The sequence below is a fragment of the Streptomyces sp. NPDC031497 genome (genome assembly GCF_055580905.1).
The window spans coordinates 454,124-496,884 of record NZ_JBVIKO010000006.1; the positions used below are offsets into that span (position 1 = coordinate 454,124).

Annotated in this window: 44 protein-coding genes and 1 pseudogene (1 of these 45 cut by a window edge); 27 read left to right on the top strand and 18 right to left on the bottom strand. The window is 72.0% G+C overall.

Annotated elements, in window-relative coordinates; translation table 11 throughout:
* Nucleotides 1-647, bottom strand: the start of a protein-coding gene (locus ACZ5K7_RS15835) for a prolyl oligopeptidase family serine peptidase (RefSeq protein ID WP_351704650.1). The gene continues 1,474 nt to the left of window position 1, outside the view; 647 of the gene's 2,121 nt are visible here — the first part of the coding sequence; it begins with the start codon at nt 645-647; the stop codon falls past the left edge of the window.
* A 189-nt stretch (nt 648-836) separates the two neighbouring features.
* Here ACZ5K7_RS15835 and ACZ5K7_RS15840 point away from each other — a divergent pair, with 189 nt between their 5' ends.
* The 8 genes from ACZ5K7_RS15840 (at nt 837) to ACZ5K7_RS15875 (ending at nt 8,522) form a co-directional block, all read left to right on the top strand.
* Nucleotides 837-1,031: a hypothetical protein gene (locus ACZ5K7_RS15840; protein ID WP_089098958.1), complete on the top strand. Its 195-nt coding sequence runs from the start codon at nt 837-839 to the stop codon at nt 1,029-1,031.
* Nucleotides 1,032-1,111: 80 nt separating this feature from the next.
* Nucleotides 1,112-1,993, top strand: a complete 882-nt coding sequence (gene mshB / locus ACZ5K7_RS15845; RefSeq protein WP_468913832.1) for an N-acetyl-1-D-myo-inositol-2-amino-2-deoxy-alpha-D-glucopyranoside deacetylase — start codon at nt 1,112-1,114, stop codon at nt 1,991-1,993.
* Entirely contained in the window at nt 1,990-2,406 is a 417-nt protein-coding gene (locus ACZ5K7_RS15850) for a DUF6113 family protein (RefSeq protein ID WP_351704656.1), read from the top strand. Before mshB ends, ACZ5K7_RS15850 begins: the two co-directional genes overlap by 4 nt.
* A 155-nt stretch (nt 2,407-2,561) precedes the next feature.
* On the top strand, nt 2,562-4,859 hold the full coding sequence (locus ACZ5K7_RS15855) for a hypothetical protein (RefSeq protein WP_468913835.1): 2,298 nt from the start codon (nt 2,562-2,564) through the stop codon (nt 4,857-4,859).
* A gap of 144 nt (nt 4,860-5,003) precedes the next feature.
* Entirely contained in the window at nt 5,004-5,969 is a 966-nt protein-coding gene (locus ACZ5K7_RS15860) for an ABC transporter ATP-binding protein (RefSeq protein WP_468913838.1), read from the top strand.
* Entirely contained in the window at nt 5,966-6,706 is a 741-nt protein-coding gene (locus ACZ5K7_RS15865; protein ID WP_468913840.1) for an ABC transporter permease, read from the top strand. Before ACZ5K7_RS15860 ends, ACZ5K7_RS15865 begins: the two co-directional genes overlap by 4 nt.
* 5 nt (nt 6,707-6,711) lie before the next feature.
* The gene (locus ACZ5K7_RS15870) at nt 6,712-7,911 is read left to right on the top strand and encodes a sensor histidine kinase (RefSeq protein ID WP_468913925.1); all 1,200 of its coding nucleotides are present in this window, start codon (nt 6,712-6,714) and stop codon (nt 7,909-7,911) included.
* A complete protein-coding gene (locus ACZ5K7_RS15875) occupies nt 7,908-8,522 on the top strand; it encodes a response regulator transcription factor (RefSeq protein ID WP_351704668.1) in 615 nt (204 codons plus the stop codon). Before ACZ5K7_RS15870 ends, ACZ5K7_RS15875 begins: the two co-directional genes overlap by 4 nt.
* A gap of 203 nt (nt 8,523-8,725) precedes the next feature.
* On the opposite strand, the gene ACZ5K7_RS15880 is transcribed toward ACZ5K7_RS15875, so the two are convergent.
* Nucleotides 8,726-9,613: a transglutaminase-like and tetratricopeptide repeat-containing protein gene (locus ACZ5K7_RS15880; protein ID WP_351704671.1), complete on the bottom strand. Its 888-nt coding sequence runs from the start codon at nt 9,611-9,613 to the stop codon at nt 8,726-8,728.
* A 46-nt stretch (nt 9,614-9,659) separates the two neighbouring features.
* Entirely contained in the window at nt 9,660-10,664 is a 1,005-nt protein-coding gene (locus tag ACZ5K7_RS15885; RefSeq protein WP_468913844.1) for a GNAT family N-acetyltransferase, read from the bottom strand.
* Between the two features lie 140 nt (nt 10,665-10,804).
* On the opposite strand from ACZ5K7_RS15885, the gene fdxA reads away from it, so the two are divergent.
* Entirely contained in the window at nt 10,805-11,125 is a 321-nt protein-coding gene (gene fdxA / locus ACZ5K7_RS15890) for a ferredoxin (RefSeq protein WP_007495984.1), read from the top strand.
* A 155-nt stretch (nt 11,126-11,280) separates the two neighbouring features.
* Entirely contained in the window at nt 11,281-12,375 is a 1,095-nt protein-coding gene (locus ACZ5K7_RS15895; protein ID WP_468913928.1) for a bifunctional succinyldiaminopimelate transaminase/glutamate-prephenate aminotransferase, read from the top strand.
* A gap of 173 nt (nt 12,376-12,548) precedes the next feature.
* Here the strand turns inward: ACZ5K7_RS15895 and ACZ5K7_RS15900 are convergent, their stop codons facing one another.
* Both ACZ5K7_RS15900 and ACZ5K7_RS15905 read right to left on the bottom strand, forming a co-directional pair.
* Nucleotides 12,549-12,983 carry an ATP-binding protein gene (locus tag ACZ5K7_RS15900; RefSeq protein ID WP_351704677.1) on the bottom strand — a complete coding sequence of 145 codons (435 nt, stop codon included), beginning with the start codon at nt 12,981-12,983 and terminating at the stop codon, nt 12,549-12,551.
* Nucleotides 12,984-13,264: 281 nt separating this feature from the next.
* The gene (locus tag ACZ5K7_RS15905) at nt 13,265-14,275 is read right to left on the bottom strand and encodes a VldE C-terminal domain-containing protein (protein ID WP_351704680.1); all 1,011 of its coding nucleotides are present in this window, start codon (nt 14,273-14,275) and stop codon (nt 13,265-13,267) included.
* Nucleotides 14,276-14,368: 93 nt separating this feature from the next.
* Between ACZ5K7_RS15905 and dapE the strand changes: the two genes are divergently transcribed.
* Nucleotides 14,369-15,448, top strand: coding sequence for a succinyl-diaminopimelate desuccinylase (dapE, locus tag ACZ5K7_RS15910; protein ID WP_351704683.1), 1,080 nt, complete (start codon nt 14,369-14,371; stop codon nt 15,446-15,448).
* A 104-nt stretch (nt 15,449-15,552) separates the two neighbouring features.
* Nucleotides 15,553-16,311, top strand: a complete 759-nt coding sequence (locus ACZ5K7_RS15915; RefSeq protein WP_351704686.1) for an LOG family protein — start codon at nt 15,553-15,555, stop codon at nt 16,309-16,311.
* 106 nt (nt 16,312-16,417) lie between these two features.
* Here ACZ5K7_RS15915 and folP read toward each other — a convergent pair whose 3' ends face one another.
* On the bottom strand, nt 16,418-17,278 hold the full coding sequence (gene folP / locus ACZ5K7_RS15920) for a dihydropteroate synthase (protein WP_468913850.1): 861 nt from the start codon (nt 17,276-17,278) through the stop codon (nt 16,418-16,420).
* Between the two features lie 165 nt (nt 17,279-17,443).
* On the opposite strand from folP, the gene ACZ5K7_RS15925 reads away from it, so the two are divergent.
* Together ACZ5K7_RS15925 and ACZ5K7_RS15930 are read left to right on the top strand one after the other, a co-directional pair.
* Entirely contained in the window at nt 17,444-17,794 is a 351-nt protein-coding gene (locus ACZ5K7_RS15925; RefSeq protein ID WP_351704692.1) for a DivIVA domain-containing protein, read from the top strand.
* The gene (locus ACZ5K7_RS15930; RefSeq protein WP_351704695.1) at nt 17,791-18,378 is read left to right on the top strand and encodes a DNA-3-methyladenine glycosylase I; all 588 of its coding nucleotides are present in this window, start codon (nt 17,791-17,793) and stop codon (nt 18,376-18,378) included. The genes ACZ5K7_RS15925 and ACZ5K7_RS15930 overlap by 4 nt, the downstream gene beginning before the upstream one ends.
* A gap of 72 nt (nt 18,379-18,450) precedes the next feature.
* Here the strand turns inward: ACZ5K7_RS15930 and chcB are convergent, their stop codons facing one another.
* Entirely contained in the window at nt 18,451-19,254 is an 804-nt protein-coding gene (gene chcB / locus ACZ5K7_RS15935; RefSeq protein WP_468913852.1) for a 2-cyclohexenylcarbonyl CoA isomerase, read from the bottom strand.
* Between the two features lie 379 nt (nt 19,255-19,633).
* Here chcB and ACZ5K7_RS15940 point away from each other — a divergent pair, with 379 nt between their 5' ends.
* Nucleotides 19,634-19,801: a DUF3117 domain-containing protein gene (locus tag ACZ5K7_RS15940; protein ID WP_004950282.1), complete on the top strand. Its 168-nt coding sequence runs from the start codon at nt 19,634-19,636 to the stop codon at nt 19,799-19,801.
* A gap of 120 nt (nt 19,802-19,921) precedes the next feature.
* On the opposite strand, the gene ACZ5K7_RS15945 is transcribed toward ACZ5K7_RS15940, so the two are convergent.
* Complete coding sequence (locus ACZ5K7_RS15945; protein ID WP_351705232.1) at nt 19,922-20,620, bottom strand: O-methyltransferase; 699 nt, start codon at nt 20,618-20,620, stop codon at nt 19,922-19,924.
* 163 nt (nt 20,621-20,783) lie between these two features.
* On the opposite strand from ACZ5K7_RS15945, the gene sigE reads away from it, so the two are divergent.
* The 5 genes from sigE (at nt 20,784) to ACZ5K7_RS15970 (ending at nt 25,818) form a co-directional block, all read left to right on the top strand.
* Nucleotides 20,784-21,572, top strand: a complete 789-nt coding sequence (sigE, locus tag ACZ5K7_RS15950; RefSeq protein WP_351704701.1) for an RNA polymerase sigma factor SigE — start codon at nt 20,784-20,786, stop codon at nt 21,570-21,572.
* Nucleotides 21,569-22,528 carry an anti-sigma factor family protein gene (locus ACZ5K7_RS15955; protein WP_468913856.1) on the top strand — a complete coding sequence of 320 codons (960 nt, stop codon included), beginning with the start codon at nt 21,569-21,571 and terminating at the stop codon, nt 22,526-22,528. Before sigE ends, ACZ5K7_RS15955 begins: the two co-directional genes overlap by 4 nt.
* A 148-nt stretch (nt 22,529-22,676) precedes the next feature.
* Entirely contained in the window at nt 22,677-24,284 is a 1,608-nt protein-coding gene (locus ACZ5K7_RS15960; RefSeq protein WP_468913859.1) for a S1C family serine protease, read from the top strand.
* Between the two features lie 201 nt (nt 24,285-24,485).
* A complete protein-coding gene (locus ACZ5K7_RS15965; RefSeq protein ID WP_351704710.1) occupies nt 24,486-24,920 on the top strand; it encodes a sec-independent translocase in 435 nt (144 codons plus the stop codon).
* Between the two features lie 226 nt (nt 24,921-25,146).
* On the top strand, nt 25,147-25,818 hold the full coding sequence (locus ACZ5K7_RS15970; RefSeq protein WP_351704713.1) for a hypothetical protein: 672 nt from the start codon (nt 25,147-25,149) through the stop codon (nt 25,816-25,818).
* A gap of 220 nt (nt 25,819-26,038) precedes the next feature.
* Here the strand turns inward: ACZ5K7_RS15970 and ACZ5K7_RS15975 are convergent, their stop codons facing one another.
* The 3 genes from ACZ5K7_RS15975 to ACZ5K7_RS15985 are packed head-to-tail and all read right to left on the bottom strand — an operon-like array spanning nt 26,039 to nt 29,145.
* Nucleotides 26,039-27,172 (bottom strand): Mrp/NBP35 family ATP-binding protein, encoded by a 1,134-nt coding sequence (locus tag ACZ5K7_RS15975; RefSeq protein ID WP_468913864.1) that lies wholly within the window; start codon nt 27,170-27,172, stop codon nt 26,039-26,041.
* 43 nt (nt 27,173-27,215) lie between these two features.
* Complete coding sequence (locus ACZ5K7_RS15980) at nt 27,216-27,803, bottom strand: DUF1003 domain-containing protein (RefSeq protein WP_468913867.1); 588 nt, start codon at nt 27,801-27,803, stop codon at nt 27,216-27,218.
* Complete coding sequence (locus tag ACZ5K7_RS15985; protein WP_468913870.1) at nt 27,793-29,145, bottom strand: magnesium transporter MgtE N-terminal domain-containing protein; 1,353 nt, start codon at nt 29,143-29,145, stop codon at nt 27,793-27,795. Before ACZ5K7_RS15985 ends, ACZ5K7_RS15980 begins: the two co-directional genes overlap by 11 nt.
* Nucleotides 29,146-29,343: 198 nt before the next feature.
* Between ACZ5K7_RS15985 and ACZ5K7_RS15990 the strand changes: the two genes are divergently transcribed.
* Nucleotides 29,344-30,075: a hypothetical protein gene (locus ACZ5K7_RS15990; RefSeq protein ID WP_468913873.1), complete on the top strand. Its 732-nt coding sequence runs from the start codon at nt 29,344-29,346 to the stop codon at nt 30,073-30,075.
* A gap of 204 nt (nt 30,076-30,279) precedes the next feature.
* Here the strand turns inward: ACZ5K7_RS15990 and ACZ5K7_RS15995 are convergent, their stop codons facing one another.
* Together ACZ5K7_RS15995 and ACZ5K7_RS16000 are read right to left on the bottom strand one after the other, a co-directional pair.
* Nucleotides 30,280-30,792: a hypothetical protein gene (locus tag ACZ5K7_RS15995; RefSeq protein ID WP_468913876.1), complete on the bottom strand. Its 513-nt coding sequence runs from the start codon at nt 30,790-30,792 to the stop codon at nt 30,280-30,282.
* 10 nt (nt 30,793-30,802) lie between these two features.
* Nucleotides 30,803-31,933 carry a magnesium and cobalt transport protein CorA gene (locus ACZ5K7_RS16000; RefSeq protein WP_351704731.1) on the bottom strand — a complete coding sequence of 377 codons (1,131 nt, stop codon included), beginning with the start codon at nt 31,931-31,933 and terminating at the stop codon, nt 30,803-30,805.
* Between the two features lie 487 nt (nt 31,934-32,420).
* Here ACZ5K7_RS16000 and ACZ5K7_RS16005 point away from each other — a divergent pair, with 487 nt between their 5' ends.
* A complete protein-coding gene (locus ACZ5K7_RS16005) occupies nt 32,421-33,017 on the top strand; it encodes a suppressor of fused domain protein (protein ID WP_468913878.1) in 597 nt (198 codons plus the stop codon).
* Between the two features lie 19 nt (nt 33,018-33,036).
* On the opposite strand, the pseudogene ACZ5K7_RS16010 reads toward ACZ5K7_RS16005, so the two are convergent.
* Nucleotides 33,037-33,339, bottom strand: a pseudogene (locus ACZ5K7_RS16010) (MFS transporter); the annotation flags it as partial.
* Between the two features lie 155 nt (nt 33,340-33,494).
* On the opposite strand from ACZ5K7_RS16010, the gene ACZ5K7_RS16015 reads away from it, so the two are divergent.
* From ACZ5K7_RS16015 to ACZ5K7_RS16025, 3 genes are all read left to right on the top strand, one after another.
* A complete protein-coding gene (locus tag ACZ5K7_RS16015; protein ID WP_351704737.1) occupies nt 33,495-34,136 on the top strand; it encodes a DUF6758 family protein in 642 nt (213 codons plus the stop codon).
* Nucleotides 34,137-34,268: 132 nt separating this feature from the next.
* Complete coding sequence (locus tag ACZ5K7_RS16020) at nt 34,269-35,126, top strand: PHP domain-containing protein (RefSeq protein WP_351704740.1); 858 nt, start codon at nt 34,269-34,271, stop codon at nt 35,124-35,126.
* 138 nt (nt 35,127-35,264) lie between these two features.
* Nucleotides 35,265-35,870 carry a MarC family protein gene (locus tag ACZ5K7_RS16025; RefSeq protein ID WP_351704743.1) on the top strand — a complete coding sequence of 202 codons (606 nt, stop codon included), beginning with the start codon at nt 35,265-35,267 and terminating at the stop codon, nt 35,868-35,870.
* A gap of 140 nt (nt 35,871-36,010) precedes the next feature.
* Here the strand turns inward: ACZ5K7_RS16025 and ACZ5K7_RS16030 are convergent, their stop codons facing one another.
* Nucleotides 36,011-36,163: a hypothetical protein gene (locus tag ACZ5K7_RS16030; protein WP_351704745.1), complete on the bottom strand. Its 153-nt coding sequence runs from the start codon at nt 36,161-36,163 to the stop codon at nt 36,011-36,013.
* A 161-nt stretch (nt 36,164-36,324) separates the two neighbouring features.
* Between ACZ5K7_RS16030 and ACZ5K7_RS16035 the strand changes: the two genes are divergently transcribed.
* Entirely contained in the window at nt 36,325-37,227 is a 903-nt protein-coding gene (locus ACZ5K7_RS16035) for an NYN domain-containing protein (protein WP_351705235.1), read from the top strand.
* Nucleotides 37,228-37,238: 11 nt separating this feature from the next.
* Here the strand turns inward: ACZ5K7_RS16035 and ACZ5K7_RS16040 are convergent, their stop codons facing one another.
* Both ACZ5K7_RS16040 and ACZ5K7_RS16045 read right to left on the bottom strand, forming a co-directional pair.
* Nucleotides 37,239-38,144: an alpha/beta fold hydrolase gene (locus ACZ5K7_RS16040; RefSeq protein WP_468913883.1), complete on the bottom strand. Its 906-nt coding sequence runs from the start codon at nt 38,142-38,144 to the stop codon at nt 37,239-37,241.
* 152 nt (nt 38,145-38,296) lie between these two features.
* The gene (locus ACZ5K7_RS16045; protein WP_468913886.1) at nt 38,297-40,813 is read right to left on the bottom strand and encodes a DEAD/DEAH box helicase; all 2,517 of its coding nucleotides are present in this window, start codon (nt 40,811-40,813) and stop codon (nt 38,297-38,299) included.
* Nucleotides 40,814-41,374: 561 nt separating this feature from the next.
* On the opposite strand from ACZ5K7_RS16045, the gene ACZ5K7_RS16050 reads away from it, so the two are divergent.
* Nucleotides 41,375-42,121, top strand: coding sequence for a ferritin-like fold-containing protein (locus ACZ5K7_RS16050; protein ID WP_351704751.1), 747 nt, complete (start codon nt 41,375-41,377; stop codon nt 42,119-42,121).
* 138 nt (nt 42,122-42,259) lie between these two features.
* Here ACZ5K7_RS16050 and ACZ5K7_RS16055 read toward each other — a convergent pair whose 3' ends face one another.
* The gene (locus ACZ5K7_RS16055; RefSeq protein WP_351705238.1) at nt 42,260-42,532 is read right to left on the bottom strand and encodes a hypothetical protein; all 273 of its coding nucleotides are present in this window, start codon (nt 42,530-42,532) and stop codon (nt 42,260-42,262) included.
* Between the last annotated feature and the right edge of the window lie 229 nt (nt 42,533-42,761).

Genomic DNA, 42,761 nt, shown 5'->3' on the forward strand with positions numbered 1-42,761 from the left:
CACCGCTGTACCGGCGTGTCGTCCACCCTGGCCACGAGCAGCCGGTCGGACCCCGGCGACCACCAGAAGCCGCGCGAACGCCCCATCTCCTCGGCCGCGATGAACTCGGCCAGTCCATAGGTGACCTGTTCCGACTCGGGCTCCGCCAGCGCCCGGTCGCCCGCTCCGTCGGCGCCCACGACCCGCAGGGCGCCCTCCGCGACGTACGCGACCTGGCGGCCGTCAGGGGACGGGCGCGGGTCGATCACCGGCCCGGGGACCGTGAGTTCGCGTGCCGTGCCGGCCCTGAGCTCCGCCGTGAAAAGCCGCCCTGACAAGGCGAAAGAGGCCAGCTCCAGGGTCGCGTCGGTGGCGTAGCCGACGATGCCGGCACCGCCCTCACGGCTGCGTTCGCGACGGGCCCGCTCCTGTGCCGAGAGGTGTTCGTCGGCGCCGCCGAGCAGGGTGCGCGGATCGGCCGCGAGGCGCTCCTCACCGCTCGGCACATCGAGAATCCACAGGGAATTGGCCCGGTCCGTACCGGAACCGGAGCGCAGGAACGCCACGCGGGAGCCGTCGGGGGCCACGGTGAACGCGCGCGGCGCGCCGAGCGTGAAACGCTGGGTGCGGGCGTGCCGGCGGGGGAATGAGACAGCCTCGGTCTTCATGCCCCGACCATATTGGCCATGCGCCCCCTTGTGCGGCCGTGCGCCGAGCGATGCGCGAGCACGCATAGTTATGATCACTACCGCTGAGTGGGTATGAACCTGCTGGCTTGCGCATGGATTTGCTGTACCGATCTACAACCCCCATACCCGAACCCCCCGCGTCCCTGGGATCTTTGGAGGTGAGCCGCCGTGGCACTCTCGATTTCGGCGGTGGTGCTGCTGGCGATCATCGTCTTCTTGCTGATCAAGAAGTCGGGTCTGAAGGGCGGGCATGCGGTCGTCTGCATGCTGCTCGGTTTCTATCTGGCATCCTCGACCATCGCGCCGACGATCAGCGATCTGACGACCAACGTCGCCAGCATGATCGGCAGCATCAAGTTCTGACCCGGACCACCTTCCGACCCGGTCGACCTCGTCGACCGGGTCTGCGCGGCGCTGTCGGTGGCGTTTCGTAGGGTGGGCACATGACGGAACCGCCCGCCCGACCGCTGCCCGCCCGGCGTCTGCTGCTCGTGCACGCGCACCCGGACGACGAGTCGATCAACAACGGCGCCACCATGGCCCGCTACGCGGACCAGGGCGCCCACGTGACGCTGGTCACCTGCACCCTCGGTGAGGGCGGCGAGGTCATCCCGCCCGGGCTGCGGCATCTGACCGGTCCCGCGCTGGGCGAGTACCGGCGGGGCGAGTTGGCCGCCGCCATGCGCGAGCTGGGCGTCGGCGACTTCCGGCTGCTCGGCGGCCCCGGCCGCTACCAGGACTCCGGCATGATGGGCACCGCCGACAACGACGACCCGCACTGCTTCTGGCAGGCCGACGTCGACGAGGCCGCCGGGCACCTGGTCGAGGTGATCCTGGAGATCCGCCCCCAGGTCCTGGTCACCTACGACGACAACGGCGGGTACGGCCACCCGGACCACATCCAGGCCCACCGAGTCGCCGTGCGGGCCGTGGAGCTGGCCGCCGAGGCCGGCCACCGCGTCGCCAAGGTCTACTGGAACCGCGTCCCGCGCACGGTCGCCGAGGCCGCCTTCGCCCGCCTCCGGGACGATCTGCCGGGGCTGCCGTTCGCCAAGGCCGCCGCCGTCGACGACGTACCGGGCGTGGTCGACGACCGCCGGATCACCACCGAGATCGACGGCACCGCCTACGCCACCGCGAAGACCGCCGCGATGGCCGCCCATGCCACCCAGGTCGAGGTGGCGCCGCACGGCGCCCCCTGCTTCGCCCTGAGCAATGAGCTGGCGCAGCCCGTATTCATCACCGAGTACTACGAGTTGGCGGTCGGCGAGCCGGGCGCGGCGCGCGAGACCGATCTCTTCGCCGGTATCAGGGAGGCGTCATGAGCTCCGCAGGACGTGGCTCGATGCTCGCGCAACCGTTGCAACGGCCCCCCGCCGGGCGGATCGCCGCCCTGTTCGGGCTGGTCGTGCTCGGCGCCCTGGTCGGCCTCGCCGGGGCCCTCGTCCAGGCCGCCTGGTTCCCCGGTGGGCTGCTGCTCGCCCTGGCCGGCGCCGCCGGGCTCTTCCTCGGCGGGGCGCGGGCACTGGGCAGTCGGTCCGGGGCCGCGGCGCCCGCGTTCGGCTGGGTCGTCGCCGTCATCCTGCTCACCGCCAGCAGACCCGAGGGCGACTTCCTGTTCGGCGCGGGAGGCGGTTCCTATCTCTTCCTGCTCGGCGGCATGGCGCTGGCTGTGATCTGCGCCACTATAGGTTTCGGGCGGCAACCTGACACGGACGGCGCCCGACTTGGCAAGTGACGTACCACTTCGCCGTGGGGCGCGCGTGCGAGTCCGGTGTGGGTTTCCCCAGCGGTCATGGGATAAGCGCCAGAAGTGGCCAGTATGGTGGTGCGCGCCGCCGAGCCGCCCGAGCAAGGTCGAACGGGCGGCGGAGCCAACCGGGAGAACCTGCCTTGAGTCGTGAAACTGACACTCCTTCCTCCGGGCCCGACGGGCACGGGGGAGCCGCATACCCCTCGGGCACACCGCCGTACGGGACCCCCATGGCTTCCGACGACGGAAAGGGCGCGGGCCGTTCGGCCGCGCAGCCTGAGGAACGCAAGACCGAGACCACGCTGACGACCCGGATCCGGATCAACATCCCCGGATCCCGGCCGATTCCGCCGGTGGTCGTCCGTACCCCTGTCCCGGACGCCGAGGGCGGCACCGGCGAGGAGACGGGCACGCACGCGCAGCCGACGGCCGCCACCATGTCCACCGGCACCGTCGAGCCGCCCGCCGAGACCGCGCCCGCCACCGGTGAGAAGTCCAGCGACTGGTTCGCGCCGCGCAAGTCCGGCCCCGCCAAGGGCGGTCAGCGCGGCGGCGCCACCAATGGCGCCGGGACGCCCGGCGGTTCGCCCGCCGCAGCGCCGAACGGCCCGGCCGCACAGGGCACCCCCGGTGCCCCGCGTCCGAACGGCGGCCGCCCCGGCGGTGTCGTCGGCTCCATGAGCGTGCCCGGCACGTCCCGGCCCGGCGCGACCAACGGCGCGGGGCTGCCCACGGGCGCGACCGGCGGCCCGGTCGCTCCCGGGCACGGCGGCGGCACCGGCTCCTTCGACGTGACCGAGGCGCTCGCCGCGGGCCCGCTCGGCGGCCCCCGGGGCGGCGCCAGGGGTCCCGGCGAGCCCCGCCGCGACGAACTGCCGTACTTCACCGAGAACGGCGGCCAGAACGGCGCCCAGCCCGGCCCCGGCGCGCCCGGCGGCGGCCCGGCCGGTCCCGGCGGCCCCAGCGGCTTCAACGGCCCCGGCCTGCCCGGCGGCCCCGGCGGCCCGCAGGGCCCGGCGGGCCCCACCGGCGGCCCGGTCACCGGCAACGGCCCGTTCATCCCACCGGTCAACGGCGGTGAGTCCTTCGGCGCGCCGGGCGGCCCCGCCGGCCGCGTTGCCGGTCCGGGCGGTCCCGGCGCCGGCCGTGGTGGCGGTCCAGGCGGCCCCGCCGGCCGTCACGCCCAGGCCGGACCCGGCGCGCGCACCGCCCCCGCCGGTCCCGGCCTCGGCCCCGGCGGTGGCCTGAGCGACGACACCGCGATCCTCACCCCGCAGAAGCCCGCCCCCGAACCGGGCACGCCCGGCTACGGCTCCCCGGCGGACAACGTCTCCGGACACACCGTCACCAGCGGCATCCCGGTCGTACCGCCGGGCGCGAACTCCCCGTTCGCGTCGGGCGCGCCCGGCGAAGGCCCGCTGCCGCACACGCCCCCCAAGCTGCCCGAACCGGTCTCGCCGCCCCCGGCCGAGTCCAAGAGCAAGGCCAAGGCGAAGAAGAAGCGCGGCAAGCTGCCGCTGCTCGTCGGTGTCGTGGTGGTCGCCGGTCTCGGTGTCTACGGCGCCGGGCTCCTGATGAACCACTCCGACGTGCCGAAGGGCACCACGGTGCTCGGCGTCGACATCGGCGGCGGCACCCGCGACGACGCCGTCAAGAAGCTCGACGACGCCTTCGGCTCGCGGGTGAACAAGCCGCTGAAGCTGTCGGTCGACGGCAAGGCCGTCTCGCTGCCGCCGGACCAGGCGGGCCTGCAGTTCGACATGCAGTCCACGGTCGAGGAGGCCGCCAAGAGCGACTACAACCCGGTCTCCGTGATCGGGGCCCTGTTCGGCCAGCAGCGGGTCGTCGAGCCCGCCATGCCGGTCGACGAGGAGAAGCTCCAGGCCGCCCTCAAGGGCCTCGGCAGCGGCTCCGGCTCGGCCAACGAGGGCACCATCAAGTTCACCTCCGGCAAGGCCGTCGCGGTCTACGGCAAGGCGGGCAAGGGCATCGACGCGGCCGCCTCCACGAACGCGGTCAAGCAGGCGTACGAGTCGATGGTGGAGACGGGCGCGGCTTCCGCGGTCGCCGTACCGACGACCACCGTGCAGCCGACGGTCTCCAACGCGGAGGTCGACCGCGAGATGAAGGCGTTCGCGGAGCCGGCGATGTCGGGCCTGGTCACGGTCAAGACGGACACCGGCGTCCCGCTGCCGATGAGCCCGCAGAACTCCCTGTGGAAGTTCCTCCGGGTCAAGGCCGTCAACGGCAAGCTCGTCGACAGCCCCGACCTGAACGCGCTCAAGGAGCTCTACGGCAGCACCTTCGACGGCGTCAAGATCACCCGCGCCAGCGGCGAGAAGACGGCCGTCACCCCGCAGGACGTCTACGTCGCCCTGCGCCAGGCGTTGCTGAGCAAGACGAACCGGGTGGGTGTCATCAAGACGAACCCGAGCTAGTCGAACAACAACGATGAGGGGGCGCCCGGTACTCACCGGGCGCCCCCTCTCGTCGTGTCACGTGCTGCTCATGACATCTGTCATGCGGCTCTCCGGACGCCCGACACTGCCCCCGACCCTGCCCCCGCGGCCAGCATGGACGGCATGACAACGACAGCGGCGACGACGGCCACCGGCACCCCGGTCGTCGGGTTCGACCAAGTGAGCAAGACCTACGGGAGTGTGCGGGCCGTCGACGGGCTCTCGCTGCGGCTGCACCCGGGGGAGACCGTGGCCCTGCTCGGGCCCAACGGCGCGGGCAAGTCGACCACGCTCGACCTGCTGCTCGGCCTCAAGCAGGCCGACACCGGCACGGTGAGCGTCTTCGGCATGACCCCGCGCGAGGCCATCGTCGCCGGCCGGGTGGGCGCGATGCTGCAGAGCGGCGGCCTGATGGACGAGGTCACGGTCGCCGAACTCGTCAAGCTCGCCTGCCAGCTGCACCCCAAGCCCTACAAGGTCAGCGACGTCCTCGCCCGCGCGGGCATCTCGGGGATCGCCGACCGCAAGGTCAACAAGCTCTCCGGCGGCCAGTCCCAGCGCGTCCGCTTCGCCCTCGCCACCGCCGGCGACAGCGACCTGATCGTCCTGGACGAGCCCACCACCGGCATGGACGTCTCCGCCCGCCAGGCGTTCTGGGCCACCATGCGGGAACAGGCCGACCAGGGGCGGACGGTCCTGTTCGCCACGCACTACCTCGAAGAGGCCGACGCCATCGCCGACCGGGTGCTGGTGCTGCACCGCGGGCGGCTGCTCGCCGACGGAACGGCAGCTGAGATCAAGGCCAAGGCGGGCGCCCGGCGGATCTCCTTCGACCTGGAGGGCGAGATCGACGAGGAGGCGCTGCGGGCGCTGCCGTTCCTCACGGCCGTCACTGTGTCAAAAAGCGGCTCCGCTGCGGGCAGCGGCCAGACGATCCGCATGCAGTCGTCCGACGCCGACGCCACCGTCCACGCCCTCTACGGCCTGGGCGTCTACCCCCGCAACCTCGAAGTCGCCGGGCTCGGCCTGGAGCAGGCGTTCGTCGCCATCACGGAGGCCGAAGAGGCCAAGGAGGCCACGCAGTCGTGAACGCCCTGATCAAGCTGGAGCTCGCCCGGGCCCTGCGCAACCGCAAGTTCCTGTTCTTCTCGGTGATCTACCCGTCGATCATCTTCCTGCTGGTCGCCGGCCAGGGTGACACCACCCAGACCGTCGACGACTCGGGGCTCTCCCTCGCGGCCTACGTCATGGTCTCCATGGCCTCCTTCGGCGCCCTCACCGCCGTCCTGATGGGCAACAGTGAGCGCATCGCCAGGGAGCGCGAGAGCGGCTGGGTACGGCAGCTGCGGCTGACCACCCTGCCCGGGCGCGGTTACGTCCTCGCCAAGACCGCCAGCGCCGCCGTGGTGAGCCTGCCGTCCATCGTGGTCGTCTTCCTGATCGCCGCGGCTGTGAAGCACGTACGCCTCGACGCCTGGCAGTGGTTCGCCCTCACCGGCGCGATCTGGGCCGGCAGCCTGGTCTTCGCCGCACTCGGCGTCGCCATCGGGTATCTGGCGAGTGGCGACGCGGTCCGCCCGATCACGATGATCACCTACTTCGGCCTGTCGATCCTCGGCGGCCTGTGGTGGCCGTCCTCCTCCTTCCCGACCTGGCTCCAGGACATCGCGAAGTGGCTGCCCACGCACGCGTACGCTGCCCTGGGACGGGCCATCGAACAGAGCCAGGCCCCGCAGGCCAAGGACATCGCCATCCTCGTCGTCTACTTCGCCCTGTTCGCGGGCGGCGCGGCCTGGCTGTACCGGAAGGACACGCTGAAAGCGTGAGCATGATGACGGAAGACCTGCGGCCCGAGGAGGAAGCCCGGGCGAACCGGCTGGTACGGATCGGCCAGCCGCCCCGGAGCCGGGGCGAGGCGATGCGCAAGATGGTGTGGGTCCTGCCGTGGCTGTTCTTCCTGGCCTCCCCGGCGCAGGACCTGGCCTCCGGCCACCACTCCACGGGGGCCACGGCGGCCGGCTGGGCGGGCCTGACGGCCTTCGTCGGGATCTACCTGACCATCGTCTTCCGCTCCATGGGCAGGCCCTTCCGGGGCTGGATCGTCACCGCCGCCATCGCCGTGGAGTGGACGCTCGCGGTCACCCTGGCCTTCAGCCTCGGCGGCTCCTGGTTCGGCCTGTTCGTGTACGTCTCCGTGATGTGCGGAGTGACCTTCCCGCTGCGGGTCGCCTACTGGACGATCCCGCTGACCACCGCCGCCATGATGCTGGCGGGCTGGTACGTCCACGACATGGACGAGGCCTGGGGCCTGTTCCTGGTGGTGCTGCTGGTCGGCTTCTCCATGACCGGCGTACGGCAACTCGTCGCCACCACCATCGAGTTGCGCAAGGCCCGCGCCACCGTCGCCCAACTCGCCGCCAACGAGGAGCGGTTGCGCCTCGCCCGGGACCTGCACGACCTGCTCGGCCACTCGCTCTCCCTCATCACGCTGAAGAGCGAGCTGGCCGGCCGGATGCTCCCCGACCACCCCGACAAGGCGGCCCAGCAGGTCTCCGACATCGAGCAGGTCAGCCGGCAGGCCCTGGTGGACGTCCGCGAGGCGGTCACCGGCTATCGGCGGCCCCGGCTCGCCGACGAACTGGCCGGCGCCCAGGTCGCCCTGACCGCCGCCGCGGTCACCGCCGAGGTCCCGGCCGACCCCGACCTCGCCGGAGTGCCCGAGGACGGCGAGGCGGCGCTCGCGTGGGCGCTCCGGGAGGCGATCACCAACGTCGTCCGGCACAGCGGCGCGAGCGCCTGCACGGTCGAACTGCTGCGCCGCCAGACCCTCGACGGACCGGTCCTCGAACTCGCCGTCGAGGACAACGGCTCGGGCGGCTCCGGCAAGGGCCCCGGCAACGGGCTCACCGGGCTCACCGAGCGGCTGGAGAAGGCCGGCGGCACGCTGGAGGCGGGGCGCCTGAAGCGCGGTTTCCGGCTGGTCGCCCGGGTCCCGCTCGGCGTCGGCGGGGCCGTAGGATCCCGGGCATGAGCAGCACGATCAAGGTCCTCCTCGCCGAGGACCAGTCGATGGTCCGGGAGGCGCTGGCCGCCCTGCTGGGGCTGGAGGACGACATCGAGGTCGTGGCCCAGGTAGCGCGCGGTGACGAGGTGCTGGCGGCGGCGCGGGCGCACGGCATCGACGTGGCCCTGCTCGACATCGAGATGCCGGGCTGCACCGGCATCGAGGCGGCGGCCCAGCTGCACCAGGCGCTGCCCGCCGTGAAGCTGGTCGTCCTCACCACCTTCGGGCGGCCCGGCTATCTGCGCAGCGCGATGGAGGCGGGCGCCGACGCGTTCCTGGTCAAGGACGCCCCCGCCGCCCAACTCGCCGAGGCCGTCCGCAAGGTCCTGGCCGGCGAGCGCGTCATCGACCCCACCCTGGCCGCCGCGGCCCTGGCGGAGGGCGCCAACCCCCTGACCGACCGCGAGCGGGAGGTCCTGCGCGCGGCGGCCGACGGTTCCACGAACGCGGAGCTGGCGGCGGCGCTGCACCTTTCGCAGGGGACGGTACGCAACTACCTCTCGACGGCCATCCAGAAGCTGGCGGTACGCAACCGGGCGGAAGCGGTCCGCATCGCGAGGGAGAAGGGCTGGCTCTAGGGCCTGTCTGACAATTCCCGTCTGCCTCACGACGCCATGCACGCACTCTCGCCGCACCGGGCGCAGACCCAAGTACGTCCAGTACGAGGGCCTACGCCCGGCGCGCCGAGAGCACGCACCTGACGCCGCGAGGCCGCCCTCCGGGCGACGACGGGAATTGTCAGACAGGCCCTATAGCGCCCGACCCGCGGCAGGTGCCCTTCTCAGTTCAGCCGGGCCCGGGCCGCCCGGGCCTCGCCCCGCACCTTCTCCGCCGCCCCCTCGTCGACCACGTCGATCAACTCCGCGTACTCCTCCAACTCCTCGGCGCCGTCGACGAAGTCACCCCGCTCCACCAGCAGCCGCGCCCGGTCGTACCGCAGCCGGGCCGGGTGCGCGGGCATCCGCAGCGACAGGTCCACGGCCCACAGGCCCACGTCCGACCGCTCCGGCCGGGCCGCCGCCCATGCCCGTACGTTGTTGAGGATCCGCCGTACGACGTCCAGAGGCTCCGCCGGCTCCAGCATCGACGGTTCCAGCGGCACCCCCGCCGCCCCCACCACCAGCGTCTGCGCGTCCGCCCCGCTCAGCACCCGCCCCCCGTCGAAGGGATCGGCCAGCACCTGCTCCTCCGCCGGCCCGAACCCCACCACGAAGTGCCCCGGCAGCGCGACCCCGTACACCGGCGCCCCCGCCCGCCGTGTCACCTCCAGCCACACCACGGACAGCAGGATCGGCAGCCCGCGCCGCCGGCGCAGCACCTCGTGCAGCAGAGAGGACCCCAGCCGGCGGTAGTCCGCGGGGGTGCCGTGGAAGCCGAAGCGTTCGCCCAGCACCCGGTGCGCCGCCGTGGCCCAGGCGAGCGGCCCGTCCGGCCGGTACGGCAGCTGTCCGGCCAGCCGGTCCAGCTCCATCTGCGCCGCGTCGATCCCGGCCTCGTCCAGCGAGCCGTCGGCCGCCGCGCCCAGCAGCAGACACAGCGTCGCCAGATCGGGCCGCTCGGACCGCGCCTCCTCGGCGAACCGCTCCCTCACCTCGGCGGCCCGCTCCGGCGACGGCGGACGCAGCTGCGGACGTGGATCGGGATCGGGATCTGGATACGGGGGATGCATAGCTGTTCGGTGCCCTTCCGGAACGATCCGTACCGCGGCGGCGGCCTCAGCGGCCGTCCGCCTCCGGCGCCCTGTAGTGGTGGTACGCGTGGTGCGCCCCGAACCCCAGCCCGGTGTACATCGCCCGCGCCCCCGTGTTCTCCGCCTCCACCTGGAGCCAGGCCGCGGACGCGCCCTCCTCCAGCGCCCGCCGGGCGAGCGCGGCCATGACCTCGGTGGCCAGCCCCCGGCGCCGGAACGCCGGATCTACCTCGACGGCGGCGAACCCGGCCCACCGGCCGTCCACCACCAACCGCCCGATCGCCGCCGGGGCCCCCTCGCCGGGCACGGTCGCGAACCACACGGACGGCCCTCCGCCCAACACCCGCAGGGCGACCTCGCCGACCCCCTTGCGCTGGTAGCGCGCCAGCCAGGCCTCGTCGGCCGACCGGGAGAGCACCACACCGGCCCCCTCCGCCCGGTCCGCCACCGGCGCCAGCGCGCCGGTCCACAGCTCGGCGCTCACCTCACGCACCCAGCCCCGCCGCTCCAGCTCCGCGCAGAGCAGCTCCTGCGTGCCCTCCGCGCCGGTCGCGGTCTGCACGTAGGCGGGCAGCCCGCGCTCGCCGTACCAGCGCCCCACGGCATCCAGGGCCGCGTCGAGCGGCAGCCCCGGGTCGCCGAGCGGCAGGACGCTGTTGGCCCGCCGGGTGAACCCCCCTGCGGCCCGCAGCTCCCACTCGCCCAGCCGCTCGCTCTCCACCGGCCGCCAGCCGCGCGAGGCGACACGCGCGAGCTCCCGGTAGGTCGCCGCCGGTCCCCGGCGACGCGCCGGAGCGGCCGGCACGGTCTTGGCGGCCACCAGCGCGGACTCCGGTATCCGGACGATCTGCCCGTCCCGCCTGGTGATCGTCAACACGCCGGCGTCGTCCCATGATGTGAGAACACCCACCGTGTCGGTGAACTTCTCCTCGGCGACGCCATTTCCGGCCAAACGGCGCACGGAGACCCGTTTGCCCACGTCAGCGGCGGTGATACGGACCTCGAAGCGTCCTGCGGCCGAGATTTCCACTGGTCAGTTCACCCCTCCTGTTCGGATCATGCCCCAGAACGGAGATACTAGGTGCGGGCATCGACGACGCCGCGCTCCCGCGCGCCAGGCGGCGGAGCCTACGGAGGCCCGCCAGCGCCCAATCGAGGAGGAACGACAGCGTGACCTACGTCATCGCGCAGCCTTGTGTCGACGTGAAGGACAAGGCGTGCATCGAGGAGTGCCCGGTCGACTGCATCTACGAGGGCCAGCGGTCCTTGTACATCCACCCGGACGAATGCGTTGACTGTGGTGCCTGTGAGCCGGTCTGCCCGGTCGAGGCGATCTTCTACGAGGACGACACTCCGGAGGAGTGGAAGGACTACTACAAGGCCAACGTCGAGTTCTTCGATGAGCTCGGCTCTCCCGGGGGCGCCAGCAAGCTGGGCCTGATCGAGCGCGACCACCCCTTCGTCGCCGCGCTGCCCCCGCAGGCCGAGTAAACCCGTACCGGCGGCCAGGCCGAGCAAGCCGTGACGGCGGCCCGCCGCACCACCGTGCCGCCTCGGTCCCGTACGGCCTGATCGCACCCGATCGGCGCCTGCGGGACCGAGGCGTTTGCCGTACCGGTCGTACCGAAGAAAGTGAGCCAGTGACCGTGTCCGCAGTCTCCGACCGTCTGCCCACCTTCCCCTGGGACAAGCTGGAGCCGTACAAGAAGACGGCAGCGGCGCACCCGGACGGCATCGTCGACCTCTCGGTCGGCACCCCGGTGGACCCGGTCCCCGACCTGATCCAGAAGGCCCTGATCGACGCGGCGGACTCGCCCGGCTACCCCACGGTCTGGGGCACCCCGGCGCTGCGCGACGCGATCACCGGCTGGGTCGAGCGCCGCCTGGGCGCCCGTGACGTCACCCACCGCCACGTCCTGCCGATCGTCGGCTCCAAGGAGCTCGTCGCCTGGCTCCCCACCCAGCTGGGCCTCGGCCCCGGGGACAAGGTCGCCTACCCGCGCCTCGCCTACCCGACCTACGAGGTCGGCGCCCGGCTGGCCCGCGCGGAGTACGAGGTGTACGACGACCCGCGCGACCTGGATCCGGCGAACCTGAAGCTCCTCTGGCTGAACTCCCCGTCCAACCCGACCGGCAAGGTCCTCTCCCGGCGGGAGCTGACGGAGATCCTCGCCTGGGCCCGTGCCCACGGCGTCCTGGTCTTCTCCGACGAGTGCTACCTCGAACTGGGCTGGGAGGCCGACCCGGTCTCGGTCCTGCATCCGGACGTGAACGGCGGCTCGTACGACGGTGTCGTGGCCGTGCACTCCCTCTCCAAGCGGTCCAACCTGGCGGGCTACCGCGCGGCCTTCCTGGCCGGCGACCCGGCGGTGCTCGGCCCCCTCCTGGAGATCCGCAAGCACGGCGGCATGATGACCTCGGCACCGACGCAGGCGGCGGTCGTGGCGGCCCTCTCCGACGACACCCACGTCCAGGAACAGCGCGAGCGCTACGCGTCCCGCCGCGGCCTCCTCCGCGAGGCGCTGGTGGCCCACGGCTTCCGCATCGAACACAGCGAGGCGAGCCTCTACCTGTGGGCGACGCGGGACGAGTCCTGCTGGCAGACGGTGTCCCACCTGGCCGAACTCGGCATCCTGGTGGCACCGGGCGACTTCTACGGCGAGGCGGGCGAAAACTTCGTCCGCGTGGCCCTGACGGCGACGGACGAGCGCGTACGGGCGGCCGTGGAGCGGCTTTCCTAGAACGTGCCCCGGCCGGAGCGCCCCTTCGGGGGCGCGGGCGGTGCCCACGTGCGGCTCCGCCGCGCGGGCGCGAACACCCCCCACGGCTCGCAGCCGACGCAACGGAAAGGGACCCAGGGAAAACCCCGGGTCCCTTCTGCGATCACCGGCCTGAGACGACCGGCGTAACGGCGTCAGCCCCCGATGGGGAGCCCCTTCACCGGCAGCCCCCCCTTGGCGAGCCCGTCCGTCGGCAGCCCACCCTTCGTTGCCGTGGCCGCCGTCTCACCCAGCAGCCCACCGGCGGAGCCGGCCGCGTCGCCCGCGGCGTGCTGCACCACCGGCGCCGCCACCTTGACGGCCTTGCCACCGGTCTTGCCCGCGGCCGGCAGTGCCGACTCGACCGCCTTGCCACCGGTGTGGCCGACGGCCCCGGCGACGTTCTGCGCCGCGGCGTCGGCGGTGTTGCCGACGCTCGCGCCGTCCAGGGCGGTCATACCACCCAGGTTCGGGGTGGCCGGCAGACTCGGGGCCGCGCTGGCGGAGCCGGCCGCACCGACCCCGGCAGCCGCTCCCGCTGCGACGAGCAGCGCGGCACGGGCGATCCGGCGGGTCAGAGGGAGGGACATGATGCTCCATTCGACGGGAGGGAACGTGATCGCCGTGACTACCGCTCGAAGCCCGCGAAGGTTGCGGAGGCCCAAGGTAAAGAATTGATAACGCATCGCATTATCGGGTGTGGATAAAAATGGGCAAAGAGTGCCTGGGTCGAGACCTCGCCGAGACCTGCAGAATCCTTACGGCCTCGTGTTCCCAAGGGATTTCGCCCATGTGTGAGTGGCCGTGCGAAAACCTGCGCGCATCATGCGCGCGATCCGCCCGGCCCGACCCGCAGGAGTGAAAGGCCGAACTACTGCCCGGTCACGATCCGCACCGACCCCGCGGACTTCTCGGCCCCGCCCGTGCCCTGCGCACCGGCCGTCGCCTGCCACTGGCTGTCCGTGCTCCCGGCGGACCACTCCCGGCCGGCGTACGACACGCGCTGGATGTGCAGCGCCGAGGAGTTGGCGACCGCCCAGTGCGCCAGCTGCCAGCCGCGCTCGCGCTCGGTGCGCCCGGACTTGTCGGTCTTCCCGCCCTCCGGCACCGGCACGGTCACGGTCCGCCCGTGCGCCGTGGCGGTCACGCTCGGCGTCGGTGTCGGCGAACCCGCGGACGAGCCGTTCACCTCCGCGCCGGCCTCCTCGACCGCGTCCCGCCCGAAGTCCCGTACCAGCGCGGTCCGTACCGCGTCCGGACCCGTCGCCGTCGCCGTGGCCGCCTCGGTCGTGGCCGCCGGGCGCCCGTCGCAGGTCAGCGTGGCCGCCGCCTGCCCGGTCAGGGCCGCCGCGAGCAGCGTGGCGTCCGTCTCGTGCTTGGCGTACGCCTCCGGGTAGCCGCTGCGCTGCACGCGCTGCGCGGCCACCGTCAGCGGCAGGGTCTCGTAGTCGCGCACCTTGGCCAGGTGGGCGTAGAACATGCCCGCCGCGTACGCCGGGTCCAGGATCTGCTTCTCGGTGCCCCAGCCCTGCGAGGGCCGTTGCTGGAACAGGCCCAGTGAATCCCGGTCGCCGTGCTCGATGTTGAGCAGCCCCGACTCCTGGAGCGCGGTCGCCAGGGCGATGGCCACCGCCCGCTCGGGCATACCGCGCCCGGTGCCGACGGCGGCGATCGTCGCCGCGTTCACCGCCTGCTCGGGCGTGAACTCGTACGACTCGCTGTCGCTGCGGCCCGAGACGACCTTGCAGCCCTCGGCGCCACCGCCGCCGGTGACGTACTGGACGACCAGATAGGCGGCGACGGCGCACAGAATGAACAAACCCGACACGAAACGCAGGGCACGGCGGCGACGCGTGGGGCGGGTGGGGGACGGCTCTGGCACGCGTACAACATACTGGAGAGTACGAGGCGATCACCCCCGGGTCCGGAAGCCTGTGAACATGCCCGCCGGGCGGCGCGCGTTAGGGTCGGGGCCATGGCCGACACCTCGCTTGACCTCACGCTGGACGCGGCCGCGCTGACCGCGCGACTCGTCGACTTCCCCTCGGAGAGCGGCACCGAGCAGCCGCTCGCGGACGCGATCGAGGCCGCGCTGCGTGCCCTGCCGCACCTGACGGTCGACCGCCACGGCAACAACGTGATCGCCCGCACGAACCTCGGCCGTCCCGAGCGTGTGATCCTGGCCGGCCACATCGACACCGTCCCGATCGCGGACAACGTGCCGTCCCGGCTGGACGAGGACGGCGTGCTGTGGGGCTGCGGCACCTGCGACATGAAGTCCGGCGTGGCGGTCCAGCTGCGCATCGCGGCCACCGTCCCCGCCCCCAACCGCGACCTGACCTTCGTCTTCTACGACAACGAGGAGGTCGCCGCCCATCTCAACGGCCTCCGGCACGTCGCCGAGGCGCACCCGGAGTGGCTGGCGGGCGACTTCGCGGTCCTCCTCGAACCGTCGGACGGCGAGGTCGAGGGCGGCTGCCAGGGCACCCTGCGCGTCCTTCTGAAGACCACGGGCGAGCGGGCCCACTCCGCGCGCTCCTGGATGGGCGCCAACGCGATCCACGCGGCCGCTCCCATCCTCGCCCGGCTCGCCGCCTACGAGCCGCGCTACCCGGTCATCGACGGCCTGGAGTACCGCGAGGGCCTCAACGCGGTCGGCATCTCGGGCGGCGTGGCCGGCAACGTCATCCCCGACGAGTGTGTGGTCTCAGTCAACTTCCGGTACGCGCCCGACCGTTCCGAGGAGGAGGCGATCGCGCACGTCCGCGAGGTCTTCGCCGACTGCGGGGTCGAGGAGTTCGTGGTCGACGACCACAGCCCCGGTGCGCTGCCCGGCCTCTCCCACCCGGCCGCGGCCGCCTTCATCGAGGCGGTCGGCGGCACCCCGATGCCCAAGTACGGCTGGACCGACGTCTCCCGTTTCTCGGCGCTCGGCGTCCCGGCGGTCAACTACGGCCCCGGCAACCCGCACTTGGCCCACAAGCGGGACGAAAGGGTGGAAACCGCCAAGATCCTGGCGGGTGAGGAGCGGCTGCGCGCCTGGCTGACCCGCTGAGCCACCCGGCGGCGCTTCGCACCGGACATGCTGACGTCCCGCGCCCGTAACCCGGGTGGATCTACGCTGGGGCGGATACACCTGCAAGCGGAGGGAGCGCACATATGCCTACCGGGAACCCCGAGGGGAAGAAGGTGCCGCCGGACGAGCAGCGCCTGGGACCGGTCCTCCGACGCCGCGGTCAGGTGACCGCGAGCACGACGGACCAGCGTCTGCTGGACGCGGGCGGCCCCTCCGACTGGGTCCACACGGACCCCTGGCGGGTGCTGCGCATCCAGTCGGAGTTCATCGAGGGCTTCGGCACGCTCGCCGAACTCCCGGCCGCGATCAGTGTGTTCGGCTCGGCGCGGACACCGGTGGACTCGCCGGAGTACGACGCGGGAGTGCAGCTGGGCCGCGGCCTGGTCGAGGCCGGCTGGGCGGTCATCACGGGCGGCGGCCCGGGTGCGATGGAGGCGGCCAACAAGGGCGCCCTGGAGGCCGGCGGTGTCTCGGTCGGCCTCGGCATCGAGCTGCCCTTCGAGCAGGGCCTGAACGCCTACGTCGACATCGGCCTGAACTTCCGCTACTTCTTCGTGCGGAAGATGATGTTCGTCAAGTACGCGCAGGGCTTCGTGGTACTGCCCGGCGGCCTCGGCACCCTCGACGAACTCTTCGAGGCGCTCACCCTCGTCCAGACTCAGAAGGTCACCCGCTTCCCGATCGTGCTGTTCGGCAGCGCGTACTGGGGCGGCCTGGTCGACTGGCTCAAGAACACCCTGATCGCCCAGGGCAAGGCGAGCGAGAAGGACCTGCTGCTGTTCCACGTCACGGACGACGTGTCGGAGGCGGTGGCTCTGGTGTCGAAGGAAGCGGGCCGCTAGGAACCGCTCGTCTCCCGCCCGCCCCGGTTCGTGCACCTCTCGACTCACCGGGTCGAGTGGCGGGCGGGCAGGGGGTCCGGGGGTCCGGGGCGGAGCCCCCAGGACGCTACGCCAGCCCGCGCCGGGCGACCGCCGGGGGCCGGTGGCCCGCGATCGACGCCACCATGTCCAGGACCTGCCGCGTCTCCGCCACCTCGTGGACGCGGTACACCTGGGCCCCCAGCCACGCCGACACCGCCGTCGTCGCCAGCGTGCCGATCACGCGTTCCTTCACCGGCCGGTCCAGCGTCTCGCCCACGAAGTCCTTGTTGGACAGGGAGACCAGCACCGGCCACCCCGTCCCGACCATCTCGCCCAGCCGCCGCGTCGCCTCCAGGCTGTGCCGGGTGTTCTTCCCGAAGTCGTGCCCGGGATCGATCATCACCGACTCCCGGGGCACCCCCAGCGCCACGGCCCGCTCGGCCAGCCCCAGGGTCACCCGCAGGATGTCGGCCACCACGTCGTCGTACGTCACCCGGTGCGGCCGTGTCCGCGGCTCCGCCTCACCCGCGTGCGTGCACACCAGCCCCACCCGGTACCGCGCGGCGACCTCCGCCAGCCCCGGATCGACCCCGCCCCACGCGTCGTTCAGCAGATCCGCCCCGGCCTCGCAGACGGCTTCCGCGACCGAGGCCCGCCAGGTGTCCACGCTGATCACGACGTCCGGGAACCGCCGGCGCATGTCCGCGACGAACCCGACGATCCGCCGGGCCTCCTCCTCGGCCGTGACCTCCTCGCCCGGCCCGGCCTTCACCCCGCCGATGTCGACGATCGCGGCCCCCTCGGCGATCGCCTGCTCCACGCGCGCGAGGGCGGGTTCGTCGTGGAAGGTCGCCCCCTGGTCGTAGAAGGAGTCCGGTGTCCGGTTCACGATGGCCATGATCACCGGTTCGTGCGGTGCGAATTCCCGCTTGCCCAGCCTGAGCATCGCCTGTGACCTCTCGTAGTAAGTCCCTCGGTACGACCGCCTGCGCCCCGGACTGTCAGACTCGCATGGCACGATCGGACACAGACACATTCGACACCGAGCACACTAGGCGCACTCGGCAGCACGAGTGCGCACCGAGCTTCATCGAGCCTGGGGGCCACCGCGATGGTTATGTTCCTGTTCCTGGTCGTCGCGCTCGCGGTCGTGGTCGCCGCGGTCACGCTCTCCGTGGTGAGCGGCGGCGAGAGCGGCCCGCTGCCCGAGGTGGCGCCCGAGCGCTTCCAGGACCCGCTGCCCCCGGACCGCCCGGTGAACCGCGCGGACGTGGAGAGCCTCCGCTTCCCGCTTGCCCCGCGCGGCTACCGCATGGCGGACGTGGACGACGCGCTCAGCCGCCTCGGCGCCGAACTCGCGGAGCGCGACGCACGGATCGCCGACCTGGAGTCCACGCTGGCCGGCGCCCAGGCCGCCCCCCACACCTCGTTGGCCAAGCCCGAGCCGGAGGACCGGCCGTGACCGACGGAGCGGCCGTGGCCGGACCGGACGGCAGACTGCGCTGCCCCTGGGCCCTGTCCACCGAGGACTACGTCGCGTACCACGACGAGGAGTGGGGCCGCCCGGTCCACGGCGACGACGCCCTCTACGAACGCCTCAGCCTGGAGGCCTTCCAGTCGGGCCTGTCCTGGATCACGATCCTCCGCCGCCGCCCCGGCTTCCGGGCCGCCTTCGCCGGCTTCCGGATCGAGAAGGTCGCCACGTTCACGGACGAGGACCGGGAGCGGCTGCTGGCGGACCCGGGCATCATCCGCAACCGGTTGAAGATCGACGCGACGATGGCCAACGCGAAGGCCCTGGCGGAGTGGGCGCCCGGTGAGCTGGACGAGCTGATCTGGTCGCACGCCCCGGAGCCGGGTACGTACCCGGCCCCGCAGACCATCGCCGACGTACCGCCGGTGACCCCGGAGTCGACGGCCCTGTCCAAGGCCCTGAAGAAGCGGGGCCTGCGCTTCATCGGCCCGACGACGGCGTACGCCCTCATGCAGGCGTGCGGCCTGGTGAACGACCATCTCGAAACCTGTGTGGCCCGGCAGACCCCGTGACGGACAGCGCCCCGTAAGGGGCCCGGGGAACTGCGCGCTGAGCCCCCACGCACCCGCAGTTCCCCACCAAGGTCACCGCCCCAAGTACTTCGGCTTCTCCTTGTTCACGAACGCCTGCACCGCGATCCCGTGGTCCTCGGAGGCCCCGGCCCGGGCCTGCAACTCGTCTTCCTTGTCGAGCGTCTCGTCGAGGGAGTGCGTCAGCCCGAAGGCGACGGCCTCCTTCAGCGCCGCATAAGCCACCGTCGGCCCCTCGGCCAGCTTCCGCGCGATCTTCTCGCCCTCGGCTCGCAGCTCGGCCGCGGGTACGACGCGATTCGCGATGCCCCAGGCGTACGCGTCCTGCGCGCTGATGCTCCGGGGAAAGAGCAGCAGGTCGGCCGCCCTGCCCGGCCCCACGACCCGCGGCAGCGTCCACGACACCCCGGAGTCCGCGGTCAGCGCGACCCCCGCGAACGACGTGTTGAAGGCGGCCGTGTCGGCGACCACGCGATAGTCCGCGGCCAGCGCGAAGCCGAGCCCGGCGCCGGCGGCGACACCGTTCACCGCGGCCACCACCGGCTTCGGCGCCCCGGCCAGCGCCCGCACGATCGGGTTGTAGTGCTCCCGGACCGTCGTCATCGTGTGCCCCGCCCCCGTCTCCCGGTCGGACGCGAGCAGCGTGATGTGTTCCTTGAGGTCCTGGCCCACGCAGAACGCCCGGTCTCCGGCGGCGGTCAGCAGGATCGCCCGGACGGCCGTGTCGGCCGCCGCTTCCCGCGCGACCTCCCGAAGCGCGACCTTCGTCGCGATGTTCAGCGCGTTCATCGCCTCGGGGCGGTTCAGCGTGATCGTCGCGAGTCCGTCGCTCACCTCGTAGAGCACGGTGTCGGTCATGGTGCGTCCCCTCCGTCGTCTCCGTCGTCGCGGCCGACGTACCGCTCAGTACGTCGATGTCCGAAGGACAGCATGGCGGAGATCCCCGTCCGGGGACCGGACCCGTCGTGTGACCTGCGTCAAAGAAATCCGAAGCCGACTCGGTCGGCGTAAGGACGCGGGGCGGCGCAGTATCGCAGTCACATCGCCGAATTGAGTGGTTTTGCTCGCGCGCGTTGCCCAAGCGATGCCGACTGATGTTGGTCATCGGGTCCTGAGATGCGGGATAATGGCTTGGAAGCAATGTGTTCGATGCCGGTGCCGCGTGTCCCGCCAGGATCGCGCGTGCCCTCGTGGGCCGTCGGCAGACGATGAGCTGTTTTCAGGAAGGGGAACCAGCATGGCGGCCATGAAGCCGCGGACGGGTGATGGCCCGCTCGAGGTGACCAAGGAGGGGCGGGGCATCGTCATGCGCGTTCCGCTCGAAGGCGGCGGTCGGCTCGTCGTCGAGCTGACCCCTGACGAGGCCGCGGCGCTCGCCGACGCCCTCAAGAACGTCGTCGTCTGAGGCGTCGCGACCACACCCTTTCGGCCGCCCCGGCATCGTATGCGGTGCCGGGGCGCTGCCGTACCCCCGGGTCCTGCGCCGCCGCGGTCCCGTCGGTGTCCCGCCGCGGTCTCGCCGGAGTCAGCGCTTGACGGCGCAGAGCAGTCCGTCGCCCACCGGCAGCAGCGACGGCAGCAGCTCCGGGCTCTCCCGGACCGTGCGCAGCAGCTCGCGCAGCCGCAGCACCTCGGTCGGCTGCGGCCCGGAGTCGACCGTACGGCCGTTGGCGAAGACGCCCTCGAAGACCACCAGGCCGCCCGTGCGCAGCAGGCGCAACGATTCAGCGAGATAGTCGGAGTACTCCAGTCGGTCGCCGTCGCAGAAGACCAGGTCGTAGCCGGCGTCCGCGAGACGGGGGAGGACGTCGAGGGCGCGGCCGGGAATGAAGCGGGCCCGGTTGCTGGCGAAGCCGCAGGCACGGAAGGCCTGCCGGGCGAACTGCTGGTGCTCCGGCTCGGGGTCGACGGTCGTCAGGACACCGTCCGCGCGCATGCCGTGCAGCAGGTGCATCCCGGAGACCCCGCACCCGGTACCGATCTCGGCGACCGCCTTGGCGTCCACGGAGGCGGCGAGCAGACGCAGCGCGGCACCCGTGCCGGGCGACACCGAGCGCAGCCCTGCGTCGCGGGCCCGGTCACGGGCCCACCGCAGCGCTTCGTCCTCGGCGACAAAGGCGTCGGCGAACGCCCAGCTCGTCTGCCGGTTGCCGGTAATGACCCTCTCCTGTCCCCGTGGTTGCCTGGGCGTGACTGTATCCGTTGGTGCCGGGAACCCGCAGATGGGACCAGGCGTTTAGAGGGGTGGAAGACGAGGCGGGGGGACACGAATGGATCACGATGCCGAGACGGCGGTCGAGCGACCGCTGACGCGGCTGGACGAGCCGTATCAGCAGAGATCAAATTCTTGTAAAACCGCTTATCCGGTGCTAACGGGCGAGGTGGCTATGGTAGGGGCTCCACTGGACACCACCAGAGCCGACAGGGGAGGTGCGGCCGCGCCTGGGGATCGGGGAGGAGCGCTACGGCGCTTCCTCGGATCGGCGGGCAGGCCGAAATCCGTGAACGACACCGCTGCTGACCCCAGCCACGCCGACGCGCTCGCCATGGGCGAGGACCGGACCGCGACCTTCTCCACCGACGCGGACGGGCAGGCATGGACTCCGCCCACGTGGGAGGAGATCGTCAGCACGCACAGCGGCCGCGTCTACCGCCTGGCCTACCGCCTCACCGGCAACCAGCACGACGCCGAGGACCTCACCCAGGAGGTCTTCGTCCGCGTCTTCCGCTCTCTGTCGACCTACTCGCCGGGCACCTTCGAGGGCTGGCTGCACCGCATCACGACCAACCTGTTCCTCGACATGGTCCGGCGCAAGCAGCGCATCCGCTTCGACGCCCTCGGCGACGACGCGGCCGAGCGCCTGCCCAGCCGCGAGCCCACCCCGTCCCAGGCCTTCAACGACGCGCACTTCGACGCCGACGTCCAGCAGGCCCTGGACACCCTGGCGCCCGAGTTCCGTGCCGCCGTCGTCCTGTGCGACATCGAGGGGCTGTCGTACGAGGAGATCGCCGCGACCCTCGGCGTCAAGCTCGGCACGGTCCGCTCCCGTATCCACCGTGGCCGCTCCCAGCTGCGCAAGGCCCTCGCGCACCGCTCCCCGGAAGCCCGCAAGTCGGAGCGACGCTCCTTTGTGCCCCGTGTTCCCGCACTGGGAGGAGGGGGCGCGTCCGCGTGAGTGGTTCACGACCGAAACCGGCCGAGCGGCAGCTCGCCGAGCAGCACCTGGGAGACCGACTCTCCGCCCTGGTGGACGGAGAGCTCGGTCATGAGTCGCGTGAGCGCGTCCTGGCCCACCTGGCGACCTGCGCCAGGTGCAAGGCGGAGGCCGACGCCCAGCGCGCCCTGAAGAGCGTCTTCGCGGAGGCCGCCCCGCCCCCGCCCTCCGAGAGTTTCCTGGCCCGTCTCCAGGGGCTGCCCGGCGGCGGCGACACGGACGGCTCGCCGTTCGGCGGCGGAGGTCTCTCGGGACGCCGGTCCGACAGCGGGGTCTTCGGCGTGAGCCAGGAGGACCGCTTCGAGTTCGGCTACGTCCCGGCCCACCCGCACGACTCGGCGGTGGCCGCCGGCCGCGGCTTCCGTATCCACCCCGTCAGCCGTCCGGACGCCGACCGCTCCGCCTCGCGCGGCATGCGGTTCGCGTTCGTCGCTGCCGGCGCGGTCTCGCTGGCCGCCGTCGCCCTCGGCGGGGTCACCGCGGGACTGCCCGGCTCCCCGGCCGCCGACGCCCGCAGCGGCACCGGCGGCGGCAGCGTCGCCCCGGCCGGTACGACGGGCACGGGCACCGCGAGCCCCGCCGACGCGCAGCGCCGCCGCTCGCTCTCGCCGCTGCTGTCCTCCGGCACCCTGCTCGGCAGCGCCACGACCGCGGCTCCCACCTCGGTCTCCGCGCCGCTGCTGCCCGGGGTCCCCTCCCCGGCCGCCGGAGAGAAGGCGCTGCGGGAACTGACCGCACCCGTGCTCGCCGGCGCGGCCGCCGTCTCCCCGCTGATACGACCGCTGACCACCAACGCGCCGTTCGCCCTCACCTCGTGGACCAGTACGCCCGAGGCGACCGGCGCCGCCCTGCTCGCCGCACCCGTCCCCGACACGACCTCCGCTCCCGCCCCCTCCTCGGCGCGCGCTCCCCGCTGACCGCCTGCCGAACGACCCCTGCGCGGTGACCCGCGAACCTGGTTGAATCCTGTGAGCTGACTATGCCCACGGCGGCTGCCCCGGGCACGGATTGGACCTTCCGCGGCCCGCCGCAGAGCGCGGGCCGTGGTTCGCCCGCGAGGAGACCATGGACGAGGGGATACCGACGTCACCGGAGACACCCGGTGACGCGGTGCCCGCTGCGGGGAAGCGGGCCGAGGAGGTGACTGCGGCCGCGCCGAGCGGGGCGCCCGGTGCGGAGCACAGGAAGGCCCAGGGGGCTCAGGAGGCCTCCGAGGCCGATACCGAGGGTGACTTCGCGCTGGAGCCGCCCGTCCCGGCCGCCGACCGCCCCCAGGCGCCCCAGCAGCCCCGGCACGCCCCCGACCCCTACAGCACCCCGCCCTACGGCCGCCCGGGCCCGTGGGCCCCCGCCCCGCCCGTACAGCACCCGGCGTCGCCCGCCGCCCGGCAGGACCCGGCGGGCGGCGGCCCGTGGACCGCCCCGCAGGATCAGGCGGGTCACGGCCCGTGGACCGCCCCGCAGGACTCGTTGCGCCAGGACCCGTGGGCGGCCGCCCGGGCGCCCCTCCGACAGGCCGGTGCAGCCGAGTCGGTGACGGAGGTGACGGAACGGCGGCGGACGCGGACCCGGCGGACGGTCGTCGTGGGCGCGCTGCTGCTCGCGGTGGTGTCCGGTGCGGCCGGCGGGCTGGTCGGGGCCTATCTGGAGCGCACCGGCGGCCTGGAGACCGTACAACTGCCCCAGCCCGGCCCACCGCCGCCCGGCCGCCCGCCGGGAGGTGCCGCCGCCATCGCCGCGCGGGCGCTGCCCAGCGTCGTCACCCTGCATGTCACCGGCGCCGGCGAACAGGCCACCGGCACCGGCTTCGTGCTCGACACCCGCGGGCACATCCTCACCAACAACCACGTCGTCGCGCCCGCGGTCTCCGGCGGAGGCAGGGTTTCCGTGACGTTCAGCAGCGGAGCCACCGCCGACGCGACCGTGGTGGGCCGGGACAGCGGCTACGACCTCGCCGTCGTCCAGGTGCGCGGGGTCCGTGGCCTCACGCCCCTGCCGCTCGGTGACTCCGACGACGTCCGCGTCGGCGACCCGGTCGTCGCCATCGGCGCCCCCTTCGACCTGCCGGGCACCGTCACCGCCGGGATCATCAGCGCCAAGGAACGGCCCATCACCTCGGGCGGCGAGGGCACGGACGGCAGCGACGTGTCGTACGTCGACGCCCTGCAGACGGACGCCCCGATCAACCCCGGGAACTCCGGCGGCCCACTCCTCGACTTCCATGCCCGGGCCGTCGGGGTCAACTCCGCGATCCGCGCCGCCGACGGCACCGGCGGCCTCGACGGCAGGCCGGCGGGGTCGGTCGGGCTCGGCTTCGCCATCCCCATCAACCAGGCCAAGCGGGTCGCAGAGGAACTGATCGACACCGGCAGGGCGACCCACCCGGTCATCGGGATCACCCTCGACACGCACTACACCGGCGACGGCGCCCGCATCGACGACAAGGCCGCCGACGGCGGGCCCGCCGTCGCCGCGGGCGGCCCCGGCGCACGGGCCGGACTACGCGCGGGCGACGTCGTCACCGGGCTCGACGGGCGGTCCGTCCACTCAGGTGAGGAGCTGATCGTGCGCACCCGTGCGCACCGCCCCGGCGACCGGTTGAGCCTCACCGTGGAGCGCGCCGGCGCCGAGAAACGCCTCACGCTGGTCCTTGGTTCCTCGGACAGGAACTGACAGAAACGTCACAGGCAGGACTCGACTCATGCCCCGACTAGGCAAACAACCCGGAAAACCGGTCGTACACACGGAGCGGGACACCTCGGGACGGTACCGGTCGGACAGGTCCGCCGGGTACCGTGGACCCGGCCCGGACCACGGAACACCCGCAACAGCGACCGGAGGGCCGAGGACCGAGGACATCGCAAGGAGCTTCAGGTGTTCAATGACATAGGACCACTCGAGCTGGTGACCATCATTGTGCTCGCCGTGCTCGTCTTCGGTCCGGACAAGCTCCCGAAGGTCATCCAGGACGTGATGCGGACCATCCGCAAGATCCGGGAGTTCTCGGAGAGCGCCAAGGCGGACATCCGCGAGGAACTCGGCCCGGAGTTCAAGGACTTCGAGTTCGAGGACCTCAACCCCAAGAACTTCGTCCGCAAGCACCTGGACAGCGACGAGCTGGGGCTGAAGGAGATCCGCAACGGCTTCGACCTGAAGAAGGAGATGGCGGAGGTCACCGACGCGGTGCACAGCCGCGAGACCGACTCCTCCCCTTCCACGGGTGCTGCGGGCGGCCGGATCGACATGACCAAGAAGCCGGAGGACCCCGGCAAGGACGACCGTCCGCCGTTCGACGCGGACGCCACCTGAGCAGTACCGGACACCCTTGCGTGAGCGGCGCACGTGACGCGTTTCATACCGCGTGTGCGCCGCTCACGGCTTGATCCAGCCGCCCGCGCGACCCACGTGCCGGGCGGTTTCGCTGCTGGTCCCAGCGGTGTGGATATGCTGCCGAGTTGTTGTGCGGACCGGACGAGTGCGCCCGAAGGGGGGCGGGCCGCCCCGGACCGACGAGAGCTAGGAGGCGTCCGGGCAGATGGAGACGACAAGTCGGGTGGGCGAACATTCGCCGGTCGCGGAGAACGGACAGCCGGTCCTCTCCGCCCGTCGCACGGTCGACGGCTACCTGGAGGCGCCCTTCCCCTGGTACGGCCTCGACGAGGCGTTCACAGGGCCGCGCTGGCTGATGCAGGTGGGTGCGGCGGCCGACGGCGCGGTGGAGCACGGGTCGATCGGGCACGGGGACGAGCCGTCGGTGCGGAACGAGCATCTGGCCGCGTCCGTCGGCGAGCCCAGGGAGAAGTTCGCGGTGGTCGTGACCGTCGCGGCGAACCCGTCCCGCAGGAGCGCCGACGGGACGGGGCTGCTGGAGGCCACGTCCGTGTCGTCGGCCGCGTGGCTGGCGGGGGTCGGGCTGCTGTCCTTCACCTGGCCGGGGCAGATGGACCACAGCCTGCGGGACGACTGGCTGGATCAGCAGACCGAGACGGCGTGGGAGCTGGCCGACGAGCTGAGCGGGCCGGAGTGGTCCACGCTGTCGCTGCCGGTGGACGGGGTGGCCACGCCGTTCCACTACCGCGAGTCGGAGTTCGGGTGGGTGCTCGCGGGCTCCACGTCGCAGGGCGTGCACCTGGGCGCGTACGGCAGGGGGATGTCCGCGTACGGGCTGGGGTTCGCGGTGATCAAGGACATCGCCGCTTACGCGTGACACGACAGGACGCGTGAAACGACAGTACGCGTGACACGACAGGACGCGTGACAGAACAGTACGCGTGACAGCACAAAGGGGCGCCGGTGGTTTTGGCGCCCCTTCGGCGTAGGGGGTGCTGTGCTTTTTGCGGCTCCGGAGCGGTCTGTGGTTGATCGCGCCCACGCGGCGGAGCCGCATGTCGAACCAGCCCCGCGCCCTCCGAAAGCAGGGCGCCGCCCTAGAACTTGTTCTTCGGGGTGATCCCCAAGGACAGTCCCGAAAGGCCCCGCTGGCGTCCGCCCAGCTTCCCCGCGATGCCCCTCAGGGCCGCGCCCGCCGGGCTGTCGGGGTCCGTCAGGACGACCGGCTTGCCCTCGTCGCCGCCCTCGCGGAGGCGGACGTCGATGGGGATGTTGCCGAGGACCGGGACGTTCGTCCCCGTCGTGCGGGTGAGGCCGTCGGCGACCACCTGGCCGCCGCCCGTGCCGAAGACGTCGACCATCTCGCCGCAGTGCGGGCAGGGCAGGCCGGACATGTTCTCGACCACGCCGACGATCTTCTGGTGGGTCTGGACCGCGATGGAGCCGGCCCGCTCGGCGACCTCGGCCGCCGCCTGCTGAGGCGTCGTCACGACCAGGATCTCGGCGTTCGGGACCAGCTGGGCGACCGAGATGGCGATGTCGCCGGTGCCGGGCGGGAGGTCGAGGAGGAGGATGTCGAGGTCGCCCCAGTAGACGTCCGCGAGGAACTGCTGGAGGGCGCGGTGCAGCATCGGGCCGCGCCAGACCACCGGGGCGTTGCCCGGGGTGAACATGCCGATCGAGATGACCTTCACGCCGTGCGCCGACGGCGGCATGATCATGTTCTCGACCTGGGTGGGACGGCCGTCCGCACCGAGCATGCGCGGGACCGAGTGGCCGTAGATGTCGGCGTCGACGACACCGACCTTGAGGCCGTCGGCGGCCATCGCGGCGGCGAGGTTGACCGTCACCGAGGACTTGCCGACACCGCCCTTGCCGGAGGCGACCGCGTAGACCCGGGTGAGGCTGCCCGGTTTGGCGAAGGGCACCTCGCGCTCGGTCTGGCCGCCGCGCAGGGCGGACGCCAGCTCCTTGCGCTGCTCGTCGCTCATCACGTCCAGGGTGACGTCGACGCGGGAGACCCCGTCGACCCGGGAGACCGCCTCGGTGACGCGCTGGGTGATCGTGTCGCGCATGGGACATCCGGAGACCGTCAGGTACACGGTGACCGCGACCGCGCCGTCCTCGCCGATCTCCACCGACTTGACCATCCCCAGTTCGGTGATGGGTCGGTTGATCTCGGGGTCGTTCACCGTCGCCAGTGCCTCGCGCACCGCGTCTTCGCTAGCCATACAGACGATGGTACGGCGACACGCACGGCGTCTATAACGCCCCTCACCGGTCGTCTACGTCACGCCTCGCCGACCGTTCTGCCGGGAATACGCCGTGCCCGTCCCGCCGCTCGTCCAAGTCCTTGAGCAGGTCCTGCAGCTCGGACCGGATCCAGTCCCGGGTCGCCACCTCGCCCAGCCCCATGCGCAGCGCGGCGATCTCCCGGGTCAGATACTCGGTGTCGGCGATGGACCGCTCGTTCTGCTTGCGGTCCTGTTCGAGGTTGACCCGGTCGCGGTCGTCCTGCCTGTTCTGCGCGAGCAGGATCAGCGGGGCCGCGTAGGAGGCCTGGAGGGACAGGGCCAGGGTCAGGAAGATGAACGGGTACTGGTCGAACCGCAGCGTGCCGGGCGCCGCGATGTTCCACAGCACCCAGAGGATGATCACGAACGTCATCCAGACGATGAACCGTCCGGTGCCCAGGAAACGCGCGATGCGCTCGGACAGCCGGCCGAAGGCCTCCGGGTCCCACTCGGGCAGGAGCCTGCGCCGCGGCGGGCGCGGCTGGTCCAGACGGTGGCCGCGCGGCCGGGTCGCGGCGGTGGCGCCGGACGGCGTCCGCTCCCGGGTGCTCTCACGCTCAGGCGCCACGATTCCCCACCCCCTTCTCCTGCTCCCCCTTCTCCTGCTCCCTTTTCTCCCGTTCCCTCTCCTGTTCCCTCTCCTGCTCCTCCTCGTCCAGGTGGAACTCGGTCTCCCGCCAGTCCTCCGGCAGCATGTGGTCCAGGACGTCGTCCACGGTCACCGCGCCCAGCAGCGACCCGGTCTCGTCCACCACGGGCGCCGCGACCATGTCGTACGTGGCGAAGAACCCGGCGATGATCGGCAGCGTGGCCTCGGGGTCGAGCGGTTGCAGGTCGTCGTCGTCGAGGAGCGAGCTGACCAGGGTGTACGGGGGGTCGCGCAGCAGGCGCTGGAAGTGGACGGTGCCCAGGTACTTGCCGGTCGGGGTCTCGTCGGGCGGGCGGCAGACGTAGACCTGGGCGGCGAGGGCCGGGGAGAGGTCGGGGTTGCGGACCCGGGCCAGGGCGTCGGCGACGGTGGAGTCGGGCCGCACCACGATCGGCTCGGTCGTCATCAGACCGCCGGCCGTGTGCTCCTCGTACGACATCAGCCGCCGCATCTCGGCCGCGTCGGCCGGCTGCATCAGGCTCAGCAGCCGCTCCTTGTCCTCCTCGGGGAGTTCGGCGAGCAGGTCGGCCGCGTCGTCCGGGTCCATGGCCTCCAGGACGTCCGCCGCCCGCTCCTCCTTCAGCTTGCCGAGGATCTCGATCTGGTCGTCCTCGGGAAGCTCTTCGAGCACGTCGGCCAGGCGGTCGTCGTCCAGCGCGGCGGCCACCTCGGCGCGGCGCTTGGCGGAGAGGTGGTGCAGCACGTTGGCGAGGTCGGCGGGGTGCAGTTGCTCGAAGGTGGCGAGCAGACTCTCGGCGCCCTGGCCCTGCTCCTCCAGGGAGAAGCCGGTGACCTGCGACCACTCGACGGTGAGCGACTCGCCTCTGGTCCGCCGGAAGGTGCCCGTGCGGCCCTTGCGGACGAAGACCCGGTCGACCTCCCACTCCCGGCGGGCCTGCCGCTGCCGTGCGCCCAGGTCCAGGACGGTGACCTCCTCGCCGGTCTCGACCAGCTGGACGCGGCGGTCGAGGAGTTCACCGAAGACCAGGCGCTCGGTGGGCCGCTGCTCGAAGCGGCGGACGTTGAGCACGCCGGTGCTGATGACCTGGCCGGACTCGATGCTCGTCACCCGGGTCATGGGCAGGAAGATGCGGCGCCGGGTGGACAGTTCGACGACCAGGCCGAGCAGCCGCGGGGGCTTGCGGCCGACGCGCAGCATGACGACGAGGTCCCTGACGCGTCCCACCTGGTCGCCGTTGGGATCGAAGACGGCGATACCGGCGAGATGCGAGACGAAGATCCGGGGAGCGCCGGCTGCCATGGGTCCGCTTCCTTTTTCTACGGAATGCCGCTTGCTGACTTTCCTGTCCTGTTCGCCTGCTCGGTGGGCTTCAGGCTAGCCCGTACCGATCGGATACGCCCTGGTGGGCGGTCCGGACGGACCGGCTCCGCCGGGTGGGCGAGGCACCGGTACGCTGCGGTACGCCGTGCCGGACCCGTCAGAAAGGTGGCCCTGTCCTTGACCGCGATTGCTCCGGGCCGTACCCGTACCCGTCGCGCCGCAGTGGTGACCGCGATGTGCGCGCTGGCCCTCCTCACGGCGTGCAGTGAGGATCCGGACGCGGGCACCAACGGGGTGGGAAAGCTGGCCCCGGACGTCATCCAGTCGAAGACCCGGGCGGCGGCGACGTCGGTGGCGACGGTCCGGATGGCGGGGACGGTGGTCACGAGCGGGCGTACGTACCAGCTGGACATGCGCCTGAACGCGGACGGCGGGACCGGGTCGGTCACGTCGAAGGGCTCGACCTTCCACCTGCTCCGGGTGGGCGACACCCTGTATCTGCGGGCCGACGCGGACTTCTGGAACCATGCCGACGGGAGTGACACCAGCGCGGCCGGCAAGCTCGACGGCAAGTACGTGAAGGTTCCGCAGGGCGACCCTTCCTACAAGAAGTTCAGCGGCTTCACGGACAAGGACCTCCTTCTCTCGGGCCTGCTGACCCTGCACGGGTCCCTGTCGGCCGACGGACACCACGAACAGTCGGGTACCCCCACCATCCGTATCGCCGGGGACGGCGGCTCCGGCGGCACGCTGGACGTCTCGCTGAAGGGCAAGCCGTATCCGCTCCGCCTGGAGCGCGCGGGCGGCGCCGGCACCCTCACCTTCACGGACTGGGGCAGGTCCTTCAGCGTCAGCGAGCCGAAAAAGGGCGAAACGGTCGACTACGGCAAGCAACTGCCCACGTCGTAGGGGGCACCAGGGGCGGCGGGACGCGCGGGTCCGGCGGGCTGCCGGGAAGTGAATCCGCCGGCACGGATGCCGCCACGACGCCACTCAGCCGCGACGACGACGCTCGACGCTACCGAGTTTGGCTTGTGACGGCGGTGGCCGGGGGTGTCAGGTTCGGTTCGTGACGGTGGCGGCCGGGGGTGCCGGACTCGGGCTGGGGTTGGGCTACTTGGGCCTTCTGCGCCTTGCGAGGAGCTTCGGCAGGCCCGCCGGGATGGGGTGCCGGGTGGTCGCCGGGGACGGCGCCGGAGCCTCCGCCAGGCTGCCCGTCGGCAGCGGTGTCGTCGCTCCCGTCGGGCGCAGGCGCAGCACCCTGCACTCCCTCGCCCAGCGGTCCGTCATGGCCTCCCCGTCGGGTGCGTTGAGGCGTTTGCCCTTCAGCTCCGCGACCGCCGCGTCCCACTCGGGGGAGCCGGCGGCCAGTTCCGACACCGTCGCCGTCCAGGTGACCAGCCGGCCGCCCTTGTCCTTGCTGCGGACGGTCACCTCGGCCGACCCCCCGTCGGCCAGCCCGGTCAGCGGCTGCTCGCTCCCGTCACCGACCAGGTACACGCCCCCGTCGGCCCAGGCGTGCCACACCGCACGCGCGGTCGGCGCCCCGGCGCCCCGGACCCAGATGAGGCCGGACTTCTTCGTGGCCTCCTCGACGAGGGCCCGGTCGAGCAGCTGACGTGTCATGGCGCCCAGCCTAGAGCCAGCCGTTGCGCTTCAGGGTGCGGTGGATGCCGAGACAGATGCAGACCGTGATGCCCATGATCACCGGGTAGCCGTACTTCCAGTGCAGCTCCGGCATGTACTTGAAGTTCATGCCGTACACACCGCACACCATCGTCGGTACGGCGATGATCGCGGCCCATGCCGTGATCTTGCGCATGTCCTCGTTCTGCGCGACGGACGCCTGCGCGAGGTTGGCCTGGAGGATGGAGTTGAGGAGTTCGTCGAAGCCGACGACCTGCTCCTGGACGCGGGCGAGGTGGTCGGCGACGTCCCGGAAGTACTTCTGGATGTCGGGGTCGACCAGCCGCATCGGGCGCTCGCTGAGCAGCTGCATCGGACGCAGCAGCGGTGACACCGCGCGCTTGAACTCCAGCACCTCGCGCTTCAGTTGGTAGATGCGCGCCGAGTCCACACCACGCGAGACCCCGCCCTTGCGGCCGGGCGAGAAGACCTCGGTCTCCACCTCGTCGATGTCGTCCTGCACGGCGTCGGCGACCGCGACATAGCCGTCGACGACATGGTCGGCGATGGCGTGCAGCACGGCCGAGGGGCCCTTGGCGAGCAACTCGGGGTCGTCCTGGAGCCGGTGCCGCAGCGCCCGCAACGAGCCCTGCCCGCCGTGCCGGACGGTGATGAAGAAGTCCCGACCGGTGAAGCACATCACCTCGCCGGTCTCCACGACCTCGCTGTTGGCGGTGAGCCGGTCGTGCTCGACGTAGTGGATGGTCTTGAAGACGGTGAAGAGGGAGTCGTCGTAGCGTTCGAGCTTGGGGCGCTGGTGGGCCTGCACGGCGTCCTCCACCGCCAGCGGGTGCAGCCCGAACTCGCCCGCGATACCGGCGAATTCGGCTTCGGTCGGCTCGTGCAGACCGATCCACACGAACCCGCCGTCCCGGCGCACCTGGCGCATCGCCTCCTGCGGGGTCAGCGGCTTCGGCGTCTGCACCCGCGCGCCGCCCCGGTAGACGGCGCAGTCGACGACGGCCGACGGCGTACCGGGGTCGCGGGTGGTGTCGTACGCGCCGGTCTCCGCGCGCAGGGTCTTGCGCTGGGAGGGGCGGGTCGGGCGGACCACGGCACGGAGGTCGCGGATCATCGACATGGGCAGGCTCCTTCGCGACAAGCAGCGGATGACCGCCGGCGGACGGGTGGAACTACCCGGAATGGGGACGTCCTGACTGCGGATGTTTGGCACGTCCACAAAGCGGGGAGCACCGCACCGTTGCGGTGGCGACTTCGCTACTGATTTGGATCAGACGAACGGATCCAGACAGATCCGGAGCGGACCGGTCAGAGGGATCAGGCAAGCGAAAACAACGTGCTCTTCCGAACGACAACGCGAACGTGAAGGCGGCAGCCGACCAGTAGACGAAATCAGCGGGCGGAAGAGCGAGTGGTACTGCACGGGTGACTTCGATCCATGACAGCCCCACCTCCTCCAGCCGGTCCCTCGTAAGGGAGTGCTCATGGCGTCGGGGTCTGACCGCGACGCTCTGCGTGCTGCCCCGAACCACCGCGGTCAGAGTAGCAGTAGCCCTCAGTGTCAAGGCGCTGCTTTGCCCGGTACTGACGAGTTCTATGCTCACGACATGGCTGATGTTCTTCCTCTGGTCGAGGCCCGGTTGACCACCGCACTGGGCGAACCGGACGCGCGCGCGGCGGTCACCTTCCTCGGTACGGACCGCATCGAAGTGCTCCGTTTCCAGGAGGATCTCCAGGGCGAGAAGGTCCTGCGCTACGCCACGCTCGGTATGTCCGCGCAGCCCATGACCGACCCCGCCGCGATGCTCGCGGACCCTGTCAAGGGGCCCCGCGCCGAACTGGTCCTGTCGGTCCGCGCCGGGCTCGCGGAGACCGACAAGGTGCTCCGCGCGCTCGCCGTCCTCGCCGCGTCTCCGCAGGTGGAGGGCCTGATCGTGACGCCGGGCGCATCGCTGGACGTCGGTGAGCCGCTGTGGCCCGGCGCTCCCTTCACCTCGGTCCTGGTCGGTGAATCGGGCGGTCTCGTCGAGGATCTGGCGCTGGACGAGCCCCTCGATCCCGTACGGTTCCTGCCGCTGCTGCCGATGACCCCGAACGAGGCCGCCTGGAAACGCGTGCACGGCGCCCAGGCCCTCCAGGAGCGCTGGCTCGCGGGCGGGACGGACCTGCGGGATCCGCACCGCAGGTCCGTGCCGCTGGACTGATGCACGAGGGTGAGCAAGCTCACCAAGCGCCCTGTGGAATTCGCCAGTTGGCAAAGACGGCGACGCCGTCCTCGGTGGCGTGCCCCGGCTCCAGCTCCGCCGCCTCGTGCGTGAGCGCGTTCCGCCGTACGAGCACCACGACCGCGCCCAGCACGGCGGTGACCGCCGCCACCACGAACGGGATGTGGATGTCGGTCCACTCCTCGATCTTCGGCGCGAAGTAGGGGGCGGCCGCGGCGGCGAACCAGCGGACGAAGTTGTAGCCCGCGCTCGCCACCGGGCGTGGCGCGTCCGACACGCCGAGGGCCGGCTCGGTGAGGATCGGTCTGCCCCGCACCGATCTGGTTGGTGTATACACATAGCGAGTTAGGGCGACTAATTAATGCAAGATGCATCTAACTCCGCCCGGTGACTGCCTCCGTCCGGACGGGTGATCGTCCTTGACGTGGGGGATTCCGGGTAGGAGCGTGGGGCCCTATGAGGGGCGAACCCAGTTGCCCGAAGTGCGGTGGCCGGGTCAGGGCTCCCGGCCTCTTCGCCGACACCTGGCAGTGCGAGGTGCACGGGACCGTGCATCCGGTACAGCCCGTGATCCCGCCCAGCGTCGAGGCCCTCGATGTCGTGGTGCACCGCACCCAGGTGCCGGTGTGGATGCCCTGGCCGCTGCCGGTCGGCTGGCTGTTCACGGGTGTGGCCTGCGCGGGTGACGACCGCAGCGGGGGACGCGCGACCGCCGTCGCCTGCTCCGGACCCGCGCCGCTCGGCGGCATAGGGGAGATGATCCTGGTCGCCGAGGAACTCGGGGTCGGTCTCGGCGCGCGGTACGCGGGCATCGACGGACCGGACCCCGGGCCCTCGATGGACGTGGAGAAGCCGCCGCAGACGAAGGTGCTCGCCGCCGGCCGGCCGGCACCGCTGTGGCATGTGCCGGGAGCGCCGGACGACCGGGCCGTCTTCGCGGGCGAGGCCCGGGGGATGTGGCTCTGGGCGGTGGTGTGGCCCGAGCAGACCGGGTTGCTGATGTACGACGAGCTGGTGCTCACGGATCTGCGGGACGCGGGCGCGGAGGTGGACCTGGTGCCCTGCGGGGCGTTGTCGCCCCGCCTGCTGGAGCCCTAGGGTGCGGAAGCGGGGGCTGCCTGTGACCTGCCTGTACGGGGCACCTCCGGCTTTCGTCTGTGACAGGGCACCGGTTTCCGGCCGCTATCCTTGACGTGTCCCTTCCGTCCCGTCCCGCCTGGAGTCCGCGTCGTGCGTGTCGATCTGCACTGCCACTCCACCGCCTCCGACGGTACGGACAGCCCGGCCGAGCTGGTACGGAACGCCGCTGCTGCCGGTCTTGACGTCGTCGCGCTGACCGACCACGACACCACCCGGGGCCACGCCGCGGCCGTCGCCGCGCTGCCCGAGGGGCTCACCCTGGTCACCGGGGCCGAGCTGTCCTGTCGTGTCGACGGCGTCTCCATGCACATGCTGGCCTACCTCTTCGACCCCGAGGAGCCCGATCTGCTCGCCGAGCGTGAGCTGGTCCGGGACGACCGGGTGCCGCGGGCCCAGGGCATGGTCGCCAAGCTGAACGCGCTGGGCGTGCCGGTCACCTGGGAGCAGGTGAGGCGGATCGCCGGCGAGGGTTCCGTGGGGCGGCCGCACGTCGCCTCCGCGCTCGTCGAGCTCGGTGTCGTACCGACCGTGAGCGACGCCTTCACGCAGGAGTGGCTGGCCGACGGCGGCCGGGCCTTCGTGGAGAAGCACGAGACCGATCCCTTCGCGGCGATCCGGCTGGTCAAGCAGGCCGGCGGGGTGTGCGTGTTCGCGCATCCGGCGGCCGCCAAGCGCGGGCGCACGGTGCCCGAGTCGACGATCGCCGAGCTGGCCGCGGCCGGCCTCGACGGCATCGAGGTCGACCACATGGACCACGACGCCGACACCCGGGCCCGGCTGCGCGGACTGGCCGCGGAGCTCGGGCTGCTGGTCACCGGCTCCTCGGACTACCACGGCAGCCGCAAGACGGTGGCGCTGGGCGAGTACACGACCGACCCCGAGGTGTACGGGGAGATCACACGCCGTGCGACCGGCGCGTTCCCCGTCCCGGGGACCGGCGGACGCTGAGGCCCGCCCCTTTCCCGAGTTCCCCTGCGCGGCAGACCGGGTCCACCCGCTTTCGGACCGGTCCGGCCCGCGCGCGGTGACCCCCATCGGCCCGCGGCACGACCGCCCGCAGCGCCGCCCTACGCACAAGGCTCACGCATGTTCGACGTCGCCGTCTTCGGCTCCCTCTTCCTGACCCTGTTCGTCATCATGGATCCCCCCGGGATCACCCCGATCTTCCTCGCCCTCACCTCCGGCCGGCCCGGCAAGGTGCAGCGGCGAATGGCCTTCCAGGCCGTGTGCGTGGCGGGCGGGGTGATCACCGTCTTCGGGCTCCTTGGCCACCAGATCCTCGACTACCTGCACGTCTCCGTGCCCGCCCTGATGATCGCCGGCGGGCTGCTGCTCCTGCTCATCGCCCTCGACCTGCTCACCGGCAAGAACGACGAGCCGAAGCAGACCAAGGACGTCAACGTGGCGCTGGTGCCCCTGGGCATGCCGCTGCTGGCGGGGCCCGGTGCGATCGTGTCGGTCATCCTCGCCGTGCAGAAGGCGGACAGCGTCTCCGCCCAGGTGTCCGTGTGGACCGCGATCCTCGCCATCCATGTCGTGCTGTGGCTGGTGATGCGCTACTCGCTGCTGATCATCCGGGTCATCAAGGACGGTGGTGTGGTCCTGGTGACGCGGCTCGCGGGCATGATGCTCTCCGCGATCGCCGTGCAGCAGATCATCAACGGCGTCACCCAGGTGATCAAGGGCGGGTAGCCGGGCGGGGCGGACAGACGCGGAACCCCCGCACGGCGTCGTGCCGTACGGGGGTTCCGAAGACTCTGCGGTGCTCCGCGTCAGTGTGTCTGGTGGTGTCTCGTCGCGTCTCGTGTGTCGTGGCTCGGGTCTCGTATGTCTTACGAAGCCTGGTTCTCGGCCGGTCGGATCCACAGTCGCTGCCCGATGGCGGCGGCCTGCTGGACGATCCTGTTGACGGAGGCGGCGTCCACGACGGTGCAGTCCACGGTGGTCCCGTCGACTTCGTCCAGTCGCCTGATTTCGAAGCGCATCTGCCTCTCCCTTCGTCTCGTGTACCTCTGAGTCAACGGCTTGCGTGTTACAAACATTCCCTTGGCTAAAGAAATTTTTCGAACGCCTAATTACCGGCCGGTAAGAGACGTTCGGGAGACTGACCGGGACCGGTTGTGTTCGCAGCGTGACCGCCGGGACAATGGAGGCGATGAACGACGACCTCGCCGCCCTCCAGGCCCGCATCGACCGTACGAACGAGCTGCTCACCCGCATGCTCGCCGAAGTGGCGAAGACGCCCTCGACGCATGCGATCTTCGTCGACGCGGGCTACCTCTACGCGGCCACGGGCCGGCTCGTCGCCGGGACGGAGGACCGCCGTGCCTTCGACCTCGACGCCGAGGGGCTGATCGACGCGCTCATCGACAAGGCACGCCAGATCTTCGCGGACAGCCGGCTGCTGCGCGTCTACTGGTACGACGGCGCGCGTCGCCGTATCCACACCGCCGAGCAGCAGACCATCGCCGAACTGCCCGACGTCAAGGTCCGGCTCGGCAACCTCAACGCCAACAACCAGCAGAAGGGCGTCGACTCCCTGATCCGCACGGACCTGGAGTCACTCGCCCGGCACCGCGCCATCAGCGACGCGGCCCTGCTCGGCGGCGACGAGGACCTGGTCTCCGCGGTCGAGGCCGCCCAGGGCTACGGCGCCCGGGTCCACCTCTGGGGCATCGAGGCGCCCGAAGGCCGCAACCAGGCCGAGCCGTTGCTCTGGGAGGTCGACAGCCAGCGCACCCTCGACCTCGAGTTCTTCAAGCCGTACGTCGCCCGGCGCACCGCCCACGCCTACGAGGCCGGCGCCACCCGACCCACCCGCGAGGACGTCCGTTTCGTCGGCGCGCAGATCGCCGCGAAGTGGCTGTCCTCGCGGGGCAGTGAGTCGCTCGTCGAGCTGCTGCCCGGCCACCCCTACCTGCCCGGCCCGGTCGACCAGGACCTCCTCGTCGAGGCCGAGGGCCTGCTCCAGTACTCCCTGCGCGGCCAGGCCGACCTGCGCCGAGCCCTCCGGGACGGCTTCTGGGAACACCTCCAGACGCAGTACTAGCCCGTTCGCGGCTAGCTGTTCGTGCGGTCCCAGAAGGCGGCGATCGCCTCGGCGGTGGGGGCCGGTCGGTCGGTGTTGGGGGAGTGCTCCGCACCCTCGACGACCGTGCGGTGGGCCCGCAGCCGTAGTGCCATGGCGTCCAGCAGCGGCAGCGGCCAGGTGTCGTCCCGCGCACCCGACAGCACATGGAACGGCAGCGGCACGGCGGCGAGTTCGTCGACACGGTCCGGCTCGGTGCACAACTGGCGTCCGGCGGCGAGAAGTTGGGCCGGCTTGTTGCCCAGCCAGCGGCGCCGCAGATCCTCCTGCTCCTCCTGCTCCTCCCGGTCGGTCAGGTCCGCCTGGTCCTGCGGGCCGCCCTCGTCCAGCTCCTCGGGCGCCTCCATGGCCTGCATGGCCTCCCACACCCCGGCCATCGGCAGCACCGCGAGCGCGTCCCGCAGCAGCTTCACCCGCTGCTGCTGGGGGACGGAGATCTGCGCCGGGCCCGAGGACATCAGCGTCAGCGAGCGGAACGGCGTGTGGTCGAGGAGTACGGCCGCGCGCGCGATCTGACCGCCGAGGGAGTGCCCCAGCAGATGCACGGGCCGACCGCCGCCGACCGCCGCCGCCTGCGCGAGCACGTCCCGCGCCAACTCCTCCTGGGCGTACGCCGATTCGTCGTCCTCCGGGCCGTCCGACTCGAACTGCCCACGCCCGTCCACGGCGACCGTCCGGTACCCGCGCGCGCCCAGGGCCTCGTGCAGCGGGTTGAAGTCCTCCTTGCTGCCGGTGAACCCGGGCAGCAGCAACGCGATCCCCTTGGGCTCGGCCCCGGCGGCCGCGGGCGCGTCGATGACGGCGAACTCACCACGCGCGGTGGCGAGCGCGTACGCGCGGGCACCGACGGGCGGGACAAAGGAACGAGGCCTGCTCATGGGGAGAGGCTATCCGGCGGACGGCGACGGGCCGTAAACCGGTGGATGAATCCCGCTCGCGGAGGGCGGACGGCGGACGGCGGGCAGGACGGGAACGCCGACGGCCCGGCCCACACGGGGTGGGCCGGGCCGTTCGGTTACGTGCGACGCGCTCAGGCTTCGGGAGCCGCGGCGGTGGCCTTCCGGGTCCGGCGGGCCTTCGGCTTCGCCTCCGCGCCGATGGCGTCGACCGCCTCGACCGTCTCGGCGGACTCGGCCGCCTTCCGGGTCGTGCGACGCCTCGGCTTGACCTCCGGCTCGTCGTTGGCCTGCGCCGGAATCTCCGCGCCGACGACAGCGGCCGTCTTGCGGGTCCGGCGGGGCTTGGCCTCGGCACCTTCGGCGGTGTCGACGGCGGCCTCGGCGGCCTTCCGCGTCCGGCGCGGCTTGGTCTCCGCGGCCTCGGCGGTCTCCGGGGCGGCGGCCGTCTTCCGGGTACGACGGGGCTTGGCCTCGGTGGCCTCGGCCGTGTCCACCGCCGTTTCGGCGGCGGCCGCGGTCTTGCGGGTGCGGCGCGGCTTGGTCTCCGCGACCTCGGCGGTCTCGGTGGTCTCCGGGGCGGCGGCCGTCTTGCGAGTCCGGCGCGGCTTGGCCTCGGTGGCCTCGGCCGTGTCGACGGCCGCTTCCGCGGCGGCTGCCGTCTTGCGGGTGCGGCGCGGCTTGGCGGCCTCCGTCTCCGGCTCGGCCTCGGCCGTCGCCGGAGCGGCGGCAGCCTTGCGGGTCCGGCGCGGCTTCGACTCCGTCGCCTCGACCGTGTCCACCGTGTCCACCGCGGCCTCGACGGCCTTGCGGGTCCGGCGGCGCGGCTTGGGCTCCGCCTCGACGGACTCCGCCGTGTCCACAGCCGTTTCGGCGGCGGCTGCCGTCTTGCGGGTGCGGCGCGGCTTGGGCTCCTCGGCGACCTCGGGCTCCGGCGTCGTCACGACCGCCTCGGCCGGCTCGGCGGCCTTGCGGGTCCGGCGGCGGACCGGAGTCACCGGGGTCTCGACGGACTCGACGGCCTCGGCGGTCTCCTGCGGAGCCTCCGTGACCTCGGCCGTCACCGCGGCCTCCGCGGACTTGCGGGTCCGACGGCGACGCGGCTTCTCCGGAGCGACGGTCTCCACCACGGCCTCGACGGTCTCCACGACCACCTCGGGCGTCACGGTCTCCGGGGCGGTGGCCGCCACCGGCTCCGCCCCGCCACGCGTACGGCGACGACGGCGCGGGGTGCGGGAACCCGCGGGCTCCGACGCCGTGACGGACTCGGCGGCGGGGGACGCGGACTCGGCGGTCGGCGCCGAGGACGTCGTACCGGATGCCGGGTCCAGCGCCGAACCGGCGCGGGTGCGACGGCGGCGGCGCGGGGTGCGGGCCGCACGCTCGCGCTCCTCGGCGCGGGGTGCGCTCCGGTCACGACGGTCGTCCCGGCCACCCCGACCGCGGCCACCACGGCCGCCGGTCTCGCCCAGGTCCTCCAGCTCCTCCGCCTCGAGCCCGGCCCGGGTGCGCTCGGAACGCGGCAGGACACCCTTGGTGCCGGCCGGGATCTTGAGCTCCTCGAAGAAGTGCGGGGAGGTCGAGTAGGTCTCCACCGGTTCGGGGAAGCCCAGCTCCAGCGCCTTGTTGATGAGCTGCCAGCGCGGGATGTCGTCCCAGTCGACGAAGGTGATCGCCGTACCCTTCGCGCCCGCGCGGCCCGTACGGCCGATGCGGTGCAGATACGTCTTCTCGTCCTCGGGGGACTGGTAGTTGATGACGTGGGTGACGCCCTCGACGTCGATGCCGCGCGCGGCCACGTCGGTGCAGACGAGGACGTCCACCTTGCCGTTGCGGAAGGCGCGCAGCGCCTGCTCGCGGGCGCCCTGGCCGAGGTCGCCGTGGACCGCGCCGGAGGCGAACCCGCGGTGCTGGAGCTGCTCGGCGATGTCGGCGGCCGTGCGCTTGGTCCGGCAGAAGATCATCGCCAGTCCGCGGCCGTCGGCCTGCAGTATGCGGGCGATCATCTCCGGCTTGTCCATGGAGTGCGCGCGGTAGACGAACTGCTTGGTGTTCGCGACGGTCGCGCCCGTGTCGTCCGGCGCGGTGGCGCGGATGTGGGTGGGCTGCGACATGTAGCGGCGGGCGAGACCGATGACCGCGCCCGGCATGGTCGCCGAGAACAGCATGGTCTGGCGCCTGGCCGGGAGCATGTTGATGATCTTCTCGACGTCGGGCAGGAAGCCCAGGTCGAGCATCTCGTCGGCCTCGTCCAGGACGAGCGACTTGATGTGCTTCAGGTTCAGCTTCTTCTGGCCCGCGAGGTCCAGGAGCCGGCCCGGGGTGCCGACGACGACGTCGACGCCCTTCTTCAGGGCCTCGACCTGCGGCTCGTAGGCCCGGCCGCCGTAGATGGCGACCACGCGCACGTTACGGACCTTGCCGGCGGTCAGCAGGTCGTTGGTGACCTGGGTGCAGAGCTCGCGCGTGGGGACGACGACGAGCGCCTGCGGGGCGTCGGTGAGGGCCTCGGGGGCGGCGCGTCCGGCCTCCACGTCGGCGGGGACGGTCACGCGCTCCAGGAGCGGCAGACCGAAGCCGAGGGTCTTGCCCGTGCCGGTCTTGGCCTGGCCGATGACGTCGGTGCCGGTGAGGGCGACCGGGAGTGTCATCTCCTGGATGGGGAAGGGGTTGATGATGCCGACGGCTTCCAGGGCCTCGGCGGTCTCGGGAAGGATCCCGAGTTCTCGAAACGTCGTAGTCAGGGTGCTGCCTCTTCTGTGTGTCGCGGTCCGAGGCGAGCGCGGGGGTCTTTGACGGACCGTGCCGGGGGACGTCGGCTGCCTTACGGGCGGGCCGTGTGTGGCACGCCGTATGACACGGGACCTCTACCAACGCTCTAGCGCTCGTACCGCTGAGGTGTCCCTCCGGTCGTCGTACGCGATGTGCCGTACGCGCCGGGAGGGCTGTCGGGTCGGAGCCGATCGGGCCACCGACCGGGCATCCTCATACGTGCGGCCTGTCGAGGTACGTCCGAATACGACGGCGTACCAGCAGGCGCATTACCACCATACCCCGGAATCGCGCACATGCGATGGCCGATTCGGTCACGTCGTGGTAGTCACAGTGGCTGACCTGGGGCTTCCCGGTGACTTCTGCGGAACTTCTCGGGTCTTCCCCTAGGGTTCCCCGGGTCTTCCCCGGGGCTTCGCGGAGGCGGCGGGCGGGCTATTGTGCGCTTCATGACGAGCTCTGACAAGCCTGAGACCGCCTCCGCCGAACCGACCGGTGTCGCCGCCCAGGACTGGGCGCGGGCGGCCGCCGACCCGCAGTACCGTGCCGCGGTCGTGGACCTGCTCGGCGCGCTCGCCTACGGCGAGCTCGCGGCGTTCGAGCGCCTCGCGGAGGACGCCAAGCTGGCGCCCTCGCTGGTGGACAAGGCCGAGCTGGCGAAGATGGCGTCGGCCGAGTTCCAGCACTTCGAGCGGCTGCGGAACCGCCTGACGGAGATCGGTGAGGACGCGACGCAGGCGATGGAGCCGTTCGTCGCGGCCCTCGACGGCTTCCACCGGCAGACGGCGCCGTCGGACTGGCTGGAAGGCCTGGTCAAGGCATACGTCGGCGACTCGATCGCCAGTGACTTCTACCGGGAGGTCGCGGCCCGGCTGGACTCGGACACGCGCGAGCTGGTGCTGGCCGTGCTCGACGACACGGGGCACGCCGGGTTCGCCGTGGAGCGGGTGCGGGCGGCCATCGACGCCGACCCGCGCGTGGGGGGCCGGCTGGCCCTGTGGGCGCGGCGGCTGATGGGCGAGGCGCTGTCGCAGTCCCAGCGGGTCGTGGCCGACCGGGACGCGTTGTCGACCATGTTGGTGGGCGGGGTGGCCGACGGGTTCGATCTCGCCGAGGTGGGGCGGATGTTCTCGCGGATCACCGAGGCGCACACGAAGCGGATGGCCGCGCTGGGCCTGGCCGCCTAGCGCTCTGCGGTTGGAATCAGGGGGAGTTGCGCGGCCGCGGCGGGTGCGTGGCGGCTGGTCGCGCGGTTCCTCCCCCCGCCTTCGGCCGGGGGTACCCCCAGCGCCCCTTCGGGGGCGCTTCGGCTCGGGGCGCTTGAACTACGCCGGGATCGATCGTCGGCGCAGATGGCGGCCCGCCGGGCGGAGCAGCAGCGAGAGGGACGCCGCCGAGACGATCGCGGCACCCAGAAGGCTGACGAGGACCGTGCCGGGGCCGAGCGCGCTGTGGGTGACGAAGTCGCCGAAGAGGGCTCCTGCGACACCCGTGGAGAACACCAGGGGGCGGGCCGGAAGACGGTGGGACAGGCGGCTGGCCGCGGCCCACGACAGGGCCAGGCCGAGCAGTGCGGATCCAAGGACTTCCAGCAGCATCACGAGGGGTCCCTCCCACGGCCGGCCGGTGCTTCACGGTCGTAGGCGGTCATACCCGTGACCTGCGGAATGCAATCCTCCTCTGTGGGTGACTTGTGGGCCGGATGTGGAGAGCGGACACGACGGAGGGGGGGGGGGGGGGGGGGGGGGGGGGGGGGGGGGGGGGGGGGGGGGGGGGGGGGGGCGGGGGGGAGAATCTAGGCACCTCTCCTTGCCCAACTCCCTACGC

Bases quoted from the DNA above. Each gene is read 5' to 3' on its own strand.
- mshB (WP_468913832.1), top strand. From the start codon at position 1,112: ATGACGGAACCGCCCGCCCGACCGCTGCCCGCCCGGCGTCTGCTGCTC.
- ACZ5K7_RS15850 (WP_351704656.1), top strand. From the start codon at position 1,990: ATGAGCTCCGCAGGACGTGGCTCGATGCTCGCGCAACCGTTGCAACGG.
- ACZ5K7_RS15860 (WP_468913838.1), top strand. From the start codon at position 5,004: ATGACAACGACAGCGGCGACGACGGCCACCGGCACCCCGGTCGTCGGG.
- ACZ5K7_RS15870 (WP_468913925.1), top strand. From the start codon at position 6,712: ATGACGGAAGACCTGCGGCCCGAGGAGGAAGCCCGGGCGAACCGGCTG.
- ACZ5K7_RS15875 (WP_351704668.1), top strand. From the start codon at position 7,908: ATGAGCAGCACGATCAAGGTCCTCCTCGCCGAGGACCAGTCGATGGTC.
- ACZ5K7_RS15880 (WP_351704671.1), bottom strand. From the start codon at position 9,613: ATGCATCCCCCGTATCCAGATCCCGATCCCGATCCACGTCCGCAGCTG.
- ACZ5K7_RS15900 (WP_351704677.1), bottom strand. From the start codon at position 12,983: ATGTCCCTCCCTCTGACCCGCCGGATCGCCCGTGCCGCGCTGCTCGTC.
- dapE (WP_351704683.1), top strand. From the start codon at position 14,369: ATGGCCGACACCTCGCTTGACCTCACGCTGGACGCGGCCGCGCTGACC.
- ACZ5K7_RS15915 (WP_351704686.1), top strand. From the start codon at position 15,553: ATGCCTACCGGGAACCCCGAGGGGAAGAAGGTGCCGCCGGACGAGCAG.
- folP (WP_468913850.1), bottom strand. From the start codon at position 17,278: ATGCTCAGGCTGGGCAAGCGGGAATTCGCACCGCACGAACCGGTGATC.
- ACZ5K7_RS15925 (WP_351704692.1), top strand. From the start codon at position 17,444: ATGGTTATGTTCCTGTTCCTGGTCGTCGCGCTCGCGGTCGTGGTCGCC.
- chcB (WP_468913852.1), bottom strand. From the start codon at position 19,254: ATGACCGACACCGTGCTCTACGAGGTGAGCGACGGACTCGCGACGATC.
- ACZ5K7_RS15940 (WP_004950282.1), top strand. From the start codon at position 19,634: ATGGCGGCCATGAAGCCGCGGACGGGTGATGGCCCGCTCGAGGTGACC.
- sigE (WP_351704701.1), top strand. From the start codon at position 20,784: ATGGTAGGGGCTCCACTGGACACCACCAGAGCCGACAGGGGAGGTGCG.
- ACZ5K7_RS15960 (WP_468913859.1), top strand. From the start codon at position 22,677: ATGGACGAGGGGATACCGACGTCACCGGAGACACCCGGTGACGCGGTG.
- ACZ5K7_RS15970 (WP_351704713.1), top strand. From the start codon at position 25,147: ATGGAGACGACAAGTCGGGTGGGCGAACATTCGCCGGTCGCGGAGAAC.
- ACZ5K7_RS15975 (WP_468913864.1), bottom strand. From the start codon at position 27,172: ATGGCTAGCGAAGACGCGGTGCGCGAGGCACTGGCGACGGTGAACGAC.
- ACZ5K7_RS15985 (WP_468913870.1), bottom strand. From the start codon at position 29,145: ATGGCAGCCGGCGCTCCCCGGATCTTCGTCTCGCATCTCGCCGGTATC.
- ACZ5K7_RS15995 (WP_468913876.1), bottom strand. From the start codon at position 30,792: ATGACACGTCAGCTGCTCGACCGGGCCCTCGTCGAGGAGGCCACGAAG.
- ACZ5K7_RS16000 (WP_351704731.1), bottom strand. From the start codon at position 31,933: ATGTCGATGATCCGCGACCTCCGTGCCGTGGTCCGCCCGACCCGCCCC.
- ACZ5K7_RS16005 (WP_468913878.1), top strand. From the start codon at position 32,421: ATGGCTGATGTTCTTCCTCTGGTCGAGGCCCGGTTGACCACCGCACTG.
- ACZ5K7_RS16015 (WP_351704737.1), top strand. From the start codon at position 33,495: ATGAGGGGCGAACCCAGTTGCCCGAAGTGCGGTGGCCGGGTCAGGGCT.
- ACZ5K7_RS16025 (WP_351704743.1), top strand. From the start codon at position 35,265: ATGTTCGACGTCGCCGTCTTCGGCTCCCTCTTCCTGACCCTGTTCGTC.
- ACZ5K7_RS16030 (WP_351704745.1), bottom strand. From the start codon at position 36,163: ATGCGCTTCGAAATCAGGCGACTGGACGAAGTCGACGGGACCACCGTG.
- ACZ5K7_RS16035 (WP_351705235.1), top strand. From the start codon at position 36,325: ATGGAGGCGATGAACGACGACCTCGCCGCCCTCCAGGCCCGCATCGAC.
- ACZ5K7_RS16040 (WP_468913883.1), bottom strand. From the start codon at position 38,144: ATGAGCAGGCCTCGTTCCTTTGTCCCGCCCGTCGGTGCCCGCGCGTAC.
- ACZ5K7_RS16045 (WP_468913886.1), bottom strand. From the start codon at position 40,813: ATGACACTCCCGGTCGCCCTCACCGGCACCGACGTCATCGGCCAGGCC.
- ACZ5K7_RS16055 (WP_351705238.1), bottom strand. From the start codon at position 42,532: ATGCTGCTGGAAGTCCTTGGATCCGCACTGCTCGGCCTGGCCCTGTCG.